Genomic DNA, 57671 nt, shown 5'->3' on the forward strand with positions numbered 1-57671 from the left:
TGGTCGCCGGCGGTGGACCGTACGAAGTGCGGCTCCGGGCACTCGCCGAGGCGGCCGGGGTGCTCGACTGCGTGCGGTTCATCGGACGGGTGCCGTCCGATGAACTGGCGGCCCACCACACCATCGCGGATGTCTTCGCCATGCCGTGCCGGACCCGCGGCGCCGGGCTGGACGTGGAAGGTCTCGGCATCGTCTACCTGGAAGCTTCGGCGACCGGCGTACCGGTGCTGGCGGGCCGGTCCGGCGGCGCTCCGGAAACCGTCCGCGAGGGCGAGACGGGCCGGGTCGTCGACGGCCGGTCGGTCACCGAGATCGCCTCGGCGCTGGTACAGCTGCTGGCCGATCCGGACGCCGCGGCCACGATGGGTGCGGCGGGCCGGCAGTGGGTCCAGCAGGAGTGGGACTGGCGGCAGCGCGGCGCCCGCCTGCAGCAGCTGTGCCGGATCGCCCCGCCGGCGGCGTCTTGAGCGCCCCGCCGGTGTGTGCGCATGGCCGCCGTTGTGGCGCGATCCACTACGCTTGGCGGCCGTGAGCAGTATCCAGGTCGCAGACCAGACCTTCGTCGCCGCGCCGGGTGAGGCGATCGCACCGCTGCTGAGCGCCCCGGCCAACTGGCGGCGCTGGTGGCCCGATCTCACTCTCGGGGTGCGGGAGGATCGCGGCCCCGCCGGGGTGCGCTGGACCGTCTCCGGGCCGCTCACCGGCACCATGGAGGTCTGGCTGGAGGCGGTGGCCGACGGCGTGATCCTGCATTACTTCCTGCACGCCGAACCCCGCGACACCGGGCTGTCGCCCCGGCAGCTCGCCGCCGTCGATCGCGCCCGCCGGGTGGCCGGTAAGACCATGTCGTTCGAGCTCAAGGCGCGGCTCGAGGCCGGCCGACCGGCCGGAGTCGCACCGGCCGGGGGAAAGTAGCCCACCATGGCCGACCGAACCCAGCGATCCATCGTCATCGAGGCGCCGGCAGCTCAGGTGATGCGGGTCATCGCCGACCTGGAGGCGTATCCGCAGTGGGTGGCGGCAGCGAAATCGGTCGAGATCCTCGACCGCGATGCCGCCGGGCGGGCCCGGACCGCACGGTTCGTCCTGGACGCCGGGGTCGTCAAGGACACCTACGTGCTCGCCTACACCTGGGGTGATGACGACCGCTCGGTATCGTGGCGGCTGCTCAGCGGCGACCTGCAGAAGGCCCAGGACGGGTCCTATCGGCTGACCGAGCTGCCGGGCGGCCGGACCGAGGTGGTGTACGAGCTCACCGTGGACCTGACCATTCCGATGATCGGCATGTTCAAACGCAAGGCCGAGAAGGTCATCACCGACACCGCGCTCGAGGAACTGAAGAAGCGGGTGGAGCCCTGAGCCGGGCGCGGCGCCGGCCGTCGAACGGCGACCCGGCGCCGGGAACCCGGATCGAATTGTTCGTCGGCAAGGGCGGTGTCGGGAAGACCACCCTGGCCTGCGCCTCGGGCATGTCCTATGCGCGGGCCGGACAGCGAGTCCTGGTCGCCTCGCTGGATCAGGCGCATTCGCTCGGCGACGCGCTGGGGTTCCGTTTTCCGCACGACCCCGGCACGGTGACCGGCACCGCCCGGGTGCTGCCCGGTCTCGAGGTGATCGAGATCGACTCGCTGGCCCTGCTGGAGGACCGGTTCGCCGAGGTGGTGCGCCTGCTCGGGCAGGGCGGCCACGAGCACGGTGTCGAACTGGGCGCACTGGATCCGGCGGAGCTGACCGGACTGCCCGGGGTACAGGAACTGTTGATGCTGGTCGAGATCGCCGACTACGCCGGCGCCGACGACTGGGATGTGATCGTGCTGGACTGCCCGCCGTCGGCGGACATGCTGCGCATCGTGACGGCGCCGGACACCCTGCTCGGCTATCTCGAACGGGTGTGGCCGCGGCATGCGCGCACCATGAGCGCGATCGGGACCGATCTGCGTAAAGCGGTCCTCGCCGCCACCGTGGACAAGATCGTCACCGCGGTCACCCGGGTCCGGGACCTGCTGCAGGACCCGGCGCGCACCCGCGCCCGCCTGGTGACCGGCCCGGAGCAGGTGGCCGTCGCCGAAGCCCGCCGGGTGCGTTCGGCCGCGGCACTGCTGGGGCTGCGCCTGGATGCGGTGGTGGTGAACAAGGTGCTGCCCGCCGTCCCCCCGGCGGGCGAATCACCGCATCCGGCGGTGCACTGGTACTGCAATCGGCGGGCCGAACAGCTCGATGTGGTCGCCCGGCTGCGTGCCGAGCTCGACGGCGTTCCGGTGCTGGTCGCCACCCATACCGGGACCGAACCGGTCGGGGTGAATCCCCTCGCGGCTTTCTCGTACGCGGTGGACGAGCTGGTCGTGCCGGCGCCGGACGCGCCGCTTCGCGATGCGGATTCCGGTGCCCCGGTGGTTGTATGGGAGTCGGGCACCGGGGTCGACTCGGTGTACGCATTGCGCATGCCGCTGCCGGTGGTCGATCCGGCGACGCTGCGCCTGGGGCGAGTGGAGGACGATCTGATGGTGGGAGCCGATGGGGTGCGGCGGCGCGTTCCCCTCGCACCGGTGCTGCGCCGGTGTGCCGTCGCCGGCGCCGAGCTCGACCGCGGCCGGCTGACCGTGCGGTTCCAGCCGGATCCGCAGCTGTGGCCGGAAGAAGGAGAACTGTCGCGATGAGCCGGGACCACGACACCCCGCCGCCCGGCTGCGATCGGCGAGACCACCACGACGATCTCGCCGAGCTCGCCGAGGGTGCGCGGCTGCTGGCCGAGATCCTGCTCGAACGAGTGGAACCGGTGCTGCGCCGGACGGCGGTCGACGGCGTCCCGACGGCCGAAGGCTGCAGCTGGTGCCCGGTCTGTGCCGCCGTCGCGCTGCTCCGCGGCGAACACCACGACGTCGTCGCCACCTTCGCCGAACACGGCACCGCGATGGTGACCGTGCTCCGGGAAGCGCTCGCCGGTGTGCCCGTGGAGCCGGTGTACCCACCGGAATGGTCCGCGGCGGCACCCACCCCGGCCGATCCGCCCACGCCTGCCGATCCACCCGCCCCCGAGGACACCTTCCGCACCCGCGGGTTCCGCCCCCCGGTCCCGCCCCGCGCCCCGCAGCAACCGGCCGCGAGCCGTGCGGCCGGCCCCGCTACCGCACCGTCCGGGTCGCCGTGGACCCCACCGAGCCCGCCTGCTGGTTCCGCTGCAGCGGAGCCGGGCTTCCGGGCCGCCGCCGCAACCTCCGCATCCGATCGGCCGCCCCGGATGGATCACGCGGCCCCGGCGGCCCACGAGTTCTCCGGCCCCGATCGGGCGCCTACCGGCGCCTCGGCGATGCCGGGCCCGGCGACACGACACCGGACAACGGCAGAACCGAACGGCACCCCGTATTCCGACCCGACCGCTACGGCCCGGTCGACCGGCACCGCAGCGCCGTACGGGGGCGCGCACCCCGATGGGACCCAGCGCACTGTCCCCTCGAACACGGCCCCGGACGGCACGACGTACCCGCGCCCCGCGACGCCCGACACTCCCCCGTCCGGCCACCGGGGGAACGCGACCGGGCCGATGCGAGCCCACGATCCCGATCGTCGCGCCGCGCCGACCGGCGACCCCGGCGCCGGGGCGCAGCCCGCCGCCGGGGAACGACCGGGTCCGCGGCACCGTGCGGCTGCCCGACCGGAACCGGACACCGCACCGGGTCGTTCACACGCGGCACGCGCGCCGCGCTCGCGTTATGTCGATATTCCGGTCACCATCCGAGGATGACCGGATCACGACCGGGATCGACAGCACCGCGCCATCGAGCCGACCCGACCTTCGCGGGCGCTGCTCCCCTGACCGTCGGCATCGATGTCGGCGGCACCAATATCCGCGCCTCGGTGGTCGACGGCGCCGGTGAGGTGCTCGACACCCTCGCCGCGCCGACCCCGCATGCGGAGCGGGCCCTGGAGGACGGCATCGCCCGGGCCGTGCGCGAACTCGCCGAACGGCATCCGGTCGCGGCGGTCGGCCTCGCGGTGGCCGGCTTCGTCGACCGGGATCGCTCCACCGTCCGGTTCGCCCCACACCTGCCCTGGCAGAACGCACCGGTCGCCGAGCGCCTCACCGACCGGCTCGGCCTGCCCGTGCTGCTGGAACACGACGCCAATGCCGCCGGGATGGCCGAGTACCGGTTCGGTGCTGCCGCCGGCGGGCACATCGTGGTGATGGTGGCGATCGGCACCGGAATCGGTGCGGCGCTGCTGATCGACGGACAGCTGTATCGCGGCAGCCACGGCATCGCACCGGAGCTCGGGCATGTGCAGGTGGTCCCGGACGGCCGGGCCTGCCCGTGCGGTAAACACGGCTGCTGGGAGCGCTACTGCTCGGGCACCGCGCTCGCCGACACCGCCATCGAGATGCTGGCCACCGATCCGGTGCAGTCGGCGCTGGCCCGGGACGTGCTGCGCGATCCGGGGTCGCTCACCGGCCGCCGGGTGGCCGGGGCGGCGCACGATGGTGATCCGCTCGCCCTGCGGGTGATGGCCGATTTCGCGCGCTGGCTCGGGCTCGGCCTGTCCTTCGTCGCCGATCTGTACGACCCGGACCTGATCGTGATCGCCGGCGGGGTCTCCAGCTCGGCGCCGTTGTTCCTGGACGAAGCCCGCGAGCACTACGCCGCCGCGGTCACCGGCGCCGGCCACCGCCCGCTCGCCCGCCTGCGCACCACACAGCTCGGCGAGGCCGCCGGCATGATCGGGGCCGCCGAACTCGCCCGCGCGGCGCTCGTCGCCTCGGCCGCCCCGCGGCACAACGGCCGCTCCGCGGGATGACACGTCGCCGAGTGTGGCGTACCACTCCGGCTCGGCTTTGTTGTGATCTACGACCAGCGGTAAAGTTGCTGATCGACGAGGTAGTTGCCGACGATCCCGAGGCTCGGGGGTAAGGACGCCATGTTCTACTGGCTGCTCAAGTACGTACTGGTGGGACCCTTCATCCACTTGTACAACCGCCCCGACGTCGAGGGCGTCGAGCACATTCCCGGAAACGGCCCGGCGATTCTGGCCGGGAACCACCTCTCCTTCTCCGACTGGCTGTTCGCGCCGCTGCTGAGCCCGCGCCGGATCAACTACCTCGCGAAGGCCGAATACTTCACCACGCCGGGCATCAAGGGCCGGTTGCAGAAGTTCTTCTTCAGCGGCACCGGTCAGTACCCGATCGACCGCAGCGGCGCCTCGGCCGCGGAGGACGCCCTCAACGCCGCCCGCACACTGCTCGACGACGGCCGCCTGGTCGGCCTGTACCCGGAAGGCACCCGCTCCCCCGACGGGCGTCTGTACAAGGGCAAGACCGGGCTGGCCCGGCTGGCCCTGGAGACCGGTGTTCCGGTGATTCCGGTCGCCGTGATCGGCACCGATCGGGTGAGCCCGCCCGGGCCGTTCCGCTGGCGGCGGCACAAGGTCACGGTGAAATTCGGGGCCCCACTCGACTTCTCCCGGTACGAGGGCATGGCGGGCAACCGCTTCGTCGAGCGCGCCGTCACCGATGAGGTGATGTACGAGCTGATGCAGCTCAGCGGCCAGGAATACGTCGATGTCTATGCGCACAGCCTGAAGAAGGGCGTCCCCTCCGGTTCGGAGCCGCAGCCGGTCGCGGCCGACGCCGCCCGGATCCCGGACACGGCGGCCGGCTGAGCCGCCGCACCGCCCGTCCGCCGAACCGATACGCCCCGCCGGATGAGCGAGGTGATATGACAGACCGCGAAATCGGCGCTCGGGTCCTGCCGTTCACACCGCGCCGGGATCCGGCGGCCACCGGAATCCCACCCGCCGGGCCGGTCGCCCGCACTGCCCGGCTCGCGGGCGTTCCGATGGCCTATGCGGGCCGCCGGATCGGTGGCCGCGTCCGCCGGGCCGCCGGTCGTCCGCGCGCCGAGGTGGATCACGAGATCCAGGCGCGCACCGCCCAGCATCTGTTCGAGGTGCTCGGTGAGCTCAAAGGTTGTGTCGCCAAACTGGGTCAGCTGCTGGCCCTGCTGGAATCGGGTCTGGCGCCGGAACTGGCGGCTCCGTACCGCGCGGCGCTGGCCCGCTTGCACGACTCCGCCCCCGCCATGCTGCCGACGGCGGTGCACGCGATCCTGGCCGACGAGCTGGGCCCGGATTGGCGCCGTTCGTTCCGTGCGTTCGACGAGCACGATCCGGCGGCCGCCTCGGTCGGCCAGGTGCACCGGGCCGTCTGGCACGACGGCCGCCCGGTCGCGGTGAAACTGATGTACCCCGGTGCCCGCCGCGCGTTGCGGTCCGATCTCTGGGCGCTGCGCCGGGCGGCCCCGCTGTTCGCCGCGCTGCTGCCCGGAGCGGACAGCCGGGCGGTGATCGACGCCCTGTGCACCGAACTGGCCGCCGAACTCGACTACGCCCTGGAGGCGGCCAATCAGCACGCTTTCGTCGCCGCCTATGCCGACGATCCGGATATCACCCTGCCCGCGGTAGTGGCCCGGCACGGCGATGTGCTGATCACCGAATGGCTCGACGGCGTACCGCTGAGCAGGCTGCCCCGGCCCGCCCGCGCCGAGCGGGATCGGCTCGGCCTGCTGATCACCCGGTTCCTGCTGTCGGCCCCCGCCCGGACCGGGCTGGTCTACGGCGACCCGCACCCCGGGAACTTCCTGCTGATGCCGGACGGGCGTCTCGGTGTCGTCGATTTCGGTGCCTGCACGCCGTGGCCGCCCGGCTATCTGGAGATGGTCGAGGAGGTCGGCGCCGCCATGCTCGCCGAGGCGACCGACCGGCTCGAGGTCGCCATCCGCCGGCACGGATTCGTCGCCCCCGGCCGGGACTGCGATATCGATTCGGTCGCCGACCGGCTGCAACCGCTGCGGGATGCGCTGCGCACCCCGCGCTACCCGCTCACTGCCGACTGGCTGCACGAACAGGTCCGGCTCGTCACCGATCTGCGGCTGTCGAATGTGCTGCGCCAGCTCACTCTGCCCGCCGAGCACACCACCGTCGTCCGCTCGTTCCTGGGCGCGGTCGGCGTCCTCTGCCAGCTGCACACCGAGGTGCCGATCCGCGCCGAGTGCGCACGCTGGTATCCGGAGACCGCCGCGGCGGTGGGCTTGGAGTTCTGAGCCGCGGCCGGGTGAGACGGACCGGGTGTGCGGAAGGCCGCGTTGTGGTTAGCTTCTAGTCCATGGGCACGCCGCATTCTGTCTCCACCGAAGAGTATCTCCCCCGGGACACCGCCGATGTCGTTCGCACCGTCCGGGATTCGCGTGACCGTGCCGAACACCTGACCGTCCGGGGCGGACCGCTGCCGGAGGACGGATTCGATCTCACCGACCAGCGGACGGTGCTCTCGCTGCGCCGGATGAACTCGGTGCTCGATATCAATCTGGGTCGGCGCACCGTCCGGGTGCAGGCCGGCGCCAAACTGTCCGAGATCGATCGCCGGCTCGGCGCGCACGGGCTCGGTCTGCCCGTGGTCGGCGACCATCGCGACATCACCGCAGGCGGGTTCGCCTCGGTCGGTGGGGTCAGCACCGCATCGCACCGCTACGGCATGTTCATCGACCAGGTCGTCGACCTCGAATACGTCGACCCGGACGGCCGCATCGGCACCTGCGGAAGGTCTCATCACACCGAACGGTTCCATCGCATTCTCGGCGCCGGCGGCCGGGCCGGGATCATCACCGCGCTCACCCTCGACGTGGTCGATGTGGACAAGGAACGCACCTGGCTGACCTCCACCTCGGGCCGCTTCCTCGACTTCGACTCGTTCGTCGAGCACGCCACCGCCGAGGTCACCGGACCCGATACGGCGGTGCTGCAGGTGGGTCGCTGGGTCGATACCGCCCCGCTGAAGGTCTCCCGGCCGGTCGGTACCGGGCAGGTCCAGCTCGGTGCGGTCCGCTTCGGCCAATGGTCCAGCCTGTACCCGGCCACCCCCACCCGGGGCCTGCGCGCCCGGCGCGAGGTCGGCGCCCGGACCCGGAAGTCGCTCGGCGCCATCGCCTCCGCCGCCGGCGGCCGCGCCGGTATGCCGGTCCGCAACGCCGCCGCCGGCGCGCTGATGTTCGCGCCGAAGGTGCTGACCCTCCGGGATGCCGAATATCTCGCCGATACGGTCATGAGCTCCTCGGAGCGGGGGCCCGCCTACCGGGTCGGTGTCTTCGCGCCGCTGGCGAACTACTCGACCGTCTTCTACCGGCTGCACGACCTGTTCTCCGGGCATCGGGAACGCACCGGCTGCTTCACCGTGATCTCCGCGATGACCTATGGGGTGCGCTCGCCTTATCTGCGCGCCGAGGCCGCCGCCCGCGGGCTCGCTGCCGCCGACTACGGGCTGATCACCTTCACCTGCCGGCTGCGGCCCACTGCGCTGCCCTCGGCGCAGCTGCGGGATATCGTCTCCGGTATCGACGACATCTGCCGCTCCGAGCACGCTCTTCGCTACAGCGTGCTGGACTGACGGACCGGCTCGGCCCCCCGGACATCTCGCCCCCGGAAACGCGGAAGGCCCCGACTCGATCGAGTCGGGGCCTTCCGCGTAGGAATCCGGGATCAGTGCTTTTCCGGTCCCAGGTAGTACTCGAACACCAGGCCGGCGGCGGCACCCAGCACCAGCAGCACACCCAGGGCGATCAGCCAGAACTGGAAGAAGGCCAGGCCCAGGGCGGTCACCGAACCGGCGGCGGCCAGGGTGATCGGCCAGAAGCTGCCGGGCGAGAAGAAGCCCAGATCTCCGGCGCCGTCGACGATCTCCGCGTCCTCGTAGTCCTCCGGACGCAGATCCAGGCGACGGGCGACGAACCGGAAGTAGGTCCCGATGATCAGCGACAGGCCCGCCGTCAGCACGATGGCGGTGGTGCCGGCCCACTCCACGCCGGTGCGCGACTTCGCGGTGAAGAAGCCGTACACGACAGCTGTCAGGACAAAGAACAGCGTGAGAAGCTCGAAAATCCTTGCTTCGATCTTCATGTCAGATCAGTCCCCTCACTTGCTCTCGGCCACCGAAGCGCTCTTGATGTCGCGCTTCGAGTCGAACGGGTGGGTCGAGGTGGCCACCGGCGATTCGCCGATCGCCTCGAGCGCCTGACCGTTGGTCATGCCCGCCTCGCGCGCTTCGATGTACTCCACGAACCGGTCCGGCGACACCACGCGGATCTCGAAGTTCATCATCGAATGGTAGGTGCCGCACATCTCGGCGCAGCGGCCGACGAAGGCGCCTTCCTTGTCGATCCCGGAGATCTGGAAGACGTTGTCGGAGTTGTTCTCCTTCGGGTTCGGCATGACGTCGCGCTTGAACAGGAACTCCGGCACCCAGAAGGCATGGATCACATCGGCGGCGGCCAGCTGGAACTCGATGGTCTTACCGGTCGGCAGGACCAGGACCGGGACCTCGGTCGTGCTGCCGACGGTCTCGATCTTGTCGTAGTGCAGGTAGGAGAGGATGTCGTTCTCCGGCTTGCCGTGCACCGGGCCCGGCTGCGGGTGTCCCTCTTCGTTGGTGCGCTCGCGGTAGTCCTCGAGCTGCTCCTGGTTCATCGCCTCGACCTCGCGGTCGATGCCGTCGTACTGGAAGCCTTCCTTGAAGTCCACCTCGCGGTAACCGAACTTCCAGTTCCACTGGAAGGCGGTCACGTCGACCGTCACGTCCGGGTCCGGGACCTTCTCGTGCACATAGTTCTGCACGACCACGGTGAAGTAGAACAGGACCGCGATGATCACGAACGGGATCGCGGTGTAGGTCAGCTCCAGCGGGACGTTGTAGCCGGTCTGCCGCGGGAACTCGGGCGAGTTCTTCTTCTTGCGGTGGAACACGACGGTCCAGAAAGTCAGGCCCCAGACCAGCACACCCATCACCAGCGCGGCCAGGACCGACCAGGTCCACAGCTCGCGCATCCGGGTGGCCTGTTCGGTGATACCGGACGGCCAACCGAACCGCAGCCAAACATTGTCGATCGAGCAGCCCGAGACGAGCAGTGCGGTGACCCCCAGGGACACCGCCAGCCCGGCCCGCCGAAGGACCCGGCCCTGCCGACCCCGGGCGGGTCGTGCCCCGATCTCTTCGCTCGCCTTGTGCGCCACGCTCACGCCTTCCTGGTCGCCACACATTCCGACACATTGCGTCGCCGCCGGCCGCGACCGACCGCGGCGACACCCTTCCAAGCTTGTTTCAGATCCCCTCCCGCTCACCCGCTTCTGCGCAGGTGACACCTGAGAGAGACCTGAGTACTACGCAGCGTAGACCAAACCCGCCTCCCGCACGCCGCCGGGTCGGGTTCGACACTCCGCGAATACCGTCCGCACCCCGCCTACCTGCGATTGCGTGACCCGGGTGCGCAGTGCATTCGATCGAACGAACTGAACTGCACTATGTTGGGGCGAGTCAACAGCACTGCGCGAGTCGCACCCCGATAGCCGCGTGCGGCGCGGCGAGCTGCACCGCTGCAGCGTTCGGGGCGCACCACCCGGCCGGTGCCCGACCTTTCCTCCGGGACGACAGAGACGAGGTAGCCGACGCCGTGTGCGGACTGCTCGGATTCCTGACAGCCGATGCCGCGACCACCGAAGTGGTCGACCAGGTCTACGAGGCGCTGCACTGCCAGCGGCACCGCGGGCCCGACGAAAAGGGCACCTGGCACGACGGTGCCTTAGGGGGCTCCGCGGGCTCCGCCCCTGTCCACATGGTGCTCGGCTTCAACCGCCTCTCCATCATCGACATCGAACATTCCCATCAGCCGCTGCGCTGGGGTCCGGCCGACGACCCGCAGCGCTATGCGATGACGTTCAACGGTGAGATCTACAACTACGTCGAACTGCGGGAGCAGCTGGCGGCCGAGCACGCCGCCGAGTTCCCGGACGGCCGGATCTTCGCCACCGAGGGCGACGGCGAGGCGATCGTCGCGGCCTTCCACTTCTGGGGCCCGGAGGCCGTGCGCCGGCTGCGCGGCATGTTCGCCTTCGCGATCTGGGACACCCGGGAACAGGAACTGTTCCTGGCCCGCGACCCGTTCGGGATCAAACCGCTGTTCCTCGCGACCGGCCCCGGCGGTACCGCCTTCGCCAGCGAGAAGAAGAGCGTGCTGGAGCTGCTCGGCCCGCTCGGGCTGTCCGACGATCTGGACCCGCGGGCGCTGGAGCATTACACGGTGCTGCAGTACGTCCCGGAACCGGAAACCCTGCACCGGGGTATCCGGCGGCTGGAATCGGGCACCTACGCCACGGTGCGGCCCGGTGCCGAGCCCGAGACCACCCGCTACTTCCGGCCCGATTTCCGGGTGCGGCCCTTCGCCGATGGTGCTGCGCAGGCTCGCTACGACGAGATCGCCGCCGCGCTCGAGGATTCGGTCGCCAAGCATATGCGTGCCGATGTGACGGTCGGCTCGTTCCTGTCCGGCGGGATCGACTCGACCGCCATCGCCGCCCTGGCCATGCGGCACAACCCGAACCTGATCACTTTCACCACCGGATTCGAGCGGGAGGGCTACTCGGAGGTCGACGTGGCCGCCGAGAGTGCCGAGGCGATCGGCGCCCGGCACGTGGTCAAGGTGGTGAGCCCCGCCGAGTTCGCGGCGGCGGTCCCGGAGATCGTCTGGTACCTCGACGACCCGGTCGCCGACCCGGCCCTGGTGCCGCTGTACTTCGTGGCCAAGGAGGCCCGCAAGCACGTCAAGGTGGTGCTGTCCGGTGAGGGCGCCGACGAGCTGTTCGGCGGCTACACCATCTACCGGGAGCCGCTGTCACTCAAACCGTTCGACTACCTGCCGCCCGGCCTGCGCAAACTCGCCGGCCGGCTCGGCGACCGGATCCCCGACGGCAAACGCGGCAAGTCGCTGCTGCAACGCGGCTCGCTCACCCTCGAGGACCGCTACTACGGCAACGCCCGCAGCTTCAACGACGCCCAGCTCCGGGCCGTGCTGCGGGAGTTCCGCCCCGAGTGGACACATCAGGACGTCACCGCCCCGATCTACGCGCAGTCCCGCGGCTGGGATCCGGTCGCCCGGATGCAGCATCTGGACCTGTTCACCTGGCTGCGCGGCGACATCCTGGTCAAGGCGGACAAGATGACCATGGCCAACTCCCTGGAACTGCGGGTGCCGTTCCTGGACAAGGAGGTCTTCGACGTCGCCTCCCGGATCCCGGTGGATCAGAAGATCACCTCCGATACCACCAAGTACGCGCTGCGCCAGGCACTCGAGGGCATCGTGCCCGCGCATGTGCTGCACCGCGCCAAGCTGGGCTTCCCGGTCCCGCTGCGGCACTGGCTGCGCGGCACCGAACTCTACGACTGGGCGGCCGGGCAGATCGCCGACTCGCAGACCGGCCACCTGCTGAACAAGCCCGCGATCGAGCAGATGCTGCGCGACCACCGCGCCGGCGTCGCCGACCACAGCCGCCGGTTGTGGACGCTGCTGGTGTTCATGGTGTGGCACGGCATCTTCGTCGAGGACCGGATCAAACCGGAGATCGCGGAACCGACCTACCCGGTCAACCTCTAGACTGTCCCGAAACGATCTCGGGCGCCCCGCCGGTTGCGGGGCGCCCGAGATCGCGGATCAGGACGGCAGCAGGGCCGCCAGCTCGTCGGCGGCCTCGGTTCCGTAGGCCTTGGTGAGGCGGACCAGCGCGTCCTCACGATGGAGAGTCCATTCCTGGGTGCCGGTGGTCTCCAGCACCAGCACGGCGGCCAGCGAGCCGAGCTGGGCGGCGCGTTCCAGGCTCAGACCGGCCCGGTGCGCGGTGAGGAAACCGGCGCGGAAGGCGTCACCGACACCGGTCGGATCCACCTGGTTCGCATCCGGGATCACGCCGACCCGGACCTCGCTGCCATCACGATCCACCACCAGGGCACCCTCGCCGCCGAGCGTGGTCACCCGGATGCCGATCCGCTCGGCGACCTCGGCCTCCGACAGTCCGGTCTTCTGCAGCAGCAGCCCCCACTCGTACTTGTTGGTGAACAGGTACTCGGCGCCGTCGATCAGCTCGCGGGCCTGGTCACCGTCCAGCCGGGCCAGCTGCTGCGACGGGTCGGCCGCGAACGGGATGCCCAGTTCGCGGCACTCACGGGTGCGCCGGACCATCGCCTCCGGGTCGTCGGCGCCGATCAGCACCAGTTCGATCTCGCGGCCGGCGCTCAGCGCGGCCAGATCGATATCGCGGGCCTCGCTCATCGCCCCCGGGTAGAACGAGGCGATCTGCGCCATGTCCTCATCGGTGGTGCAGACGAACCGCGCGGTGTGCGCCTTGTCGGAGATGTGCACCGCCGTGCAGTCGACGCCGTGGGCCTCCAGCCACTGCCGGTAGTCGGCGAAATCGGCGCCCACCGCACCGATCAGCAGCGGGCGCTGCCCCAGCAGCCCCATCGCATAACTGATGTTGCCCGCGACGCCGCCGCGGCGGACCTGCAGATCGTCGACGAGGAAACTCAACGAGACATGATCGAGCTGATCGGCGAGCAGCGCATCGGCGAATCGGCCGGGAAAACGCATGAGATGGTCGGTCGCAATGGACGCGGACACGGCTACGGACACGAGGCGGAGCCCCCTCGGCACTAGGCGATACGAAAAAGCCGGGACCCGTTCGGGCCCCGGCTATCACCGTAGCTCAGTTGAACGAATCGCCGCAGGCGCAGCTGCCGGTGGCGTTCGGGTTGTCGATGGTGAAACCCTGCTTCTCGATGGTGTCGACGAAGTCGATCGAGGCACCTTCCACATAGGGGGCACTCATCCGGTCGACAGCCAGCTTCACACCGCCGAACTCCATCACCAGGTCGCCGTCGAGCACGCGATCGTCGAAGAAGAGCTGGTAGCGCAGGCCGGCACAACCACCCGGCTGCACCGCGATCCGCAGTGCCAGGTCGTCGCGCCCCTCCTGGTCCAGCAGCGCCTTCGCCTTGCTCGCGGCAGCATCGGTCAGCGACACACCGTGGGTGGTGGTCTCGTTCTGCACAGTCATGGACTCTCCTCGGGACATCGGTAACCACGCTGGACAACACCACTGCGCGGGCTGCTATTCCCCATCTTGCCATCTACCCCCGGCGCGAGCCCAGATGGCCGTGCCCCGGGACCGGCCAGGATGTGATCCGGATCGCACGAACGACCCGGTGAGACCTCGCGCACCGGGTCGTGCAGGGCCACATTTCCGGCCGGTCGCGGGCATCGAATAGCCTGGTGGACGTGAAATTGTTCCGTCGCGGCGAGTCCAGCACCATCGACGAGTCCGTCGACCCCAGCGCACAGGTGGCCGAATCCCCTGCCGACGAGCCTCGGCGGACCGGTGCCACCACCGAAGGCAAGGGCCGGCCGACGCCGAAAAGGCGTGACGCACAAGGCAAGCGGCGCGGCCCCGTAGCGCCCGCTCCGATGACCGCAAAGGAGGCCCGGGCCCGGCGCAAGGCCACCCGGGGCACCAAAGCGGAGCGCAAGGCGGCCGCGGCCGAGCGGCGCGCGGCAACCCAGGAGCGCCGGGAGCGGATGCTCGCAGGTGACGACAAGTACCTGCTGCCACGCGACAAGGGCGAGGTCCGCGCGTACGTTCGGGACCTGGTCGACGCCCGCCGCAATCTCGTCGGCCTGTTCATGCCGATGGCACTGGTCCTGATCATGTCGATGTTCGTCGCCCCGGCGTGGCAGAGCATCGTGACCTTGGTCATGTTGGTGATGATGGTGTTCATGATCGCGGAGGGTTTCCTGCTCGGCCGCCTGGTGAACAACCGCGTTCGGGAACGCTTCCCCAACACCACCGACACCGGATACCGCCTCGGGTGGTACGCCTTCGTCCGGGCCTCGCAGATCCGCAAGATGCGTGCGCCGAAGCCACGGGTTTCGCCCGGCGACGCCGTCTGATCAGCACTGCCGACCGATCGGCACCGCCGCCCGGATCGGGATCGCCCGGTCCGCACGCAACCGAGAGCGCCGCACCGCAGGGGCGGCGCTCTCGCCGTTTCGAGGAACGGCCACCCACCGGCCGGATCAGAGGTTGAGCCCGGCCCGGAGCAGAATCGGGTCGATGTCCGCGATCCCGACGGTAACCCCGGGATCGCGGACATCGGGATGGTGCCTCGGGGTCGCGGTCGCCTGGGCCAGCACCGCGGCGCCGATGATCAGGACAGCTATCAGCAGGACCGGTAGAGTTCGCATGGCAGAAATTTTGCTGCCATGCACTTTCCGCCGAAAGTGGCCGTTCTGTCATTGTGCGCAAATATTCGGCCAGTTACCCTCGGGGCATGCTCCATCGGGTGACGACCGTGCTCTGCGACCGGGTCGCGATGTTCGAACTGGGCGTCGTCTGCGAGGTGTTCGGCCTGGACCGCACCGCCGACGGACTGCCCGGTTTCGACTTCCGCGTCTGCGGCGCGGAGCCCGGCCGCCCGCTGTCCGCTTCCACCCCGGGCATCACCGTCACCCCCGAATACCCGCTCTTGGATCTGCTGGGCGCGGACCTGGTGGCGGTCCCTGCCGTGCCGGGTGCGGCCGAGCGGGACTTCGACCCGCGTGTGGTCGCGGCACTGCGCGCCGCCGCCGATTCCGGCGCCACCGTGCTGACGGTGTGCTCCGGGGTCTTCCTGGCCGGTGCCGCCGGACTCCTCGACGGCCGCACCTGCACCACGCACTGGCGGTTCACCGAACAGCTCGCCGCCCGGTTCCCGGCGGCCACGATCGACCCCGATGTGCTCTTCGTCGACGAGGGATCGCTGATCACCAGTGCGGGCACGGCCGCCGGTATCGATGCCTGCCTGCATCTGGTGCGCCGCGAACTCGGCTCGGCCGCGGCCAACGGCATCGCCCGGCGGATGGTGGTGCCACCGCAGCGCGACGGCGGCCAGCGGCAGTTCATCGAGCGTCCGGTCGCCGAGACCGGCGGTGGTGGTTTCGCCGAACTGCTCACCTGGCTGGGCGAGCACCTGAGCCGGCCGCACACCGTGGACGACCTCGCCGCCCGCGCCCGGATGTCCACCCGCACCTTCGCCCGCCGTTTCGCCGCCGAAACCGGCACCACCCCCGGGAAATGGCTCACCCAGCAGCGAGTCCTGCACGCCAAGCAGCTCCTGGAGGAAACCGACCACGGCCTCGAACGCATCGCCGGCGCCTGCGGATTCGGCTCCGGTTCGCTGCTGCGCCACCACTTCCAGCGCCAGGTCGGCGTCTCCCCCACCGAATACCGCCGTCGCTTCGGGCGCGAGCCAGGTGAGATGCGGTAGGTCGCTGCCCCTGAGCGCCCGCCCACCGCACTGCCGTGCTTCCGCCACCGGCTGCACCTCGGCCCACCCGGCCACCGCACAGCCCGCACCACCGGACAGCCGCAACCGCACTACGCGTCCCCGTATGCCCGCCCCCGGACCGCTGCGCTTCCCGCGCTACGAAGGCTACGAAGCCCGCCGCACTCGGGCGTGTACCGTGCACTCCGTGTCGCCGCCCGCCGCTCCGGATCCGTTGCGCACCCTCGTCCTGGGCGGGGCACGATCCGGGAAGTCGGCCTTCGCCGAAGAACTGGCCGCAGCACCCGGCGTCCCGGTCCGCTATCTCGCGACTGCCGTCCTCGATCCGGCCGATCACGATTTCGCGGCCCGGATCGCCGCGCACCGGGAGCGGCGCCCCGCGGACTGGACGACCGTCGACGAGGTCGATGCCGCCGAGGCCCTGGCAACACCGGCCCCGATGACCCTGCTCGACGACCTCGGCACCTGGGTGACCGCCCGGCTCGACGCCCGCAACGCCTGGGAATCGCCCCGCGGCACGATCACTCCCGACACCGACACCCTCGTCGCGGCGGTCACGGCCTACCGGCACCCCCTGGTGATCGTCTCCCCAGAGGTGGGCCTCGGCGTCATCCCCGCCACCCGTTCCGGCCGCCTGTTCCGCGACGAGCTGGGCACCCTCAACCAGCGCCTCGCCCACATCTGCGACGCCGCCTACCTGATCGTTGCGGGCCTGCCACAACGCCTGAAGTAGAAACCGGCCTCCCGCTCCCCCGCGAGCAGCCTGTCCCCCACCCGGGCCCTGCGCAGCGTCAGGCCCACAGCACCGAGCCGCACCGGGCCGTATCACCGCCACCGGTCTCGTCGATCGGTGCATCGTCGCGCCGCACGGGACGGCACCGCGCAGCACAGTGCCGGGCCACGCCGCCGCACAGCACAGTGCCGCACCGCCGCAGACACCACGCCGCACGCCGCAGCACACCACGCCGCCGCAGACACCACGCCGTACAGCACCGAGCCGCATCACCGCCACCGAGTCTCGTCGATCGGTGCATCGTCGCGCCGCATGGGGCGGCACCGCACAGCTCCACCGCACCGCACAGCGCCACACCACACCGCCGCACAGCACAGTGCCGCGCCGCACCGCCGCTCCGCACGATGCTGCGCCGCCGCCGCACCACGGCGCACGCACAGCACCGCGCCGCACCGCCGCGCCTCATCCCTGCAGCCGCACGCCGCAGCACACCACGCCGCACGATGCCGCGCCAACGCAGCACACCACGCCGCACAGCACTGCACCCACGCCGCACCGGCGCGCCGCATCCCTGCACTCGACGCCGACCACGCAGCCGGGACCCATTCGAATTCCGCCCACCTACGAGCGACAACCAGCACCACACAACCACCCCGCCCGTGAATTGTCGCTCGGACTCGGGCACAAACCACCGCCCACCGGGCCACGCACCGAGTCGTGCGAAGCACCGGATCTCGATGCCGTACCTCCAGCGGAGGCCCTGTTCGGATCTCGCCGGCCGATGAGCAACAGCCGCGGCCGCTCGGTCAGCACACCGAGGTCGGCCGAGCAGCCCGGAACTCGGATGCGGGGTCCTTCCGGATTCCGCCCGGGCAACCACCGCAAAGGCTGTCGCTCGGACGCGCGCATCACACAGACTGCCCGTCCGCCGAAGCTCGCGCCCGCACGGATCGCCGCACCGGGGTCCCGTCGGCACCCGGTGTGCCCGGCGGGCAAGATGACTACCGTTGGCCGTCGATCGGAGCTCCGCGGCGGCCGGGATCGCGGGACAAAGGAAGGGCGCAACTGTGGCAGCAGGATTCGGGCCGGTGACGGGGCCGGACGCGCAGGTCCGGGCGGCCGCGGAGCAGCGGCAGCAGCAGCTGACCAAGCCGGGCGGCGCGCTCGGCCGGCTGGAACGGCTCGGCAACTGGGTGGCGGCCTGTCAGGGTGTGTGCCCGCCGAAACAGTTCGAACGAGCCCGGGTCGTGGTGTTCGCAGGCGACCACGGCGTCGCCCGGCACGGCGTTTCCGCCTACCCGAGTGAAGTGACCGCGCAGATGGTGGCGAACTTCCTGGCCGGCGGCGCGGCAGTGAACGCCCTCGCCGACGTGGCCGGGGCGAGCGTGCGGGTGGCCGATATCGCCGTGGACGCGGATACCGATCCGCGGGTGTCGGCGCACAAGGTGTGCCGCGGCAGCGGGGCGATCGACCGGGAGGACGCCCTCACCGAGGACGAGGTGCAAGCGGCCCTCGCCGCGGGCCGCAGCATCGCCGACGACGAGGTCGATGCCGGTGCGGATCTGCTGATCGCCGGCGATATGGGCATCGGCAACACCACGCCCGCCACCGTGCTGATCGCCACGCTGACCGGCACCGAACCGGTGGCGGCCGTCGGCCGGGGCACCGGCATCGACGACGCCGGATGGATCCGCAAGGTCGCCGCGCTCCGGGACGGCATGCGCCGGGCCCGGCCGGTCGCGACCGACCCGGTCGACCTGCTCCGGGTCGCCGGTGGCGCGGATATCGCCGCCATGGCCGGCTTCCTGGCCCAGGCCGCGGTCCGCCGCACGCCGGTGCTCCTGGACGGGGTGGTGGTCACGGCCGCCGCCCTGATCGCCGAAGACCTCGCCGCAGGCGCCTCCGCCTGGTGGCTGGCCGGACACCGCTCCACCGAACCCGCACACGGCCTGGCACTGCGCCAGCTCCGCCTGGACCCCCTGATCGACCTGGAGATGCGCCTCGGCGAAGGTTCCGGCGCCCTCATCGCACTACCGGTGCTGCGCAGCGCCGTCGCCACCCTCGCCGAGATGTCCACCTTCGACGACGCCGGCGTCAGCACCGCCGCGGCCCGGACCGCACCCGACCTCACCGAATGACCGGCCGGTCCCACGCCCCGGCGACCGGCCGCCGCCGGCACGCATCCGCAGCCTCGCCGACCCGCTCGGACTGCCGGGTGCCGCCGGAGCCCCACCGGCACGCCACCACTACCATCGGCCGGCTGCCGCACCGGGGTGCCGCATGACCGGCATCCGGCTCGCCCTGTCCTGGATGACCGTGCTGCCGGTCCGCGGGCCCATGTCGGTCGACCGGGCCGACGCTGCACGGGCGATCCGCGCCCTCCCGGTGGTCGGTGTCCTGCTCGGCGTCGCCGCAACCGGGCTGCTGTGGATGCTGCAGACCCTCGGCGCGACGGCAGCCCTGTCCGGCCTGCTGGTGGTCGGCGCGCTGGCTCTGGTCACTCGCGGCATGCACCTGGACGGGCTCGCCGACACCGCTGACGGCCTGGGCAGTTACGGCCCTCCGGAGCGGGCCCGGGAGATCATGAAGAGCGGCACCGTGGGACCGTTCGGTGGTGCGGCCCTGATCTTCGCCATCGGCACGCAGGCGCTGGCCTTCGGGGCGCTGGCGGCGGACGGCCGCTGGTTCGCGGTGGCGGCCGCGGTGGCGCTCGGCCGGGTCGCCGCGGTGGCGGTGTGCCGCCGGGGCGGCACCGCGACACCCGGTTCCGGATTCGGGGCGCTGGTCGCGGGCACCCAAGCACCCGCGGTGGTGGCACTCTGGACGGTTCTCGCCGTCGGCGCCTGCGTCTTCGCGGTACCCGACCGCTGGTGGCAGGGTCCGGTGGCCGCGCTGATCGCGCCGGCAATCGCGCTGCTGGTGGCCCGGCACTGTGTCCGGCGCTTCGGTGGCGTCTCCGGTGATGTACTGGGCGCCACCCTGGAGATCTCCACCGCACTTGCGGCCGTGGGCTTTTCGCTGGGATGACAACCCAGCCCGCCTGAAACAGTGGCATTTCACAACCATTCGTCCGGTACCCCCGCGATCGCGCGTCCGCGAACTCCTGGCAATACAGTGGAGGCATGTCGACCGAACGTCTCTACTTCCGCCAGCTGCTCTCCGGCCGCGACTACGCCGTCGGCGATCCGATCGCCACGCAGATGCGGAACTTCGCGTATCTGATCGGGGACCGGGAAACCGGTGAATGCGTGCTGGTCGACCCCGCCTACGCGGCCGCGGACCTGGTCGACATCGCCGAGGCCGACGGCCTCCGCCTGACCGGCGTGCTCGCCACGCACCATCACCCAGACCACGTCGGCGGCACCATGCTCGGTTTCACCCTGGGCGGGGTGAAGGAGCTGCTGGAGAAGACCAGCGTCCCGGTGCACGTGAACAATCAGGAACTGGACTGGACCGCGAACGTCACCGGTATCGCACCGAGTGAACTGACCGGACACGAGCACGGCGACAAGGTCACGGTCGGCGCCATGGAGATCGAGCTGCTACACACCCCCGGACACACTCCGGGCAGCCAGTGTTTCCTGTTCGACAATCGCCTCATCGCCGGTGACACCCTGTTCGTCGACGGTTGCGGCCGCACCGACTTCCCCGGCGGCGACTCCGACGAAATGTTCCGCAGCCTGCGCTATCTGGCCGACCTGGACGGCAACCCCGTCGTCTACCCCGGCCACTGGTATTCCGAGGAACCCAGCGCCCCCCTCACCTCGATCCGCGACAGCAACTACGTCATGCGCCCGCAGTCCCTGGAACAGTGGCGCATGCTGATGCCCGGCTGAATCCTGGACCGGTCTCGGGAGCGGCGCTGCTCCCGAAGCCACCGATCTCAGAGGGTGCGCATCCAGCCGTGGATATCGGCGAAGGTGCCGCGCTGGATCCCGGTGAGGGTGTCGCGCAGGGCCATGGTGACCTCGCCCGGTTCGCCACCACCGATGCTGAACTCCCCGTCGGCCGAGCGCACCCAGCCGACCGGGGTGATCACGGCGGCGGTGCCGCAGGCGAACACCTCGCTGATCTCGCCGGATTCCGCGCCGGAGCGCCACTCCTCGACCGAGACCTTGCGCTCCTCCACGGTGTATCCGGAGTCGGCGGCCAGGGTGAGCAGGGAATCGCGGGTGATGCCGGGCAGCAGGGAGCCGGACAGTTCCGGGGTCACCAGCTTCGCATCCGAACCGGAACCGAACACGAAGAACAGGTTGTTGGTCCCCATCTCCTCGACGTAGCGGCGCTCGCAGGCATCCAGCCACACCACCTGATCGCAGCCCTTCTCGGTGGCCTGCGCCTGCGCCAGCAGCGAGGCGGCGTAGTTACCCGCCACCTTGGCCTCACCGGTGCCGCCGGGGGCGGCGCGCACGTATTCGGTGGACAGCCACACCCGCACCGGCTTCACCCCACGCGGGAAGTAGGCGCCGGCCGGCGAGCCGAGCAGCAGGTACTTGTAGGAGGCGGCGGGCTTGACGCCCAGACCGGATTCGGTGGCGAACATGAACGGCCGCAGGTAGAGGGATTCCTCACCACCGGCGGCCGGCACCCAGTCGGCATCGACCTCGAGCAGCTGCCGCACCGATTCCACGAACAGTTCCTGCGGTAGCTCGGCCATCGCCATCCGGCGCGCCGACCGCTGGAACCGGGCCGCGTTCGCGTCGATCCGGAAGGTGGCGACGCTGCCGTCGCCCTGCCGGTAGGCCTTCAACCCCTCGAAGATCGCCTGCCCGTAGTGGAACACCATGGTGGCCGGATCCATGGCCAGCGGACCGTACGGTTCGACCCGCGGATCCACCCACTCGCCGTCCCGGTAATCGATGCTGACCATGTGGTCGGTGAAGTACCGGCCGAAGCCGGGAGCCGCCAGTACCTCTTCCCGCTGTTGCGCCGAGGTGGGCGCGGGATGCGGAATACGGGTGAACTGTGCAGCAACTGTCATGGATCGATCCTATCCGGCGGCCGGTCGCCCGGCTGCGGCTACTTGGTCTTGATGTCGACGAACGGGGGCCGCACCACGGTGCTGCGCAGTTTGCGGCCCCGGACCTCGACCTCCACCTCGGCACCGGGTGCCAGCCCGGCGGCGGTGTCGAGCAGGGCCAGGGCGATCCCGGCTTGCAGTGTGGGCGAGAAGGTTCCCGAGGTGGTCTCGCCCACCGCGGCACCGTCGTGCAGCACCGTCTGTCCCGGCCGCAGCACCCCGCGGTCCAGCGCCCGCACCCCCATCAGCGTCCGCTTCGGGCCGTTCGCCTTCTCCGCTTCCAGGGCCTGCTTGCCGTGGAACTGCGGCTTCTTCCAGCCGACCGCCCATCCGGCGCGGGCCTGCACCGGGGAGATGTCCGGGGACAGTTCGTGGCCGTGCAACGGGTAACCCATCTCGGTGCGCAGCGTGTCCCGGGCGCCCAGCCCGGCGGGCTGCCCACCGGCTGCCCGTACCTGTTCGGTGAGGGCGCGAAAGAGCGCTTCGGCATCGGCCCAGCGGGGCAGCAGTTCGTAACCGTGCTCACCGGTGTACCCGGTCCGGCACACCCGCACCTGCCGCCCGTCCCAGTCGGCGTCGGTGTAGGCCATGTATTCCAGGTCGGTGGGCAGCCCGAGCTGCTCCAGCACCTCGGCCGAGCGAGGGCCCTGCACCGCGAACACCGCGAAGTCGCGATGCTGGTCGGTGACCGTGACGCCCGCGGGCGCGGCGTCCTGCAGCACCTGCACGACGGCGGCGGTGTTCGCCGCGTTCGGCACCAGGAAGAGCTCGTCGTCGGACACGTAGTAGACGATCAGATCGTCGATCACACCACCGTCCTCGGTGCAGCACAGCGTGTACTGCGCCTTGCCCGGCCGGATCCGGCTCAGGTCGTTGGTCAGCACCGAGTTCACGAATTCGGCCGCCCCGGGCCCGGCGACGGTGGCCTTGCCCAGGTGGCTCACATCGAACAGGCCGACGGCCGTGCGGGTGGCGTTGTGCTCGCCCACCGTCCCGCCGTACTGCACCGGCATCTCCCAGCCGCCGAACGGCGCGAAGGTGGCGCCCAGTTCGGCGTGGACGGCGTGGATCGGGCCCTGCAGCAGGTCGGAATCGGTCATCGCCCGAGCTTATCGCCACCGGATCGGGCGAAAGGCTCGCCCCGGTCAGAAGCCGATTTCGACCGGCGTGGAACCGAACCCCGCCGGATCGCGTCCAACCAGGCAACCGGATCAACCAACGTAAGGAGTGGCATGACAACAGGTTCCACGCCCGCGCGATTCGAGATCCACCCCGTCCCCGCTCGCGGGCATCATGCCCTCGGCCGCCGCGCCCTCTGCCATCCGTGCGCCGGCTGCCCCATCCTGACGGCCCTACGGCCCCTACCGGGCACCGACGTTCCCACCCCCGGTGCCGCAGCACGCAGCAGCACGGTCCCGCACAGCTCCGCCGCACGCGCGGCTACTCCACCCAGCACCACCGCGAGCTGCGTTCCCACCCCACGTGCCGCGACACGCACCACACCGCATGGCACCACCGCACGCGCGGCCACCCCGCCCAGCACCACCGCGAGCTGCGTTCCCACCCCACGTGCCGCGGCACGCACCACACCGCACGGCACCACACGCGTTACCACCCCGCACGGTCCGGCCGTGGCCGCACATCCCGCCCGACCTGTCGTGCGCCCGCCTGCCACCACAGGCCCGACGGCACACACCGCATCCCAGGCCGCGACCACATCAACTGCCACCACCGGTCCGAACACGCGACACCACCCCGGGGACATGTCATGAGGATCCGGCCGAACGTGTGCATCCACCCCAGTCGCCTCAGCGACCGCCGGGGCTCCCGGGACCCCGATCACGAGCGCTTCCCCGCCGGCTGCCGCCACCCGACCGGGTTGTCCCCACGTCGGGCCCGGCCGACGGACGAACCGGAGGACGACTGATCCGATACCCGACCGCCCCGGGGCGCGCGGCGAAATCATGTTCCCGGGGCGACCGGGTCGAGCACGCACTCGGGACCCGCACTGCAGCGTCGCAGCCCGCACCGCTGTGCGTCGCGCTCGCCCGGCGTCGTATACCCGTCCGAATACTGCACGCCGGCCATCCGCCTACCACGCACCGGTGGTAGGCCGGGCGCACCGTCCAGGCACTGTCCGACCGTCGCACCCCCGGGCATCGCCCCTTGACACGCACACCACCCGGCGCACTCGCAGGCAATCCATACGCTTCCCGAGGGCGCTGATCTGTTGCGGGGGCACACTCGCACATCCGCAGGCGATCCGGCACCGTGTCGCGGCCCGGACGGTGTACCCGCCGCTCACTCCCTGACGAGGTCCGCACATCCGCATACACTCGCCGGGTGAGCGAATTGTCCAGCCGCCGAAGCTATCCCATGGTCACCCGGGCCGACCGGGCAGTGGGACGGACCGTGGCCGGTCTCCCGGTGACCGGAATCGACCGCGGCATGCTGCATCTCACCCGGTCGGCGGACCGCAGCGTGCTGTGGCTGCTGGTGGCGGCCGCCCTCGCCGCACGGCGCGGCGCGCCCCGGCGGGGTGCGCTGCGCGGACTGGCCGCCGTGGGTGGCACCAGCCTGGTGGTCAATGCGGGACTCAAATCGCTCATCGCCCGGGAGCGGCCGGACCCGGACCGGTTTCCCGCCGCCCGGCGGCTGCACACCGCACCCACGTCGTCGTCGTTCCCGTCCGGGCACAGCGCGGCCGCGGCCGCCTTCACCACGGCGGTCGCGCTGGAGAGCCCACGGACGGCCGCGGCGATCGCCCCGGCCGCCGCGGCGGTCGCCTATTCGCGGGTGCACACCGGGGTGCACTGGGGATCGGATGTCCTGGCGGGCGCGGCCGTCGGCGCCGGAATCGCCCTGCTGACCCGGCGCTGGTGGCCGGTCCGCGATTCCGATGAGGCGGAGGCCTCGGCGGTCCCCGATGTGCCGGTGCTGGTGGACGGCAAGGGTCTGCTGCTGATCGTCAATCCCCGCTCCGGCGACCCCGCCTACGATCCGACGGCCGATCTCGAACGCGCCCTACCGGCGGCGGTGGTGCGCCGGACCCGGCCGGGGCACGATGTCGTGGCGCAGCTGACCGAGGAACTCACCGCGCATGCGGACCGGATCCGCGCGGTCGGTGCGGCCGGCGGTGACGGCACCATCGCCGCCGCGGCCACGGTGGCCGTCCGGCACGGCCTGCCGCTGGTGGTCGCACCGACCGGGACGCTGAACCATTTCGCCCGGGATCTCGGCGTCTACGACCTCCGCGAGGTGGTCGATGCGACCGGCGCCGGCGAAGCCGTCGCGGTCGATGTGGCGACGGTCGATATCGACGACGGCGCCGGCACCTACTGCCTGATCAATACCTCCAGCCTCGGCGCCTACCCGGATCTGGTGCGCCGCCGGGAGAAATGGCGGCACCGGTGGGGAAAGTGGCCGGCGTTCGCCGCCGCGCTCGTCGTCACGCTGCGCCGGGCCGATCCGATCCGGGTGCGGCTCGGCGACCGGTGGCACGACCTGTGGTTCCTGTTCGTCGGCAACGGCCCGTATCACCCGCACGGCGCGGTGCCGGCCTTTCGGACGCATCTGGATTCCGGCCTGCTCGACGTCCGCTGGCTGCGCGCCGATGTCCGGTTCTCCCGGACCCGTGCGGTGTTCGCCCTGCTGTTCGGCGCGATCGGGCACAGCCGCGTCTACCGGGAACGCCAGGTCCCCGAGCTGACCGTCGAGCTACCGGAGCCCGCCGAGCTGGCCACCGACGGCGAGGTCGTCGGCCGCGGCCGGACCTTCCGATTCACCGTGACCGGCAAAGTGCCCGCCTACCGGCGCGATGAGTCCAACCCCGCCTGGACCGACCGGCCACGCCCCCATCACCGCCGCCCGCTGTTCGGGTGACCCGCACAGGGCGCCCGATCCGGGGCTCCACGAGAGCCGCGCCTCTATCACCTGCCGCCCACTGATCGGCCGAGCCGCACAGGGCACCCGATCTGAGGCTCCACAAGAGCCACGCCCCATCACCCGGGGCCCACCGATCGGCCGAGCCGCACAAGGCACCTAACCTGGGGCTCACGAGAGCCGCACCCCCACCACCGCCGCCCGCCGTTCGGCCGGTCCCCACAAGGCGCCTAATCTGGGCTCCATGACAGCTGCTGCAGATCGTCCCCTGGGTCCGGAACTGGCACGCGTCGAGAGCATCGGCGCCGACACCGATGTGCTCGTGATCGGGCTGACGGCAACGGAGGACGGTCCCGCGATCGCGCCCGCCGATATGTTCACCGATGTCCTCGGTGACGACGTGCGGGCGACGCTGATCGAGCAGCTCCGCGCGGTCGGCGCCAAGGGCAAGGCGGAGGAGACGACCCGCATCCCGGCCCCGGCAGACCTGGCGGTGACCAGCGTGCTGGCGGTCGGTCTGGGGGCACCGGACAAGCTCGATGCGGAACAGGTGCGGCGCAGCGCAGGCGCAGCCGCCCGGGCACTGGCCGGTACCGAACTGGCCGTGACCACCCTGTCCGGTCTCGATCTGAGCGCCGCGGCGGAGGGTTTCTACCTCGGCGCGTATGCGTTCAGCGCCTACCGCTCCGCGAAGACGGCACCGAAACCCGATGAGCAGCCGGTGCTCCGGGTCGAGCTGCTGGTCCCCGAACCCGAGTTCGGCACCCTGGACCTGCTGCGCGCCCAGCTGGTCGCCGAGGCCGTGGCCACCGCCCGCGATTTCGTGAACACCCCGCCCAACGCCCTGTTCCCGGCCGAATTCGCCGAGCGGGCCCGGCTGCTCGGCGAGGGGGCGGGCCTCGAGGTGGACATCCTCGACGAACAGACCCTCGCCGAGCACGGCTACGGCGGCATCGTCGGCGTCGGCCAGGGCTCCTCGCGGCCGCCCCGGCTGGTCCGGCTCACCTACAACGGCGGCGGGAAGAAGATCGCGCTGGTCGGCAAGGGCGTCACATTCGACACCGGCGGCATCTCGATCAAGCCGGCCGCGAGCATGGAGAACATGACCTCCGATATGGGCGGCGCGGCGGCGGTCATAGCGACCACCCTGCTGGCGGCCCGGCTCGGCCTGCCGGTCACGGTGATCGCCACCGTGCCGATGGCGGAGAACATGCCCTCGGCCACCGCGCAGCGCCCCGGCGATGTGCTCACCCAGTACGGCGGCACCACCGTCGAGGTGATCAACACCGACGCCGAGGGCCGGCTGATCCTGGCCGATGCCATCGTGCGCGCCGGCGAGGACTCGCCCGAGTACCTGATCGACGTCGCCACCCTCACCGGAGCGCAGATGGTCGCGCTCGGCACCCGCACGCCGGGCGTGCTGGGCACCGACGAGTTCCGGGACCGGGTGGCGCAGGTGTCGCAGGCGGTCGGCGAGAACGGCTGGGCGATGCCGATGCCGGCGGAACTGCGCGCCGACCTGAATTCGCGGGTCGCCGATATCGCCAATGTCGCACCGCACCGCTGGGGCGGCATGCTGTCGGCGGCGCTGTTCCTGAAGGAGTTCGTGCCCGAGGGGGTGCAGTGGGCGCACCTGGACGTGGCCGGGCCGGCGTTCAACACCGGCGGCCCGTTCGGCTACACCGGCAAGGGCGGCACCGGTGTCCCGGTGCGCACGCTGATCTCGGTGATCGAACAGATCTCCGCCGAATAGTTCAACCGAGGTCGTCCTCGATCGCCCGGCGCCGCTCGATGCGGCGGCGGGCGTCGTAGTCGCGCATCCGCTGTGGATAGCCCGTCTTCATCACGTCGTAGACGGGGATGTGCAGCCGGTCGGACAGCCGGCGGGCGCCCGACTCCCCGACCGCCCGCCGGGTCCATTCCCCATCATTGGCGACCAAGACTACTGTGACATCGGTCACAGTAGTCTTGGGTTCGACGAACGCCTCGACACCCCGGTGCGCCCGGGCCCACTCGCCGAGTGCGTCCAGTGCTGCCGCGCGCTGACCGGCGCCACCGCCACTTCGGCCCGCCCTGCTGCGAAAACGATCGAGTAGACCCACCGGCTCCGACCTCCTGCACTCCGGCGGAATCCGCCTCACCGCCGCTCCTTCCATGCTGCCAGGTCCCGGTGAATGAATCCCCTGTGCTACACGGCGACCGGACGAGTGCAAGGATGGTTGCCGGAACAAGAACCAACCGCATCCCCGGTGCCGGCGCACACCGGCGATCCGGACTCCCCGCCGCGACCCGCGGCGGACGTCCGCCGGGGACGACGAACTGTTGTAGAACCCGTCGAGCAGTCAGAGGAGTCAACGGACATGGCCTTCTCCGTCCAGATGCCGGCACTTGGTGAGAGCGTCACCGAGGGAACGGTGACCAGGTGGCTGAAGCAGGAAGGAGACACGGTCGAGGTCGACGAGCCGTTGCTCGAAGTCTCCACCGACAAGGTCGACACCGAGATCCCGTCCCCCGCGGCGGGCGTGCTGTCGAAGATCATCGCGCAGGAAGACGATGTGGTCGAGATCGGTGGTGAGCTGGGCCTGATCGGCGAAGCCGGCGAAGCGCCCGCCCCGGCGGCCGAGCCCGCACCCGCCGCGGCCCCCGAGCCTGCACCGGCACCCGAACCCGCACCGGCGCCCGCAGCCCAGGCCGCACCGGCCCCGGCCGCGCCCGCCGCCGCACCGGCCGCCGCCTCCGGCACGCCGGTCAACATGCCGGAACTGGGCGAGTCGGTCACCGAGGGCACCGTCACCCGCTGGCTGAAGGCGATCGGCGACACCGTCGCGGTCGACGAGCCGCTGCTGGAGGTGTCCACCGACAAGGTCGACACCGAGATCCCGTCCCCCGTGGCCGGCACCCTGCTGGAGATCTCCGCGCAGGAGGACGACGTGGTGTCCGTCGGCGGACAGCTCGGCGTGATCGGCAGTGGTGCCCCGGCGGCCGCACCCGCACCCGCCCCGGAACCGGCTCCCGCGCCCGCTGCACCGGCCCCCGAGCCGGCCGCCGCAGCCCCGGCCCCGGCGCCCGCACCGGCCCCCGAGCCGGCACCGGCTCCTGCGCCCGCACCGGCACCCGCCCCCGCGGCGGCTCCGGCGGCTGCCCCCGCCGCTGCGCAGAACGGCAGCGGCGGCGCGATGCCGTACGTGACCCCGCTGGTGCGCAAGCTGGCCGACGAGAACGGCGTCGACCTGACCACCCTGAAGGGTTCCGGGGTCGGCGGCCGCATCCGCAAGCAGGATGTGCTGGCCGCGGCCGAGGCCAAGAAGGCGCCCGCCGCTGCGGCTGCCGCACCGGCCGCCGCGGCCCCGGCGAAGGCCCCGGCCGCACCGGCGCCGAACCCGCAGCTGGCCAACCTGATCGGCACCACCCAGAAGGCCAGCCGGATCCGGCAGATCACCGCGGCCAAGACCCGCGAGTCGCTGCAGACCACCGCGCAGCTGACCCAGGTGCACGAGGCGGACGTCACCAAGATCGCCGCCCTGCGCCAGCAGGCGAAGAAGCGCTTCGCCGAGCGGGAGGGCGTGAACCTGACGTTCCTGCCGTTCTTCGCGAAGGCGGTCGTGGAGGCGCTCGGGGTGCACCCGAACGTCAACGCCTCCTACAACGAGGCCACCAACGAGATCACCTACCACGCCTCGGTGCACCTCGGTATCGCCGTGGACACCGAGCAGGGGCTGCTCTCGCCGGTGATCCACAATGCGAGCGACCTGTCCCTGGCCGGCCTGGCCCGGGCCATCGCCGATATCGCCAACCGGGCCCGCACCGGCGGTCTCAAGCCCGATGAGTTGGCCGGTGGCACCTTCACCATCACCAACATCGGCAGCCAGGGCGCGCTCACCGACACCCCGATCCTGGTGCCGCCGCAGTCCGCCATGCTCGGCACCGGCGCGATCGTCAAGCGCCCGGTGGTGGTGACCGACGAGACCGGCAGCGAGTCCATCGGCGTCCGGTCCATGGTGTACCTGCCGCTGACCTACGATCACCGCTTGATCGACGGCGCCGACGCCGGCCGGTTCCTCACCACGATCCGGCACCGGCTCGAGGACGCCGCCTTCGAGGCCGATCTCGGTCTGTAGTCGGGTACGGGTACGTCGATGAAGGTGGTCATCGCCGGTTCGTCCGGGCTGATCGGGACGGCGCTGGTCGCGGCCTTGCGCCGAGACGGGCACCAGGTGTCCCGGCTGGTCCGCCGCACACCCGCGGCGCCGGACGAATTCGCCTGGAACCCCGCGCGCGCCGAGCTCGACGAGCAGGCGCTGCGCGGGGCCGACGCCGTGGTCGACCTGTGCGGTGTCAATCTGGGCAGCCGCCGCTGGACGGGCAGCTTCAAACAGGAGCTGCGCGACAGCCGGATCACCCCCACCGACGTACTCGCCACCGCGGTCGCCGCCGCCGGAGTACCCACCCTGGTCAATGCCAGCGGTGCGCACTACTACGGCGGCGACACCGGCGACCGGGTGGTCGACGAGACCGCCCCCGCCGGTACCGGTTTCCTGGCCTCGCTGTGCCTGGACTGGGAAGCCGCCACCGCACCCGCCGCGGATGCCGGGGTCCGGACCGTGCTGCTGCGCAGCGCGGTCGTCCTGGCGCCCAAGGGCGGCATGCTGGCCATGCTGCATCCGCTGTACTGGCTGGGCCTCGGCGGCCGGCTGGGCAGCGGCCGCCAGTACATGCCGTGGATCTCCCTGGACGACGAGGTGGGTGCGATCTGTTTCGCGCTCACCCATCCGGAGATCTCCGGCCCGGTCAACGTGGTCGGCCCGGCCCCGGTGACCAATGCCGAATTCAACCGCGCACTGGGCCGGGCACTGCACCGGCCGACCCCGTTCGTGGTGCCCGGTTTCGCGTTGCGCGCCCTGGTCGGCGAGTTCGCCGACGAGGCGATCCTGCACGGCCCCCGGGCCATCCCGAAGGTCCTGGAGGACGCCGGATACTCCTTCCGGCATCCGACGATCGGCGCGGCCCTGGCTGCCGCGCTCGGCCCGGCCGGGACCGGCCGATGACCGGGGTCCGGGCCGCGGTGCAGGTCCGGGCCGCCCGCGCCGCCGATCTCCCGGAAATCCTGGCCCTGCACAACGGATTCATCGCCGGCTCCACCGCGATCTGGGACACCGAACCGGTGGACCTCGCCGACCGCACCGCCTGGTTCGCGGAGCGCACCGCAGCCGGCCTGCCGGTGCTGGTCGCCGAATCCGGTGGCCGGGTCGCCGGCTATGCCACCTACGGCCCCTGGCGCACCCGCTCGGGATACCGGTTCACCGTGGAGAATTCGGTCTACGTGGACCCGGCCTGCCATCGCCGCGGAATCGCCACCGCGTTGCTGGCCGAGCTGATCGACCGGGCCCGCGACTCCGGCCGGGTGCACGCCATGGTGGCCGCGATCGAATCCGGCAACGCCGCCTCGATCGCCCTGCACGAGCGGTTCGGTTTCCGCATCGTGGGGCAGATGCCCGAGGTGGGACACAAATTCGGCGACTGGATGGACCTGACCCTCATGCAATTGACGATTCCGGTGAACGCATGAACATCGCCCCCGCATCCGTTCGGCAACCAACCGATGACGCCTCTTCAACCGGCCCCGGCCGGGGGCGTACCGTCGGCACGGTGAACGGCACGCATACCTCCGAGACCGAGCCGCACCGCCACCATTCCGCGACACCGGAACACAACGGCGCGGCGGCCGCACCGCGCGGCGGCGAGCCGACTCCGGCCGGGACCGACGACACTGCGGCAACCGCGGCCGGAATCGACACCAGCACAGTGCGGTTCGACAGCGATCCGCTGATCGTCGAAGACCTCGGCCTGATCGACTATCACAGCGCCTGGGAGATGCAGCGCAGCATCGCCGAGGAGCGTGCGGCCGGCGAGGGCGCGGATCATCTCCTGCTCCTGGAACATCCGTCGGTCTACACCGCAGGCCGCCGCACCGAGCCCGCGGATCTGCCGATCGACGGCAGCCCCGTGGTGCAGGTCGATCGCGGCGGCAAGATCACCTGGCACGGTCCGGGCCAGCTGGTCGGCTACCCGATCGTGCGGCTGGCCGAACCCCTGGATGTCGTGAAATACGTCCGCCGCCTGGAAGAGGCGCTGATCAGCGTGTGCACCGGCCTGGGCTTGACCTGCGGCCGGATCGAGGGCCGCTCCGGTGTCTGGCTGCCCGCCACCCCCGTCGCCCCGGAACGCAAGATCGCCGCCATCGGCATCCGCGTCCAGCGCGGCGTGGCGCTGCACGGCATCTCGCTGAACTGCAGTTCGGCGCTGGACGGTTTCGAAGCGATAGTGCCGTGCGGGATCCAGGACGCCGGTGTGACGACACTGACCGCCGAACTCGGCCGCGAGGTCACCGTCGCCGAGGTGAAGCCGCTGGTCGCTGCCGCGATCACCGCCGCCCTGGCCGGCGAACTGCCGGTGCAGCCGCACGATATCGAACGCACCGCGCCCACCACACCCGCAGTGCGTTCCGGTACGAGCGTAGAGTCGGACCAGTGAGCTCCGTTCCTGCTACCGCACCGGCCGGACGCAAATTGCTGCGTATCGAAGCGCGTAACGCGCAGACCCCCATCGAACGCAAACCGAAGTGGATCCGCACCCGCGCCACCATGGGCCCCGAGTACACCGAACTCAAGGGCCTGGTGAAGCGGGAGGGCCTGCACACCGTCTGCGAAGAGGCCGGCTGTCCGAACATCTTCGAATGCTGGGAGGACCGCGAGGCGACCTTCCTGATCGGTGGTGAACAGTGCACCCGCCGCTGCGACTTCTGCCAGATCGACACCGGTAAACCCGCCCCGCTGGACCGCGACGAGCCCCGCCGGGTCGCCGAGAGCGTGCAGGCGATGGGCCTGCGCTACTCCACCATCACCGGCGTCGCCCGCGACGACCTCGACGACGGCGGCGCCTGGCTCTACGCCGAAACCGTGCGCGCCATCAAACGCCTCAACCCCGCCACCGGCGTCGAACTGCTGATCCCCGACTTCAACGCCGACCCCGACCAGCTGGCCGAGGTGTTCTCCGCCCGCCCCGAAGTCCTCGCGCACAACCTCGAAACCGTGCCGCGCATCTTCAAGCGGATCCGCCCCGCCTTCCGCTACGAGCGTTCCCTCGCCGTCCTCACCGCCGCCCGCGAGGCCGGCCTGGTCACCAAGTCGAACCTGATCCTCGGCATGGGCGAAACCCCGGAAGAAGTCACCGCCGCCATGCGTGACCTGCACGAAGCCGGCTGCGACATCCTCACCATCACCCAATATCTGCGCCCCTCCCCCCGCCACCACCCGGTGGACCGCTGGGTCAAGCCGGAGGAGTTCGTCGAACACTCGAAGGCCGCCGAAGAAATCGGCTTCGCCGGCGTCATGGCCGGGCCACTGGTCCGCTCGTCGTATCGGGCCGGCCGGTTGTACGCCCAGGCGATGGCGCATCACGGGCGGGAGATCGCGGCGGATATGGCGCACCTGGCCGAGGAAGGTACTGCGTCCCAGGAAGCCGGAGCAGTGCTCGCCCGATTCGGCAGCTGACCGGATCGGAACGGGGCGACCCGACGCATCGGATGCTGCAGTCGCCGAAGCTGTCATCGCATGACCGCTTCGGCGGCCGGGTGCACCGTTGGGCGATGACCTATCCGGGAGAGCAGTGACGAACTTCCAACTCAGTGCCAGGGCCGTTCGCCAGAGCGAACCGATCCGCCGCCGGACCGGGGCCGAGGCAACGGCGTATACACGCGGCCAGCTGGTGTAGAACATGGTCGGGATCATCCGCGAGGTCCGGGTTCCGCTCGAGCCGAACCCGGACCGGCTGCAGGCCGGCCGGATCGGCCATTTGCGGCCTGCCGTTCCGATGCCGAATATATGTGCACTGCACGGGCTTCCGGCAGTCCGGCACCAGGTAGCGAATATCGCCTACTCCTCGTACAACCGGCCGCAACTCCCGCTGCAGGAAGCGCGTTTCGGAAATTGGCTCGACGCGTACCTCCGCGACGGGAAGTACGGCCGGCGAGCGCACCGCACCGGGGGCCACCGGTACGACACCGATCGACGTGCCACAATCTTCGTCCGCATGCCCCTCCCCTACTGCCGCGACTGCAGCGCCCGGGCCGATATCTTTCGCACCCTGACTCGGATCACCTGGCTCACCTACCTCGGCGTGATTTCCGCCGCCGTGGTGACGTGGCTGCTCGTCCGGTATGTCGAAGATTCCGAGTCCACGTGCGCGATACTCCACACCTTCCTCCTGCTCGCCGTCCCCGGCGGAGTCGGGTTCTTCGCCGTCGGCGAGTACACGAACAACCGGGCACGGCGCTGCCCGCGGACCTCGGTGACGCCGGACCGTCGTGCGTTGATCATGGACGTGCCGTCCGAGTTCGCCGATGCCATCTATGCGGCGATGCCGCCACGACCGCTGTTCGCCCGGCACGCTCGGCCGAACTCACATCGGCCACCGCCGAACGGATAGGCATCCAGCGCCGCCGACCGACACCGGCACCGTTCGTCGCGAATCCGTCTGCACCAGAGCACTTTTCACTTGATTCCAGGTGGAGATTCTCGGCATTCGGCTCCCGCCCACTCGACTTCGGCGTACCGTTGTCACCATCATGACCGAGGCGGGCGGAAATGAGGGGGCGGTTCCATGCGATCGGATTCGCAGGCCACGCGGCTGGTCCGGTTCTGGCGAACAATCGAGATGTTCAGCCCGCAGGACGTACCGAACCCGACCAGACTATCCGGCAGGTCACGGGAGGTCGTGGTCGATGTCGGTGACGGCGGCCCGGTGCCGTGGGACCCCGACCACGAGATCCACACGGCGCGACCGCTACGTCCGGGCCGAACCTGGCGCTTCACTGTGTACGGCGGACTGTACGACGTCACTTCGGTACGAAACGCGCTGGTCCGGCGGTTCGGCGACGACACCGCCGACCCCGACGGTCGCAGCAGCGGTACGACGGCCGCGTTCGCGTTCACGCTCGATAGCGACGGCGCCGTCGTGGAGAACTCGCCGACCCTGTCTGCCTGCGCCTGGGCGATGAGTCGGCTCGAGTCTCCCGGCCCGGACGATCCGACATGGCTCGACGGGTTCGACGACGACAATCGTGAGTTCGTCGACGGACTGAACCGTTTGAGTCCACCACAGCTTGCTGAGCGGCAGCGTACCGATCCCGGTTCCCGCGTACGCTCACGAGCCGCCGCCCTGGCGGGGCGCACCAGGTCCGCCGGGGTCGAAGCCGCGACAAAAGGTGTGGGTGCCGCGGCGTCGGCAGCGGCGACTGCCGCGATCACCGCTGTCGGCGGCCCCGTCCTCGGCGGCATCGCAGGCACCGTAGCGGCCACGTTTGCCGAGAAGCTGATAGCGCGAACTCCAGCGTCCGCCGCGGCACCGACCGCAACCGGTGCCGCGGCATCCCACGAATCCGTCGTTGCGCTGACCGCTCGGGACCTGCATACCTTCGCCAGCGAACTGGCTGCCGCGCTCGGCATCGATGGGGCGCTCGCGGTATCGGGTGTACGGGTCAAGTGCGAACAGGTCCCGCAAAGGGTCGCCGAGGAATCTCCCGACCAGGACTTCCTGAACAGCTACATCGCCGACGATCTGCGCCGGATCGAAGCAGCAGTCGAACGCGGCGACCTCGGCCCCGCCCTACGTGACTACCTCACCGGCCGAAGCGCCGGCTCGGACGTGCAGCGGGTGGACGTCCGAGCCGACACCGATGCCGTACTGGACGGGCTGGCCCCGCAGCGGATCCCGGGCGGACGCTGGCCCGGCGATATCCGGAAACCACTGGTCCTCAGCCAGCAGTTCGCAGTCAATCAGATGTTCGCTCAGCCGGCCGAGGGAGCTCCGGTGTTTCCGGTCAACGGGCCACCCGGCACCGGCAAAACGACGCTGCTGCGCGATGTGCTCGCCGGAATCGTTGTCGAACGTGCTCGAAGGTTGGCCGCTCTCACCAGTCCAGCGGCCGCATTCACCACGAAATCGGAAAAGGTCCGCTTGCAGGGATCCGGGTACAGCCCCGCCGTGCATCGGCTGCGAACCGACCTGATCGGCTTCGAAACAGTCCTCGCCACCGCCGGCAACGACGCCGCCAAGAACGTGACATCGGAGATCCCCGGCGTCGCCGCTGTCGGCGCCGGCCGTGACGAAGCGCTGGCCGTCGACTATTTCTCCGAGCTGGCATCCCACGTCATCGGTGCACCTGCGTGGGGGTTGATTGCCGCGCCGTTGGGAAACATGACCCACCGGAATCACTTCGCCAACAGGTTCTGGTTCGACTCCAAACCGGAAGGTGACGCCTCCGGCGACCGGCCCCCGCCGGAAGATCCCGTACCGGCGATGTTGAGCATGCTGCAGAACGCACGCAAGGACCCGACGACGGTGCCGAGTTGGTCGGACGCTGTCGCCGAGTTCCGACGCGCCGAGAACGATGTCGAGCGGTTGAGGTCGGAGCGGCAGGCCGTGGCCGAGGCGATCGGAACCGTCCCGCACCTCGTGGCGCAGGCCCACGAACTGATGGATGAGATCCAGAGCGTCAAGGAGGATCACGAGAATTGTTGCGCCACCACCGAACGCGCCGACAGCGAGTCTCGTGATGCCGGACTGGCTCGTGAGCGAGCGCTCGCGAACCTCGAGTTCCATGCCCGGCGGCAGCCGGGTTTCTGGGTCTCGTTGTCCACCTTTTTCCGAGCGGGCCGCCGGTGGAACGCCGAGAACGAACGCCTCGAGGCCGCCTACGACCGGGCCTGTGCGGAGTTCGACCGCTGCACTGCCCTCAGCCGAGCGGCGTGGGCGCGGCGGACCGCCGTCAGCAACCGGGGGCAAGCCCTGGTGGCCCGGCATCAGGCGATCACCGCACAGGAACAACAGCTACAGTCGCTCATCGACCGTGCGCTCGTGCGGTGGGAATCGACAGTGCCGTACGGGTCCACCGTTGCCGACGAGCACCGGTTCCAGCTGTGTAAGGCTTGGGCGGACGAAGAATTCACCACGGCGCGCAACCGAATGTTCCTGGCGGGACTGGCTCTGCACAAGGCCTTCATCCTCAACGCCGGCACCCGGCTGCAGGAGAACCTGTCGGCCGCGGTTGCCATGATCCAGAACAAGGTGCGCACCGTCCCGACCCCGGAGACCGTCGCTGCCGCCTGGCAGTCGCTGTTCCTGGTCGTGCCGATGGTGTCGACCACCTTCGCTTCGCTGCCCCGACTGTTCCGCGATCTGCCGCAGGAAGCCCTCGGCTGGTTGTTCATCGACGAAGCCGGTCAAGCCACCCCACAGCAGGCTGTCGGTGGGCTGTGGCGGACGCGCCGGGCAGTCATCGTCGGCGATCCACAGCAGCTCGAACCCATCGTGACCGTGCCGTCACCGGCACAGGATGCGCTCCTGCAACACTTTCGGCTCGGCGAGGAATGGTTGCCGGACCACACGTCTGTGCAGCGAGCCGCGGACCGCCTCGCCCGATACGGCACCGAACTTCCGACCCCGGACGGGGCAGCGTCGATCTGGGTCGGTGCCCCTCTCCGGGTCCACCGGCGCTGCGATCACCCGATGTTCGAAATCAGTAATCGGATCGCCTACGGCGGTGACCTGATGATCTTCGGTACCGCCGAACGTCCACCGTTTCCCGGTGCGAGCAGCTGGCTGGACGTGCCTTCCCACAGCGGCGCCGGCAAATGGGTACCCGGTGCGGAGCCGATACTTCGCGATCTGCTGCAGAAGCTGACCCGGGAGCACGGCATCGATTCCGCGGAGATAAGGGTGATCAGCCCGTTCCGCGACGTCGTCCGAAACTGTGAACGGATCACTGCTCGAACGCTCGGCCGCGAGTTCGCCAAGGACAATGTCGGCACCATCCACACAGTTCAGGGGCAGGAGGCCGACGTCGTGATCATGGTGTTGGGCACCTCGCAGGCCCAAGCAGGGGCCCGCCGCTGGGCCGCCTCGAAACCCAACCTGCTCAATGTCGCAGTGTCCCGCGCGAAGCGCCGCTTCTACGTCATCGGTGACCTCCGACTCTGGCGCCACCAGCAGTATTTCGGTGACCTCGCAGCTCAGTTCGGCCGGGCGCAACTCTGAGCAGTCCCGGAAGGTTGCCGACCGAACAGCGTCGGCGGTCGCCCCGGGGAGGCGGGCTCCCCGGTTCGGCCATCGTCCCGGGGGTTAGGGTAAGGCTCCCCTAACAGTTCGGAAGTGAGTATGTCGCAGTTCGAGAACGTCACCATCGATACCGCCGCCAACGTCTACTTCGACGGCAAAGCGGTCAGCCACGATTTCACCCTTGCGGACGGCACTCGCAAATCCGCCGGCGTGATCTTCCCCGCGAAGCTCACCTTCGGCACCGCCGCCCCCGAAACCATGGAACTGCTGACCGGTGAATGCACCGTCACCCTCCCCGGCGCCACCCCGCAATCCTTCCGCGGCGGCGAATCGTTCGAGGTCCCCGGCGACAGCTCCTTCGATATCGAAATCACCGAGACCGTCACCTACGTCTGCCACTACGGCTGACACCGGCTCGGTCGCCGTGCGACGGGCCGACCCGTGCACGGCGGCTCGATGCCGATTCCCACGTGGGGTCCCCATCGTTGTGCTGGGTGTCGAGGTATGGGCTCAGGACGTGCTCGATAACACCACCCTTCCCGGACGCGATACATCCGTCGAGCCCATTGCCGATCCGACGGGAGCACCCATGCGTGTCCGCAGCTTCACCGTCCCCTTCGCCGCCGCAGCAGCCTGCACACTCGCCGCAACCGGTACCGCCACCGCCGCACCGGTCACCTCCGGCGACCTGTGGGCTGTGGCCGAGAACCCCGCCGAATGCGGCGTAGCCCGCATCACGATGACCGCCGGCCTCGCCGAAGGTTTCCCCGGCGGCGAGTCCTACATCTTGCTCTCCCCCGAGTTCTACGTCCCCGCCGAACTCACCGGCACCCCACACGACCTCACCTCCTGCCGGATCGCAGTCACCGTCCACTGGGAGAACCTCGACGAGGGCACCTCCGGCAGCCGGACTGTCCACCCGATGGACAGCCGCCCGGACCGGTATCAGACCTCGGCCAATGCTGCCTACCTTCCGACGGGCACCGGCAGGGTCAGCTTCACCATGACGACCGATACATTGCACTGGCCCACGGGAGCGATCGAAGCCGACATCTCCTGAGTGGCCGGACTCCGTTCGTCGCGCTCGCCGGTACGCGCCGGCGACCACTTACCTACGCCGCACCGCAACCGCCGACCGGCAGTGTCGGTGTCCACTGAAAGTTGCCACATACTGCCGGTAGTGATTCCCCTCCGGCGGCCAATCGTGGACACCAGCACACCGACAGTGTCCCGCTCGCAAGCACGCTCATGCCGAATTGCGCGTAGAGGATCGAGGGTGCTGGAACGACCGAAGCGATCGCGCCGCCCGGTTGCGCCGTTGGGTGACGCGTTCGGCAAGCCTTCGGCACGTTTCGCGTGAACCCGCTCGAATCGGCTATGCGACGAACAACCTCCGATCTGGAGCCTCCGCCCTCCGTTGGGCGCAGGTCTGAGGGTTCGCGTCTGCTCGGTCCGGGGTATCAGGTACGGAGTGTCTTCAGCTCGAGTTCAACCGGGCCGACGGCACCCAGCCCCCGGCTGCCGGGCATAAGAAGGTCCGCAACGTCCGCACGGAACTCCGAGGCGTACTCCTCGCCGAAGAGATTGCAGACCTGCCCCGCAACCGTCAAGCCCGCGCCCGTGATTCGCACAGCGACGTTTCGGTCGTCCATGCTCGAGATCGTCACCTGCAACGGCGCCGTGGATGATATCGATACATGGCCGACAGGCACAGTGCCGGTGCTGCCGTCCTCGAAGCTGAGAACCAGGTCCGCATCCTTGCCGTCGCCGAAAACTCCCAGTTCACGAACGGTCCTGCCCTGCACAGGAAGCGGTTCCCACTGCCCCTCTGTCATAGTCATAGCAGCACAGTATCACTGCTGTTTTCTGTCCAGGGCAGGTGCGCCCCAGCGGAATTCACCAGCGGGCCGGTCGTTCCTCCCGGAGTTGCCGCTCGGCACGGTCGATCCAGTTACAGAACCGCCTGCTGAACTCGGCGCGCGCGGCGGGTCGCACCTCGATGTGACTGCCGCGGGCTCGCTGTAGCGGCCGTCGCCGGCAGGATCATCGGTCTTCCCTCGCCGAACTAGTCAGTCCGGCAGGTCGTCATCCATGATCGACCTCAACTCTTCCAGATCTGCCACGGCGAGCCGCTGGCCGGGATCGGCCCGACCGCTGCCGGAGAATCGAACACCTTCGGATTCCAGCAACTTCCGAGGGTCGTCGGTCGCATCCGACTCGGTCCAACGGAAGGCCGGGGAAACCTCCCCGTGAGAAGTGAGCACCCGATGGACGTTGGGTGCGGGCACCGTAGCCAGACGATTCCCCAGCGGTTGCGCCGCAGTGCCGAGCACTTCCGCCAGATCACCGTACGTAGTCCAGTGGCCTGCCGGAAGCACCGCCAGCAAACGGTGCAATGCCTGCCACAGCGGATTGTCATCGCTGCCGTTACCGACCCGGTCCAGGGGCCCCGGCCAGGCGGCAACGATCCGCTGTGCCAGGGCGCGGCCCCGTTGCTCGATCTCCTTCGGTCCCCAAATCGGGTATTCAGCGATCTGCTGGTTCAGCCGAATACTGCTGGCCTGCAACAACTCCCGTTTTCGATCGAACTCGTGGTTACTGAGGTTTTCGTTGTATCCGGTGAGGGTGAGGTTCCCCAGCGTGTGAACCAGCCGGTCGTGCAGTTCGTCGACATTCTCCGGGCCGTACTCGGCTCCCAGCCCAGACCGCCACTGCGTAGACAAGGTCTGCGGCATGACATGCTCGATGGTCAGCGAGTCGATCGCGACCGGCTCCTTGGTCGCGAACAGTCGATCTATCCATGCCATCATGGTCTTGCGGTGCGCTGCCCGGCCGGTGGTGTACAGCGGGGAGGTGAGGATGGCTTCGGTGAGTCGCTCATCGTCCGCGTAGTGCTTGCGCCCTTCGGACAAGTATCGGTGCAGCGCCTGGTCGACCGGCAACTGAGCATCGAGTTCCTGAACCGCCGCGGCGAACATCCTGTTGAGCCCCTGCGTTGCCCTGCCTACGAGGAACCGTCGCACCAGGATCGACTCGATATACAGAAGCGCCTTGGCAACCTGCTCGGACGTGGCCGCGCCGGTGTCTCGCAGAACCAGGAGGTGCAATACCAGCGGCGCCGGGGTGGTCGAGTCCCATTCGGCCAGCCGGGTCAGCCGTTCCCGCACTGCGGAGTCGGGTTCCTCTTCCGGATGCAGCATCAAACGGTACAGGCCACCGAGCCGGGCGATCCGCACGATTTCGGCGACAACCTCGTCCTCGCCGGTGAGCCGGTCGAGCCGAGCCTGCTGACCGGTGAAGGTCTGCGATTGTTTCATCACCGGCCTGGTGTGCAGCAAATCGAGCCAGAACAGCGTTTCGAGCCGTTCGTTGTCTTCCAGGGCCTGCTGCAGCGGCTGCCAATGCGTCCGGTAGACCTCGTCGCTGCGATTCGGCAGACGCATGAACAGGTAGTTGCGCAGCAGGTCGCCCTGCGTCAGTTTCAGCCCCGTGTTGTTGAGCGATTGGAAGATCCGGTGCACGTTGTCGCCAGGGTGGGTGCTGATCGACACCACCGACAGGCCCGCTGTCACAGCCTGTGCGATCTGAACCGGATCGACTGTGGAATCCGAATCAGCGGGCTGGGCCAAGCAGGCCCGAAAGTAACGGTACGCGCCGCCGATGGCGTCGTCACCGCCGGCTTGTGGTAGCCCATCCAGAACCGCGGCGTAGGCCTCCCGATCGGCTTGAGTGGGAAGAAGTTTCAACCGGAACGGGTCGTCCTCGAACTGATTCGTCAGCAGTTGGCTGTGGATCCGGTCGACATCGCGGGCCGCACTGCCGATCTCGTGCAGGTGATCCCGGATCGCAGCCAGCAACAACGTCAGCGTCGTCAGCCGCTGCTGACCGTCCACGACGAGATACCTGGTCACAGATCCGGCCACCCCTGCCGGGACCGGCGCCAGCACCACGGAACCGATGAAGTGGGTCGCCCCGGCCTCCGCTGCCCGATCCTCCGCGAGCTGTGTGATGTCGCGCCAGAGCACCTTGAAGTTGTCCGCACCCCACTGGTACGGCCGTTGGTACAACGGGACCACGTATTGCGAGGTGCCCTCCAGAATCTTCTGCAGGTTCGTCTCCTGCGCAGCGACCACAATCTCCTCCTCGACGAATCCCGGCCCGTGCAGGACGCGAACGGCGCCTCCCGAACCACCCGTACGGTAGCCGACACTGCCGACATCGGCGGGGCCTTCGCCGACACCGGCAGATCACGTTCGCCGCCATACGATGGCGGTACTCATTGTGGCTGAGGCCCTGTAGATGGGTCCAACGGTTGTGAGAGTTCTGATGCACCAGAATGGATGCAGGAGAAGACGATCACACCATGTCACGACGTCGGCACATGCCCGAGCGTGTGAGGTTCCCCCGAATGGTGGACAGGGGTCAAGCGGCTGCAGCAGCCGTGGAGAGTGATTGTTCGAAGGCGATCGGGCCTTTCGTACGTCCCGAGGACCGAGACATTTGTAACTTCGGCGAAGTCGACGCACCTCACCGATCGGGCCAGTACTGCTTGGATTGAAAGTACTGCGTTGCGGTTGGTTTGTCGTTGTAGTCGAGGAGGTTGCCCACTTTGTTGGCCAGTACACGGCGTACTTCGTCGGGCGTCGCGAAGAAGAATTCGCGACGTTGATTCGCATGGTTGAGCCGACGCGACGTGAACTCTTGGTGCAGTTCATTTTCGAGTGTGACGGCATCGTCCGAAAAGTAGACGGCGTGGACGTCGAACGGGAAGGGCACGGACGCACCGCCCAGTTCACGTACTCGGTCCAGTGGTTCGAGGCGGCGGGTCAATCCGATTTTGACCACGTCGGGTCCGAACGCACCGATGTTGGAGATGACGTAGACATAGCCGGCGCGGATGTTCGCTGCCCGGTAGTCGTTCTGCGCGATCGCCTCGGCAATGCGGGTGAGCTGTTCTTCGATTTCCTGCGTATCTTGCCGATCAGCGGTGAGCCGTTCCAGCACGGATCGGTAATGTGCTTGTTCCTTTTCGAGCCGTTCACGCTCGGCAGCAATTTCCTGTTCGACCTTGCGTTCCTCCCGCAGGCGCTCACGCTCGGCACGGGCGGCTTCGCGTTCTTCCTGCACCTTCATCATGTAGTCGGCAGTGAGTTCGAGCTCCTTGATCCGCAGCTCATGATATTCCGGCGATACGTGCATCTGCATTGCCGTGCCGAGCTTCTCGATATCCTTGGCGGCTTTGTTCAGACGTCGCTTGGCGGTATCCAGATTGCCGGCACGGATCGTTCGGACACAGTTTTCCGCTTCGGCGTTGTATGCCCGCAACATGAGCTTCGACAGGTCTGCTGTCAATCGCCGGCCCTCGGCGAGGGAGTTGTTGAAGCTGAACTTCTTGGCCACCACGACGGCCTCGCTGATCTTCACAGCTTCGCGGATGTCGGCACGCAACTCGGCGAGGGTTTGTTTGTAGCTGTCGGCGTTCTCCAGCGGATGGTGATACTCGTAGATCCCCACCTCCTGAAGCACCATCGCATCATCCACCGTGATGAGCTGGGGGTCATTCGCCGGAGCCGGGGCGGCCGAGGACGGACGGGAGTTCAGTTGTTCCGTGAGTTCGTGGATCCGATCGTGCAGATCGGCCGATTCGCGCTCCTTGACGATCAGCATCTTGCGGAGTCCGACTATCGTGGCCTGGGCATCATCGTTCATCCGCGCACTCCCTGGTTCGCCAATGGCACCAGTCCGTAGGGGTTCTTCGATACTGCCGCCGAGAGATGAGTCAAGGTAGCCGCCGGCTCCACTCGGGCGAGGTCGATCGGAAGGAAGTCTTCCCTGTCGGTAGCCAGCCGAACGACGTCGATCCGGGTGTCGTGGCCGGTCGCAGCATCGACGGTGTCCACGGCAACAGTGAGCGCAATACTGTCGATGACGCCCTCCCGGTCGGCTTCGAACACCTCATGCACGGTCCGCAGCGCGGTTTTCGCGATTGCAGCTGCATAGCGGCGCTTCACCTCGGCGGCCGGCAGGCTCGTGGACGTGATTTCGTCGGTGCTCTTCGTGTAACGGAATGCTTTCGTCGTCGGGAATGCTTCGGGATGCGGAGCCAGGACGGTGATGTGCAGTTCGCGGTCAGCGGCATCGAAGGAGTGCTCGTAGACCACTTCGAAGGTCGACGGATAGACCGAGTTGGCCAGCACGATGCCCACATATTCGTCCATGGCGCCGGGCCGACGCTCACGCAGCCCGGCGATCAGCCGGTCCAGGCGGGCATTGGATTCCTCGATCCGAGTTCGATGTTCGGCGGCGGTGTGCTCGAATCGGCGGCGCGCCGCATCGAGTTCCTCGGCACGCACGGCTTCCTGCCGCCGCCACCCATCGCGAAGCTCGGCATTCACGCTGCACGCCCGGGCGAACATGTGCTCCCACTGCCGCACGGCGTCGCCGTACGCCCGCTGCGCCGCTTCCAGTTGGGCGGCATGCCTGCGATTACCTCCCAGCGCACCACTGAGACCGGACGGCGGCGGCGGGGGTGGCACGAAGACCGGGCGATCGGGCAAGGGGTGGTAGTGCGGTGCCGGTGCCGACGTCAACAGCTCGGGCCGATCGAACGGAGGATCGGTGGGTGTCGCGCGTAGCGCATCGAGGTCGACCCAGTCGTCGATCTCCAGCGTGGCGTCGAGGAGGTTGTCGATCTCGTCGTAGGTCACGGCGAGCTGTGCGTTCATTTCCTCCGCTTCGGCTTCCCGGGCGGCGATGTGGGCGAGCTTCGCAGCCCGTTCAGCGGCTGCGCGGTCGGCAGCCGAGGCCCGCGCGGCTGCCGCAGCGACTCGTTGCTGTTCCCGGACAGACCGCTGCGCCTCCCGCACCGCCCTATCGTGTGCACGCCTTGCTGCCCGCCGTTGCTGCTCCTCCCGCTGTTGCACCAGCCGCTGCTGATACTGCAATTCGGCGAAGAACCCCCTGCGCCGCGCCACCCAGATCCACCTCTCATCCCTCGACATGGTCCCGCGTCTCTGCGTCACAGAGACTGTCGCGGGAAGGGAACGTTCGTTACATGTGTCACCGCGAGCCGACTGGGCAGGGCAGTCACACACCCGCCCGCCGCTCCTCGGCCATCCGCGGGGCCATGGCCTCCATCTGTTCGATGACCACCTTGATGGCGTCGGCGCGCTTGTCCGGCGGGTACTTGTACTTGATGAGCAGCCGTTTGATCGAGGACCGCAGTTTCGCGCGGACGTCGTCGCGGACTGTCCAATCGGTCTTGATGTCGCGCCGCATCACCTTCACCAGTTCGCGGGCGATCTGGCCGAGGACGTCGTCGCCCATTTGTTCTACGGCGGACTCGTTTTCGTGGACTGCGTCGTAGAAGGCGAGTTCGTCGTCGTCCAGGGGTGGGGTGAAGTTCTGGCCGCGGTCGCGTTCGGCGCGCGCTTCGCGGGCGAGTTCGATGAGTTCGGCGATGACTTCTGCGGAGGTGATCTGCTGGTTGGTGTACTTGTTCATCAGCTCACGGATGCGTTCGGAGAAGGCGCGCTGCCGGGTCAGGTTGTTCCGGGTGACGTGGCGTACTTCTTCGGTGAGCAATGCCCGCAGCGCTTCGATCGCAAGGTGCGGGTTCTCGGCATTGCGGGTCTGCTCCTCGAACTCCGGTGTCAGTTCGGTGAGCGAGGGTTTGGGCATTCCGGCGGCGGCATAGATGTCGACGATCTCGCCGGAGGCGGTGGACTGCTCGACGAGGACCTCGAGCAGCCGCTGCGTGTCGGCCGGAAGGGGCTTGCCTTCGGCTTGCCGCTGTGCGGCGTCACACTTCGCCATCCAGACCCGGGTCTCTTGGTAGAACTTCGCCACCGGACGGAGGTCTGCGAGGTTCTCCGAGCCGGAGGATACTGCCCACGCCCGCGCCAACTCGTTGGCGAGTTTGCGGAACCGGTCGGCCAGGGTCGGTTCCCCCTCGGGTACTTGGTTGCCGGGGGTGCTCGGTGAACGCAGGTATTCCATCAGGCCCTGCACTACCTTCAACCATTGCCGGGGCCCGCCGGGGCCGAGCTTCTGCCGCCACGGGTATCCCTCGCACAACTGGTCCAGCGAATCGATCAGCTGACGGGTCAACGCGATGACTTCGTCGAGGTTCTGTCCGACCGGCCGCTTCTCCTGGTCGCTGGCGGTGTATTCCTTCAGCGCCTGTTCGAGGTTGTCGGCGATCGGCGCATACGCGACGACCAGGCCGTCCTGTTTGCCGGCGAAGGTCCGGTTCACCCGGGCGAGGGTCTGCATGAGCAGGGCGCCTTTGATCGGCCGGTCCAGGTACAGCGTGTGCAGCGGCGGCGCATCGAAGCCGGTGAGCAGCATGTTCTGCACGATCACCAGTTGCAGCGGATCGCCGGGGTCTTTCAGGCGGGCCTGGATCTTCTTGTTGTCACTGCCGCGGCGTCGATGTTTGGCGACCACGCCGGAGTCCTTGGCCGAGGACGAGTACACGACCTTGATGACGCCGTCGGCCAGATCATCGGAGTGCCAGCCGGGTTCGAGCGCGATGATCTCCTCGTACAGATTCGCGCAGATCTCCCGGGTGGCGCCGACGATGAGCGCTTTGCCCGGGCCGCCGATGAAGCTCTTCATCTGTTCCGAACGGTTGCGCCAGTGCTCAACGATGTCGCGGGCGACCGCACGAAGCCGTTCCGGTGCACCGTAGACGACGTTGAGGACGGCCACCGATTGCTCGATCCGGGCGCGCTCATCGTCGTCGAGACCGGCTGCGGCTTCATCTGCGGCACGGTCGATATCCTGGTCGGCCACTCCTTCGGCAACCCGCATCTGTGGTAGCCGCGGCTCGAACACCACCTTCACGGTGGCGCCGTCCTCCACCGCACGAGTGAGGTCGTAAACATGGATGTCCGTGCCGAATACCTTGCGGGTGTCCCTATCCTCGAACGAGATCGGGGTCCCCGTAAAGGCGATGAAGGTGGCACCAGGTAGTGCATCGCGGAGATGCCTCGCGTAGCCGTCGAGGTCGTCGTAGTGGCTTCGGTGTGCCTCGTCGACCACCACGATCACATTGCGCCGTTCGGTGAGCAGCGGATGGTCGAGGCCGGCCTGCTTCTCCTCCGGCGACAGCCCGAACTTCTGCAGGGTGGTGAAGTAGATGCCGCCGGTGGTGCGATCGGCCAGCGCGCTGCGCAGATCGGCGCGGCTGGTGATCTGGATCGGTTTCTCCGGCAGCAGCATCGACTGGTCGAAGGTCTGGAACAGTTGACCGTCGAGTTCGGTGCGGTCGGTCACCACCACCACGGTCGGGTTCTTCAGCCGGGGCTGTTTCGCGACGAGGTGGGTGTAGAGCTCCATCTCCATCGACTTGCCCGAGCCCTGGGTGTGCCAGACCACGCCGGCCTTGCCGTCGCTTTCCACCGCGTCCACGGTGCAGCCGACCGCTTTGGTGACGGCGAAGTACTGGTGCGGTTTGGCGATCCGCTTCACCAGGCCGTCACCGGTGCTGTCGAAGGCGACGAAGTTCCGCTGCAGCTGAAGGAATCGTTCCACCTGCAGCGCCCCGTCGAGGAGGTACTCGAGCTCGGTGCCGGTGTGTACGTCGTCGAGCACCTCGCCCGGCTTCACCGGCTTCCCGTCGTCGTCGACGTTCCACGGCGAGTAGTGGTTCAGCGGAGTGAACGGGGTGCCGTAACGCGCGGTGACACCGTCGCTGATCACCGACAGCACACAGAACCGGAAGGCGAGGGGGAACTCCTGCAGGTAGGTCCCCAGCTGCGCATGCGCCGCGGCCAGGTCGGCCGCCGGTGCACCAGCCTTCTTGAGTTCCATCAGCACCACCGGCATCCCGTTGAGGTAGAGCACCACATCGAAGCGCCGCTCCACATCCCGCGACCGGATGGTCACCTGGTTCACGGCGACGAACTCGTTGTCCTCCACCCGATTCCCCACCAGCCGGATCGTCGGGTTCTGCTCCACCCCCTCGTGGTCGATGTAGCTGATCCCGCGGAACCCGTGCACCAGGATGTCGTGGATCCGCTGGTTCTCGCCAATCGCATCCTGCGACTTCGGCGCCAGGATCTCCGCCCGCGCCTGATCCAGATACTGCGCCGGCACCTGCGGGTTCAGCTCCCGCATCTTCTCCAGCAACCGCCCCGGCAGCACCAGCTCATCCCACGAGCCCCGCCCCCGGTCGCTACCCGGCGCAATGTCCGCGCCACGCAACCCTTCCCACTCGTTCGTCGCCAGAACCTCGAGGGCGAAACCCTCCAGATCCGATTCGCTGGCACCACCGGAGTCGATCATCAGACTATCTCTTCCACTTTCTTTTCAGCATCTTTTACGCGGAGTTTGCCGGACATCAGAAGGGGGAGAAGTTCATCGCGGGTTCGGGCCAAGATCTCCGACTCGTGCACCAAACGGTGTCCAAAGTCAGACTGCATAGTCACCTCGGCGCTGAATTTAAGAGCATCCGCTTCACTCGACCATCTCACGGGAACGTCAGCGAGATCCTTCCATTTGGTGCGTGGCATCCGAGTTCCGTCTGAAGCTGAAGTGCATGCTTTAACCGCCTCATCGGAAGCCACAGCAGCCAACACCAACCCGGCGTACGACTCATCCTTTGACCGAACCACGATGATGTCGGTCGAGCATATTCCCGAGAAACCCGCAGAAACAACCTTATGAAAGTAGGGTCGCAGTTTGCCGAACAGGACATCACCGGCCATGAACTCCGACTTTGCACTGGCGACATCCCTTGCCGTGCCAGAGTCACTTGCCCACAATCGCCTCCGCGGAATGTGCTCCAACCCGAAGTACCTCGTATCCGGCCCAACCAGTTCGGGTGCAACCTGGTTCCGAATATTCCGAGCGATGTCTCCAATCACCAGATTCGACTCCGGCATCTCCAGATACATCGACCTTATCAGGTCATCCATTAGGGATAAAACGTGATCATTGGCAGCAATCTTGTCATCGAGCGCCCCCAACACCTCCGCAATCGCCCGCTGCGTTCCGATATCAGGAACATGGAGCGGAACTGCCGAGAGTATGGCAGTGTTCAGATTCAACATCGTTGCACCGACCGCATGCCTTCGAATCCACGAACGCGTCGAATCTGTTCCAAGGGCATACGAGATGAACTCGGCGCTTATCAGACGTTCGTCACCGACCCGCACGCGTAGGCACCCCGTGCCACACAACCACCCTACGTTCTCGCCCCTAACCAGCGCTCGCCGCTCAACATCACCTCGGCGGGAGTAGACAATGTCCCCCTTCGCCAGCCGATACTTGACCAGCCTGGCGACATCCTCATCGGAGACCCGAGCTATCCCTTCTTCGTCTATTCGGTTGTCGCCAATGTTCTTTGGCATAACAGTTGGCGTTCCATCTACTACATAGTCGGCCGCATGAAGCTGGGAACCGAACGGTCCGGTCTGAATTCCACCGCCGGCTTCCTCGCAGATATCTCCTAGCGTCCTCCTCCGCCAATCAGCTATCAAGGGCTTCCAACCTTTCTCGCACAGCCTTATCCAGCCGAATCGACTCGTCCATCGCGAGTATGAGATCTTTTGTCAGCCTCTGAAGTTTTAGATCCACGGCCTCCTCGTCAACCTCATCCGCAACCGCACCAACAAAACGTCCCGGAGTCAAGGCGTAATCAGCAGATTTCACCTCGTCGAGTGTGACCGACCGGCAAAATCCCGGAACATCCTCGTAAGCCGAATTCCGCGCAGCGGAATCTGTGCCCCGCCACGTATGGAAGGTATCCGAAATACTCGCGATATCATCGTCCGTCAGCGCCCGCTCAGCCCGGTCGACCATGTACCCAAGCTCTCGGGCATCGATGAACAGAATTTCTCTCCGGCGGTCGACCGAGCCGCCCTTCCCAGCCGATTTGTCCTTGGCAAAGAACCACACGCACACCGGGATACCAGTCGACCGGAACAGCTGGGTCGGCATGGCAACCATACAGGAAACCAGATCCGCCTCCACGATCCGGGCGCGAATATCCCCTTCTCCGTTGGAGTTCGACGACATCGATCCATTGGCCATCACGACGCCGGCATTACCACCGGGCGCCAACTTCGACAGCACATGCTGAATCCACGCATAGTTGGCGTTGTTGGCCGGCGGCACACCGAACTCCCACCGAGGATCATCGGTGTTCCGCGTCCAATCCTTGATATTGAACGGCGGATTCGTCATGACGTAATCCATCTTTACCTCGGCGTGCTGATCGCGCGCGAAGGTGTCACCCCATCGGGCACCGAGCCCCTTGTTATCGATCCCATGAATCGCGAGGTTCATCTTCGCCAGCCGCCAGGTTTCCTCGATGGCTTCCTGGCCGTAGATGACAATGTTCTGGGCGTCACCGTCGTGTGCCTCGATGAACTTCTCCGACTGCACGAACATACCACCGGACCCACAGCAGGGGTCGTAAATTCGCCCTCGATGCGGTTCCAGCACCTCGACGATGGTCTTGACGATGCTGGGCGGGGTGAAGAACTCGCCGCCCCGTTTGCCTTCGGCGCGGGCGAACTTCTCAAGGAAGTACTCGTAGACCTCCCCCATAAGGTCCCGTGCCCGATGCTCCCCCTGTCGGCTGAACCGCGCACTGTTGAACAGGTCGATCAGTTCACCGAGGCGGCGCTGGTCGATATTGTCCTTGTTGTAGATGCGGGGCAGGGTGCCGGCCAGGGACGGGTTGGCCGCCATCACCGCGTCCATGGCCTCGTCGATGAGCTGGCCGATGGTCTTTCCGGGGGCGTCGCCGTGCGCTGCCAAGCCCTTCGCGTTCTCGGCGAGGAAGGTCCAGCGGGCCGACGAGGGCACCAGGAATACTCCGTAGCCCTGGTATTCCTCGGGATCGTCGATGAGTTCGGCGATCTGCTCGTCGTCCATCCCGTCGGCCGCGAGTTCGGCGCGGATCGCTTCGCGGCGCTCGTCGTAGGCGTCCGAGACGTACTTCAGGAACACCAGGCCGAGGATGACTTCCTTGTACTGATGCGCCGACAGTGAGCCGCGGAGCTTGTCGGCCGCCTTCCACAGCGTGTCCTTGAGCTCCTTCATCGTCGACGGCGCCGACGGTTCCTTGCGCTTCCTCGGGGGCACCCGGGGGCTCCTCTCCTCGTTCATCACAACACCAGGTCCGCGGAGGTATCCAGGCTCACCGTGCCGGCGCTGATCCCGTCGATCAGGGCGCTGCGCAGCTCGTACACGGCCTGCAGGCCGGTACGCAGCCGGTGCTCGTAGGCGACGGCTTCGGCGAGGGCGGATTCCAACCGCATCGACTCATCATTGTCCAACCGGGGGACATTCCACGATTTCCAGTCCCGGACGTGCTCGGGGAGCCGGTTGATCACGGCGGCCAGGGCGTGCGGGCCGATGCCCGCTCCGCTGCGCAGTCGCAGTACCCGGGAGGGGGCGGCGACGAGGCCGCCGCCGGTGGTGTCGACCCGGGCCAGGGGGCGCGGGCGTTCCAGGAAGATGACGTCGCCTGGTTCGGTGCGTACGGCCCGGCCGTAGCGGTGTTGTGCGTCGAACGGGTCCAGGAAGTGGCCGTCGGTGCTGCCGTCGGCGGCGAGGACGGCGACGGTGCCGGCGGGGTCGGCGTCGTCGAGGGCGATGCGGCAGCCCCGATGCATCCGCACCTGTTTGGTGTCGGCGAGCTCGCCGAGGGAACGTTGCGTGACGAACAGTTCACCGGGGCCGGGTTTCACTCGGACATCGAAGGTGGCGATCGGGTCGGCGGTGATCAACGTGGCCGAATGTACTCGCCCGGCGTCGTCGGCCGGGCTGGATATCCACAGTCGGGTAGCCGTGGCACCGCGTGGGACCACGGCCCGGCCGGCGCGGATATCGGCTGCTCTGGTCCGGCGGGCATAGCGGAAGGTCCGCGCCGCCTGGGCCTGCTGGTCGCCGAGGGCGGCGGCGATGTCGGTGGCGAGTCCCTCATGGTCGAGATCGGCCGGAACGACGGAGCCGAGGTCGGCGACTATCGGGAACTCGAACTCGGCGCCACCGACACAGATCCACACGCCGAGGGCCTGGCGGTGGGCTTCCCGCCACATTCCGCGCGGCAGCCGCAGCGCAACGGCCAGCCCGCAGATGCGCAACGTCTTCGAGCGGAAGTTCTCCGGCTCACCACGCAGGTCGTCGCACAGGGCTGCGGCGGGGCCGACCACCATGGCCAGCTCACCATGTTCGAGCTCCAGCAAGGCGGTGTCGAGGACGTCCAGCGCATCGGACACCTCCCGGCCGATCACCGACAGCACCCGCACCCGAGGGCCGGGTTCGGCCGGCTGCAGGTCGATGTCGCGAATCGTTGCCCGGCGGGCGAGTGCCCGGGCCGGTGCACCGTCTCCGATCACCTGGACACTGGTGTCCTCATCGGCCAGCGCCAGGATCAACGACGGTGACTCGCCGGCCGTGACCAGTGGGGCGCCCTCCGGATCCAACTCGCGGCGGCAGGTCTCGGTGACGGTGCGCAGCACGGAAAAGGCGTGCTCGGTGAGGTCTCGGTCCGCCACCTCCCGACCGGCCCGAGATGTCTCCAGACGAGTCAGGGCGTCGGCCGGGCCGTAAGCGCATTCGGACAGCTCATCGATGAATCGGCACAGGTCCTCGCGGATGGTCATGCCGGCGACCTCCCGGGCGAGCAGTTCGTCTTCCGGGTCGAACCCCTGTGCGTGCTCGAGAACCTCCTCGGGACTCAGCTCACCGAGCTCACCGCCGATCAGGCCGTGCAAACACAGGAGCGTGACCAGGCTCTCCAGCTCCGCTGCCTCGGGCACCGTGACCCCGGGGGCGTCGAGCCGATACTCGCGGTTGTTTCCGCGGCCGGTCCGTTCCAGCCAGTCGACGACTTCGTCCCGACGAAACCGCTCGATGCCGTCCACGTGGCCGACCGGGTCAGGAAACGGCATCTGCACTCCACGCACCTGGGTGCGACGCCGCCACATCGAGACCACGGCACGCTGCACCCGTGCCAGATCGGCAATGTCCTGCAAGGTCAGCGTCGGGTCGTGCATCGGGTGTTCCATCGGTCCGCCTCGTCTCCCTCCGTGCTACGTGGCAGATCCGACATTACGACTCGGCGGTGCGGGTTCATATGGAAATCACTGATAAGGCGCCTTATCAGTGATTCTGCTCGACGCCGTTCCGTTCCTGGGTGGATTCTCGATCCCGTACCGAACACTGAGCGAGGGAGGACACGATGCGTAGTCGACAACGGCGCGGCCGGCAGTGCCGAAACCGCCGGCCTGCAGCCCACCGCGAACTGACGATTCGCTCCGGCACCGACCTCGCAGCGTTTCCACCGCTGGTCCCGTTGTCGCTGTGCCGCAGCGGAAAGTTGCGGTACCGCTGCTTCCGCGACGCGGACACCGCGCTCGCCGGCATCGACCACACCGACCCGAAGCGCCGGGAGCGGCGGGTGTACCGGTGCCCGATCTGCGCAGGCTGGCACCTCACAAGCCAGGAGTTTCGCCCACGGAACTCCGAAAGCCCCAGCGTAAGCAGCAGATAGCGAACTTCCACCTCGCTGTCGATACAGCCCTTATCAGAACGACATCTCGACGCCGTGATCACGCGGGTGATCGAGTGGTTCGCCGTCGCTCTGCGACGGTGCACCGCGCGTGCGGCGAGAGCCATCTACGAAACCCACCGGCCCACAGCGGGTCGAACCCTAGGAGTACACATGCGTAAGTTCACCGTCGGCATCATGCTGGCCGCCGCCACCGTCCTCGGCGTCACCGCGTGCGAGACCGGCGATCTCGCGACCGACAACGTCGCCACTCAGGAGCACGAGGACGTACAGATGACGGCTCATCCGGCCGCATTCGTGCCGAGCATCATCCACGACGGCTCCCCTGCCACGGCGGTTCAGGTGGCGGTCACCAACATCAGCCCCGACAAGGCGCTGTCGGTGAATCCCCTGGACTTCTCGATCACCGACACCGAAGGCGTGAAGCACAGCATCGACATCGGTGCCGCCGAGGATCAGATCGAGCTCACCGAGCTGCAGCCCGGGGAAACCGTTCAGGGAACTGTCGCCGCGGAAGGCGCCTTCACACCGGCCAAGGTGACCTTCTCGAAGATGTTCGGCGGCGCACTGATCGTCGACGTCACCCCTGCGCAGTAGCTGACCAGCGTCCCGGACGGGCGGGACCTGACCGACCCTCCGTCACCTGGATCAGCCCGCTCTGTCGACGGATCCCATTCCAGCCCATTCATCTCCGGCAGCACGCCGGGCGACTTCACGGAGTACCCATGTTCACTCGCACTCGTTTCACCCGTTCTGCCCTCGCCCTCGGCGCTGCCGCAGCCCTCGCCGGCCTCGGCGCCGGCACCGCGCAGGCCGAGCAGCACCTGCGCCACTACTCCGGCTACGACGCGCAGTGGGCGTGCAATGCCGACAAGGCGACCGTCGGGCATGTGGACGGCGCAGTCGTGCTGTGCGACCGGCTCAACAACGGCCGGTACCGCCTGTCGGTGGTGCCCTACCCGGAAATCCCACTGCATCTTGCCACTCTCATGGTGACCGGCAGCTTCGACGGGCTCTCATGACGGAGCACACGCTGGTCGCCGTACTCGACCGCGCCGATGACGAGTGGGTGGTCTGGCACGTCGACACCGGAGCGGATCGTGGCACTTCCCGCCTCACCGGTGCCTGGGTGCTCGATACCGGACAGGCCCGCGAACTCGGACTGCTGGTGCACGGTTTGCTCGGCATCTACTGCCACAAGCGATTCGAGCTTCCCGACGGAATCCGGCTCGCCGCCGAGCTGGACCCGGTACGGACCCGTGACCGGGTCCGATCCGAGATCGCGGCGCTCGACCGGCGATTCGCTGAACGCCAGCGGACGGTGCGCCACCAGTTGGTGCCACCCCGGTGGCCGGAACCACCGCTACCCAGCCCGGAGCCGCTCGTGACGTGGGCGGCGAGCCCCGAGATCGGACCGGCGTTGACGGTCGCGACCGGGCTCGCCGACCTGGCCCGCGTGTGGTCCGACGTCGAAGACATCCGGCTCACCCGCCCCTACCTGCGCTCACTCGGCGGCCCCACCGCCAGGCCTCTACCTGTGGAGACTCACCCATGACCCAGCACCTGTCCTTCGCCGCATTCGACGTCGAAACCGCAAATCCGAAGCGCGGCAGCATCTGCTCGGTCGGCGTCGCCGTGGTCCGCGACGGCCGGCCCGCCGGAGCGTTCTCATGGCTCTGCCGGCCACCGGCCGGAATCGACCACTTCTCGCCCTGGAATATGCGGGTGCACGGGATCACGCCGGACCTGGTTGCCGGACAGCCGACGTTCGCGCGGCAACTGCCCGAGATCCTCGCCGCTATCGGCGACCTGCCGGTGGTCGCACACAATGCGGACTTCGACATGTCCGCGATGCGGCAGGCCTGCGACCACAGCGGGGTTGCAGTGCCGTACTGGCAGTACGGATGCACGATGCAGTGGGCACAGCAGCTGCTGTCGCTGCCGAAGTACAAGCTGCCGGATGTCGCGGACGCGCTGGGAGTTCGGGTGCGCGATCATCACCGCGCCGACCACGACGCGATCATGGCCGCGGAGATCACCATCGGGCTGGCTCACCGTGCCGGTGTCGCCACGCTCGCCGAGCTCACACAGGTGGCCGGGCCACTGCGAACTCTGGCACCGGTGTACCGATGAAGCCACCCGATACCACCGGCCGGCGAAATCTGCAGCAACTGAGACAGACTCTCGCCGACCTGGCCGATGGAGACATCGTGACCGCCACCCTCCGGTCGGTGTTGTTCGGGCCCTACTGCATCGCGGGGCAGGTGGTCGAATCCGCATCGACCGGTACTCATCTGCTGGGCGGGCAACCGCTCGACACCGGCGGGCGAGCGCGACGACCGGCACCGGAACTGTTCGAACTACACACAGATGCTCACCGACCAGCACCTACCGATGTCGTCGGGGTCGCCGACCTGACCCACGGGGATCTCGTGACAGCAGTCTTCGAACAACAGCCCTACCAGCAATTCACCATAACCGGATTCGCGGTGCGAGCGATCCCAGGTGGCGGGCGGTTCGTAGTAGGCGGCTGGTTCCTCACCCGCCCGGGATCGGCGATGCCTGCGCCGCGTCTCACCGCACTGCGCGTGACCCCATCGGGTGCGGCCGCAGCGCTCACGATTCCGCCGCCTATCGAGCGGTGGCCCGAGCCAGACGATCGAACCATATCCACCACCGAGGAGGACCTCCGATGACGAACCCCCAAGACGAGCCGAACCAGCCCCCTGTGCCCCCGCTGAGCGGGCAGTTCCCGGTGCCGTTTCCGCCTCCCGGCTCGGTACCGGGACCGGTGCCCGGACCGTTGACCGAGGCATCTCCTGAACAACGTCGGCAGGCACTTGCCATGGCGGTCGGCTCAGAGGTCGCCCGCGGCGGACGGGTGGAATCGCAGACCGATGTCAATGCGGTCATCGTCTTCGGCTCGAAACCGAACCACATGCTGCACCTGCTGTTGAGTGTGTTCACCTGTGGGCTCTGGCTGTGCGTATGGCCGATCGTGGCCGTGCTGCAGAAGGAATCGCGGGTGATGATCACCGTCGACCCGTTCGGCCAGGTGTTGCGCCAGCAGACGAGCTGAAACAACCGCACGGCAATCGCCCGTAGCGGCCATGAATCGCCTGATCGAGCTCGTCATGCGGGCGATTTCCGCCGACGAAGCGTCCCGTCCACGACCGACTATGGTAAGGGTTTCGCCATGACCAGCACCTCGGTGGGCGGCGCCACCAGCGCCGTCGCCGCCTCCGCCCACGCTGCCTGCGCACGCTTCCGCGGCACCGATCCGCTGATCGTCGGCCGTACCCGACGCAAGCTGGCGGCCGAGGTGGGCTTCGCCGACGATTCCGGGCGTATCCCCCAGGCCAGGTGGATGAAGGCGATGACCTTCGAACGTCTGGTGCGCGATGAGAAGTTCGTGAGCGAGATCGCCACGACGACAGTGGGACGGTTGGGGTTGGCCCGGCCGACCGAGGTGGTGACGGCGAATGCGCAGGTGCAGCTGGACCGGACGGTGGAGCTGCTCGGTACGGCGCACGACCGGGCGCTGCAGCGGGGCGCGGCGACGCTGATCCACGGTTTGGCGATTCCGTTCCCCGGTTTCGAGAACGATCAGGCCACCGAGGTGAAGCCGGATTTCGCGGTGGTGGCTCCGGCTGTCGGTGGGGACGAGAGCTGGCTGATCATGGGGGATGTCAAGGACTACGAGCGGGTGCGGTCCCGGATCCAGGACGGCCGGCTGCTGAAGGGTTTTCTGCAGGTGGCACTTGGGGCGGAGGCGGCGCAGGCGTGGTCGCGGCTGCCGGCGGGGATGGCGGTGCACGAGTGCGGCGTGCTGGCGGTGCCACGCAACGCGTTTCTGCAGCCGGCTGCGCTGGTGGAACAGCTGGATGATCATCGGGCCGAGGTGCGGATGCGGGTGGCGGAACGGCGTGCGGAGGCCGAGAGGCATCCCTACGACGAGTCGGCGGGTTTGGTGCGGTACGTGTCGCATCTGCGGTCGGAGTTCGACCCGGGCAGCTGTACCACGTGCACGCTGTTCTCCTACTGCCGCAACGAACTGCGGTCGTCGAACGAGCCCGGCGATCTGCTGGTGACGCTCGGCATCAGCCCCGATATCCGCCCGCACCTCGTCGGGATCGTCGATGGCAGCGGTACCGGTGCCGGGACGGTTGCGCCGGCGTCAGTGGTGGCGAATGTGACGGCTACTCGGGAC

General features: G+C 68.5%; 49 protein-coding genes (2 of these 49 only partly in view). 33 read left to right on the plus strand and 16 right to left on the minus strand.

Annotated features, from left to right (window positions below; translation table 11 throughout):
* The 9 genes from AC1HFH_RS18820 to AC1HFH_RS18860 all read left to right on the plus strand — a co-directional run.
* Positions 1-467, plus strand: partial view of a glycosyltransferase family 4 protein gene (locus AC1HFH_RS18820; protein ID WP_480244102.1) — the 3' end only. Its footprint begins 682 nt before the window's first position; 467 of the gene's 1149 nt are visible here — the last part of the coding sequence; its start codon lies beyond the left edge, outside the window; it ends in the stop codon at positions 465-467.
* Between the two features lie 61 nt (positions 468-528).
* Positions 529-915 (plus strand): polyketide cyclase / dehydrase and lipid transport, encoded by a 387-nt coding sequence (locus AC1HFH_RS18825; protein WP_480244103.1) that lies wholly within the window; start codon positions 529-531, stop codon positions 913-915.
* A gap of 6 nt (positions 916-921) precedes the next feature.
* Positions 922-1359 (plus strand): SRPBCC family protein, encoded by a 438-nt coding sequence (locus AC1HFH_RS18830; RefSeq protein WP_480244104.1) that lies wholly within the window; start codon positions 922-924, stop codon positions 1357-1359.
* A gap of 56 nt (positions 1360-1415) precedes the next feature.
* Positions 1416-2657 (plus strand): ArsA family ATPase, encoded by a 1242-nt coding sequence (locus AC1HFH_RS18835; RefSeq protein WP_480244105.1) that lies wholly within the window; start codon positions 1416-1418, stop codon positions 2655-2657.
* Positions 2654-3742: a hypothetical protein gene (locus AC1HFH_RS18840; protein ID WP_480244106.1), complete on the plus strand. Its 1089-nt coding sequence runs from the start codon at positions 2654-2656 to the stop codon at positions 3740-3742. Before AC1HFH_RS18835 ends, AC1HFH_RS18840 begins: the two co-directional genes overlap by 4 nt.
* Positions 3739-4788 (plus strand): ROK family protein, encoded by a 1050-nt coding sequence (locus AC1HFH_RS18845; protein ID WP_480244107.1) that lies wholly within the window; start codon positions 3739-3741, stop codon positions 4786-4788. The genes AC1HFH_RS18840 and AC1HFH_RS18845 overlap by 4 nt, the downstream gene beginning before the upstream one ends.
* Positions 4789-4908: 120 nt before the next feature.
* Positions 4909-5649 (plus strand): lysophospholipid acyltransferase family protein, encoded by a 741-nt coding sequence (locus AC1HFH_RS18850; RefSeq protein ID WP_480247898.1) that lies wholly within the window; start codon positions 4909-4911, stop codon positions 5647-5649.
* Between the two features lie 56 nt (positions 5650-5705).
* Entirely contained in the window at positions 5706-7088 is a 1383-nt protein-coding gene (locus tag AC1HFH_RS18855) for an ABC1 kinase family protein (RefSeq protein ID WP_480244108.1), read from the plus strand.
* A 62-nt stretch (positions 7089-7150) separates the two neighbouring features.
* Complete coding sequence (locus AC1HFH_RS18860; protein WP_480244109.1) at positions 7151-8428, plus strand: FAD-binding oxidoreductase; 1278 nt, start codon at positions 7151-7153, stop codon at positions 8426-8428.
* A gap of 92 nt (positions 8429-8520) precedes the next feature.
* On the opposite strand, the gene AC1HFH_RS18865 is transcribed toward AC1HFH_RS18860, so the two are convergent.
* Positions 8521-8937, minus strand: coding sequence for a cytochrome c oxidase subunit 4 (locus tag AC1HFH_RS18865; RefSeq protein WP_480244110.1), 417 nt, complete (start codon positions 8935-8937; stop codon positions 8521-8523).
* A gap of 15 nt (positions 8938-8952) precedes the next feature.
* The gene (gene ctaC / locus AC1HFH_RS18870; protein WP_480244111.1) at positions 8953-10074 is read right to left on the minus strand and encodes an aa3-type cytochrome oxidase subunit II; all 1122 of its coding nucleotides are present in this window, start codon (positions 10072-10074) and stop codon (positions 8953-8955) included.
* Between the two features lie 410 nt (positions 10075-10484).
* Here ctaC and asnB point away from each other — a divergent pair, with 410 nt between their 5' ends.
* On the plus strand, positions 10485-12461 hold the full coding sequence (gene asnB / locus AC1HFH_RS18875; RefSeq protein ID WP_480244112.1) for an asparagine synthase (glutamine-hydrolyzing): 1977 nt from the start codon (positions 10485-10487) through the stop codon (positions 12459-12461).
* Between the two features lie 57 nt (positions 12462-12518).
* Here asnB and AC1HFH_RS18880 read toward each other — a convergent pair whose 3' ends face one another.
* Both AC1HFH_RS18880 and AC1HFH_RS18885 read right to left on the minus strand, forming a co-directional pair.
* On the minus strand, positions 12519-13451 hold the full coding sequence (locus AC1HFH_RS18880; RefSeq protein WP_480247899.1) for a carbohydrate kinase family protein: 933 nt from the start codon (positions 13449-13451) through the stop codon (positions 12519-12521).
* Positions 13452-13566: 115 nt separating this feature from the next.
* A complete protein-coding gene (locus AC1HFH_RS18885) occupies positions 13567-13917 on the minus strand; it encodes a HesB/IscA family protein (protein ID WP_480244113.1) in 351 nt (116 codons plus the stop codon).
* A gap of 221 nt (positions 13918-14138) precedes the next feature.
* On the opposite strand from AC1HFH_RS18885, the gene AC1HFH_RS18890 reads away from it, so the two are divergent.
* Positions 14139-14807: a DUF3043 domain-containing protein gene (locus AC1HFH_RS18890; protein ID WP_480244114.1), complete on the plus strand. Its 669-nt coding sequence runs from the start codon at positions 14139-14141 to the stop codon at positions 14805-14807.
* 126 nt (positions 14808-14933) lie between these two features.
* On the opposite strand, the gene AC1HFH_RS18895 is transcribed toward AC1HFH_RS18890, so the two are convergent.
* On the minus strand, positions 14934-15101 hold the full coding sequence (locus tag AC1HFH_RS18895) for a hypothetical protein (protein WP_480244115.1): 168 nt from the start codon (positions 15099-15101) through the stop codon (positions 14934-14936).
* An 86-nt stretch (positions 15102-15187) separates the two neighbouring features.
* On the opposite strand from AC1HFH_RS18895, the gene AC1HFH_RS18900 reads away from it, so the two are divergent.
* From AC1HFH_RS18900 to AC1HFH_RS18920, 5 genes are all read left to right on the plus strand, one after another.
* Positions 15188-16162, plus strand: a complete 975-nt coding sequence (locus AC1HFH_RS18900; RefSeq protein WP_480244116.1) for a helix-turn-helix domain-containing protein — start codon at positions 15188-15190, stop codon at positions 16160-16162.
* Positions 16163-16367: 205 nt separating this feature from the next.
* Positions 16368-16913, plus strand: coding sequence for a bifunctional adenosylcobinamide kinase/adenosylcobinamide-phosphate guanylyltransferase (locus AC1HFH_RS18905; protein WP_480244117.1), 546 nt, complete (start codon positions 16368-16370; stop codon positions 16911-16913).
* Positions 16914-17980: 1067 nt separating this feature from the next.
* Positions 17981-19051, plus strand: coding sequence for a nicotinate-nucleotide--dimethylbenzimidazole phosphoribosyltransferase (gene cobT, locus AC1HFH_RS18910; protein ID WP_480244118.1), 1071 nt, complete (start codon positions 17981-17983; stop codon positions 19049-19051).
* A 142-nt stretch (positions 19052-19193) separates the two neighbouring features.
* Positions 19194-19940 (plus strand): adenosylcobinamide-GDP ribazoletransferase, encoded by a 747-nt coding sequence (locus AC1HFH_RS18915; RefSeq protein ID WP_480244119.1) that lies wholly within the window; start codon positions 19194-19196, stop codon positions 19938-19940.
* A gap of 95 nt (positions 19941-20035) precedes the next feature.
* Positions 20036-20749 (plus strand): MBL fold metallo-hydrolase, encoded by a 714-nt coding sequence (locus AC1HFH_RS18920; RefSeq protein WP_480244120.1) that lies wholly within the window; start codon positions 20036-20038, stop codon positions 20747-20749.
* A 47-nt stretch (positions 20750-20796) separates the two neighbouring features.
* Here the strand turns inward: AC1HFH_RS18920 and AC1HFH_RS18925 are convergent, their stop codons facing one another.
* Together AC1HFH_RS18925 and gcvT are read right to left on the minus strand one after the other, a co-directional pair.
* A complete protein-coding gene (locus AC1HFH_RS18925; protein ID WP_480244121.1) occupies positions 20797-21894 on the minus strand; it encodes a branched-chain amino acid aminotransferase in 1098 nt (365 codons plus the stop codon).
* Between the two features lie 38 nt (positions 21895-21932).
* On the minus strand, positions 21933-23033 hold the full coding sequence (gene gcvT / locus AC1HFH_RS18930; protein WP_480244122.1) for a glycine cleavage system aminomethyltransferase GcvT: 1101 nt from the start codon (positions 23031-23033) through the stop codon (positions 21933-21935).
* 1243 nt (positions 23034-24276) lie between these two features.
* On the opposite strand from gcvT, the gene AC1HFH_RS18935 reads away from it, so the two are divergent.
* Both AC1HFH_RS18935 and AC1HFH_RS18940 read left to right on the plus strand, forming a co-directional pair.
* Positions 24277-25815, plus strand: coding sequence for a bifunctional phosphatase PAP2/diacylglycerol kinase family protein (locus tag AC1HFH_RS18935; protein ID WP_480244123.1), 1539 nt, complete (start codon positions 24277-24279; stop codon positions 25813-25815).
* A 244-nt stretch (positions 25816-26059) separates the two neighbouring features.
* A complete protein-coding gene (locus tag AC1HFH_RS18940; RefSeq protein WP_480244124.1) occupies positions 26060-27568 on the plus strand; it encodes a leucyl aminopeptidase in 1509 nt (502 codons plus the stop codon).
* A gap of 1 nt (position 27569) precedes the next feature.
* Here AC1HFH_RS18940 and AC1HFH_RS18945 read toward each other — a convergent pair whose 3' ends face one another.
* Positions 27570-27917: an oxidoreductase gene (locus AC1HFH_RS18945; protein WP_480244125.1), complete on the minus strand. Its 348-nt coding sequence runs from the start codon at positions 27915-27917 to the stop codon at positions 27570-27572.
* Positions 27918-28175: 258 nt separating this feature from the next.
* On the opposite strand from AC1HFH_RS18945, the gene sucB reads away from it, so the two are divergent.
* The 9 genes from sucB (at position 28176) to AC1HFH_RS18990 (ending at position 38989) form a co-directional block, all read left to right on the plus strand.
* The gene (sucB, locus tag AC1HFH_RS18950) at positions 28176-29933 is read left to right on the plus strand and encodes a 2-oxoglutarate dehydrogenase, E2 component, dihydrolipoamide succinyltransferase (protein WP_480244126.1); all 1758 of its coding nucleotides are present in this window, start codon (positions 28176-28178) and stop codon (positions 29931-29933) included.
* 18 nt (positions 29934-29951) lie between these two features.
* A complete protein-coding gene (locus AC1HFH_RS18955) occupies positions 29952-30860 on the plus strand; it encodes a TIGR01777 family oxidoreductase (RefSeq protein WP_480244127.1) in 909 nt (302 codons plus the stop codon).
* Positions 30857-31381 (plus strand): N-acetyltransferase family protein, encoded by a 525-nt coding sequence (locus AC1HFH_RS18960; RefSeq protein WP_480244128.1) that lies wholly within the window; start codon positions 30857-30859, stop codon positions 31379-31381. The genes AC1HFH_RS18955 and AC1HFH_RS18960 overlap by 4 nt, the downstream gene beginning before the upstream one ends.
* A 221-nt stretch (positions 31382-31602) precedes the next feature.
* Positions 31603-32346, plus strand: coding sequence for a lipoyl(octanoyl) transferase LipB (gene lipB / locus AC1HFH_RS18965; protein ID WP_480247900.1), 744 nt, complete (start codon positions 31603-31605; stop codon positions 32344-32346).
* Positions 32343-33365, plus strand: a complete 1023-nt coding sequence (gene lipA / locus AC1HFH_RS18970; protein ID WP_480244129.1) for a lipoyl synthase — start codon at positions 32343-32345, stop codon at positions 33363-33365. Before lipB ends, lipA begins: the two co-directional genes overlap by 4 nt.
* A 223-nt stretch (positions 33366-33588) precedes the next feature.
* Positions 33589-34299, plus strand: coding sequence for a hypothetical protein (locus AC1HFH_RS18975; protein ID WP_480244130.1), 711 nt, complete (start codon positions 33589-33591; stop codon positions 34297-34299).
* 174 nt (positions 34300-34473) lie between these two features.
* Positions 34474-37908: a DEAD/DEAH box helicase gene (locus AC1HFH_RS18980; protein ID WP_480244131.1), complete on the plus strand. Its 3435-nt coding sequence runs from the start codon at positions 34474-34476 to the stop codon at positions 37906-37908.
* 120 nt (positions 37909-38028) lie between these two features.
* Positions 38029-38337, plus strand: coding sequence for a pyrimidine/purine nucleoside phosphorylase (gene ppnP, locus AC1HFH_RS18985; protein ID WP_480247901.1), 309 nt, complete (start codon positions 38029-38031; stop codon positions 38335-38337).
* 181 nt (positions 38338-38518) lie between these two features.
* Complete coding sequence (locus AC1HFH_RS18990; RefSeq protein WP_480244132.1) at positions 38519-38989, plus strand: hypothetical protein; 471 nt, start codon at positions 38519-38521, stop codon at positions 38987-38989.
* 400 nt (positions 38990-39389) lie between these two features.
* Here AC1HFH_RS18990 and AC1HFH_RS18995 read toward each other — a convergent pair whose 3' ends face one another.
* From AC1HFH_RS18995 to AC1HFH_RS19030, 8 genes are all read right to left on the minus strand, one after another.
* The gene (locus tag AC1HFH_RS18995; protein ID WP_480244133.1) at positions 39390-39770 is read right to left on the minus strand and encodes a hypothetical protein; all 381 of its coding nucleotides are present in this window, start codon (positions 39768-39770) and stop codon (positions 39390-39392) included.
* Between the two features lie 228 nt (positions 39771-39998).
* Positions 39999-42062 (minus strand): GmrSD restriction endonuclease domain-containing protein, encoded by a 2064-nt coding sequence (locus AC1HFH_RS19000; protein ID WP_480244134.1) that lies wholly within the window; start codon positions 42060-42062, stop codon positions 39999-40001.
* Between the two features lie 394 nt (positions 42063-42456).
* Positions 42457-43638, minus strand: a complete 1182-nt coding sequence (locus tag AC1HFH_RS19005) for an SNIPE associated domain-containing protein (protein ID WP_480244135.1) — start codon at positions 43636-43638, stop codon at positions 42457-42459.
* Entirely contained in the window at positions 43635-44903 is a 1269-nt protein-coding gene (locus tag AC1HFH_RS19010) for a hypothetical protein (protein WP_480244136.1), read from the minus strand. The genes AC1HFH_RS19005 and AC1HFH_RS19010 overlap by 4 nt, the downstream gene beginning before the upstream one ends.
* Positions 44904-45015: 112 nt before the next feature.
* The gene (locus tag AC1HFH_RS19015; protein ID WP_480244137.1) at positions 45016-48219 is read right to left on the minus strand and encodes a type I restriction endonuclease subunit R; all 3204 of its coding nucleotides are present in this window, start codon (positions 48217-48219) and stop codon (positions 45016-45018) included.
* Positions 48219-49415 (minus strand): restriction endonuclease subunit S, encoded by a 1197-nt coding sequence (locus AC1HFH_RS19020; protein ID WP_480244138.1) that lies wholly within the window; start codon positions 49413-49415, stop codon positions 48219-48221. The genes AC1HFH_RS19015 and AC1HFH_RS19020 overlap by 1 nt, the downstream gene beginning before the upstream one ends.
* A complete protein-coding gene (locus AC1HFH_RS19025; protein WP_480244139.1) occupies positions 49405-51027 on the minus strand; it encodes a class I SAM-dependent DNA methyltransferase in 1623 nt (540 codons plus the stop codon). The genes AC1HFH_RS19020 and AC1HFH_RS19025 overlap by 11 nt, the downstream gene beginning before the upstream one ends.
* A 23-nt stretch (positions 51028-51050) precedes the next feature.
* Positions 51051-52946 (minus strand): hypothetical protein, encoded by a 1896-nt coding sequence (locus AC1HFH_RS19030; RefSeq protein ID WP_480244140.1) that lies wholly within the window; start codon positions 52944-52946, stop codon positions 51051-51053.
* A gap of 668 nt (positions 52947-53614) precedes the next feature.
* Here AC1HFH_RS19030 and AC1HFH_RS19035 point away from each other — a divergent pair.
* The 6 genes from AC1HFH_RS19035 to AC1HFH_RS19060 all read left to right on the plus strand — a co-directional run.
* Entirely contained in the window at positions 53615-54058 is a 444-nt protein-coding gene (locus tag AC1HFH_RS19035) for a DUF4352 domain-containing protein (protein WP_480244141.1), read from the plus strand.
* A 128-nt stretch (positions 54059-54186) separates the two neighbouring features.
* The gene (locus tag AC1HFH_RS19040) at positions 54187-54483 is read left to right on the plus strand and encodes a hypothetical protein (RefSeq protein WP_480244142.1); all 297 of its coding nucleotides are present in this window, start codon (positions 54187-54189) and stop codon (positions 54481-54483) included.
* Positions 54480-55016 carry a hypothetical protein gene (locus AC1HFH_RS19045; protein WP_480244143.1) on the plus strand — a complete coding sequence of 179 codons (537 nt, stop codon included), beginning with the start codon at positions 54480-54482 and terminating at the stop codon, positions 55014-55016. Before AC1HFH_RS19040 ends, AC1HFH_RS19045 begins: the two co-directional genes overlap by 4 nt.
* Positions 55013-55594 carry a 3'-5' exonuclease gene (locus AC1HFH_RS19050; RefSeq protein WP_480244144.1) on the plus strand — a complete coding sequence of 194 codons (582 nt, stop codon included), beginning with the start codon at positions 55013-55015 and terminating at the stop codon, positions 55592-55594. The genes AC1HFH_RS19045 and AC1HFH_RS19050 overlap by 4 nt, the downstream gene beginning before the upstream one ends.
* Before the next feature lie 559 nt (positions 55595-56153).
* Complete coding sequence (locus AC1HFH_RS19055; protein ID WP_480244145.1) at positions 56154-56540, plus strand: hypothetical protein; 387 nt, start codon at positions 56154-56156, stop codon at positions 56538-56540.
* Between the two features lie 117 nt (positions 56541-56657).
* Positions 56658-57671, plus strand: partial view of a hypothetical protein gene (locus AC1HFH_RS19060; RefSeq protein ID WP_480244146.1) — the 5' end (the start) only. The gene runs 1701 nt beyond the window's last position; only the first 1014 of its 2715 coding nucleotides appear in the window; the start codon lies at positions 56658-56660; the stop codon falls past the right edge of the window.

This window comes from Nocardia sp. KT25-26 (assembly GCF_056627695.1).

What these genes read in the sequence shown, in the direction of transcription:
- AC1HFH_RS19015 (WP_480244137.1), bottom strand. Translation starts at nt 48,219, where the DNA reads ATGATCGACTCCGGTGGTGCCAGCGAATCGGATCTGGAGGGTTTCGCC.
- AC1HFH_RS18855 (WP_480244108.1), top strand. Translation starts at nt 5,706, where the DNA reads ATGACAGACCGCGAAATCGGCGCTCGGGTCCTGCCGTTCACACCGCGC.
- AC1HFH_RS18940 (WP_480244124.1), top strand. Translation starts at nt 26,060, where the DNA reads ATGACAGCTGCTGCAGATCGTCCCCTGGGTCCGGAACTGGCACGCGTC.
- AC1HFH_RS18860 (WP_480244109.1), top strand. Translation starts at nt 7,151, where the DNA reads ATGGGCACGCCGCATTCTGTCTCCACCGAAGAGTATCTCCCCCGGGAC.
- AC1HFH_RS19040 (WP_480244142.1), top strand. Translation starts at nt 54,187, where the DNA reads ATGTTCACTCGCACTCGTTTCACCCGTTCTGCCCTCGCCCTCGGCGCT.
- AC1HFH_RS18915 (WP_480244119.1), top strand. Translation starts at nt 19,194, where the DNA reads ATGACCGGCATCCGGCTCGCCCTGTCCTGGATGACCGTGCTGCCGGTC.
- AC1HFH_RS18840 (WP_480244106.1), top strand. Translation starts at nt 2,654, where the DNA reads ATGAGCCGGGACCACGACACCCCGCCGCCCGGCTGCGATCGGCGAGAC.
- AC1HFH_RS18900 (WP_480244116.1), top strand. Translation starts at nt 15,188, where the DNA reads ATGCTCCATCGGGTGACGACCGTGCTCTGCGACCGGGTCGCGATGTTC.
- AC1HFH_RS18975 (WP_480244130.1), top strand. Translation starts at nt 33,589, where the DNA reads ATGGTCGGGATCATCCGCGAGGTCCGGGTTCCGCTCGAGCCGAACCCG.
- gcvT (WP_480244122.1), bottom strand. Translation starts at nt 23,033, where the DNA reads ATGACCGATTCCGACCTGCTGCAGGGCCCGATCCACGCCGTCCACGCC.
- AC1HFH_RS18830 (WP_480244104.1), top strand. Translation starts at nt 922, where the DNA reads ATGGCCGACCGAACCCAGCGATCCATCGTCATCGAGGCGCCGGCAGCT.
- AC1HFH_RS18960 (WP_480244128.1), top strand. Translation starts at nt 30,857, where the DNA reads ATGACCGGGGTCCGGGCCGCGGTGCAGGTCCGGGCCGCCCGCGCCGCC.
- AC1HFH_RS18865 (WP_480244110.1), bottom strand. Translation starts at nt 8,937, where the DNA reads ATGAAGATCGAAGCAAGGATTTTCGAGCTTCTCACGCTGTTCTTTGTC.
- ppnP (WP_480247901.1), top strand. Translation starts at nt 38,029, where the DNA reads ATGTCGCAGTTCGAGAACGTCACCATCGATACCGCCGCCAACGTCTAC.
- ctaC (WP_480244111.1), bottom strand. Translation starts at nt 10,074, where the DNA reads ATGTGTGGCGACCAGGAAGGCGTGAGCGTGGCGCACAAGGCGAGCGAA.
- AC1HFH_RS18990 (WP_480244132.1), top strand. Translation starts at nt 38,519, where the DNA reads ATGCGTGTCCGCAGCTTCACCGTCCCCTTCGCCGCCGCAGCAGCCTGC.
- AC1HFH_RS19030 (WP_480244140.1), bottom strand. Translation starts at nt 52,946, where the DNA reads ATGCACGACCCGACGCTGACCTTGCAGGACATTGCCGATCTGGCACGG.
- AC1HFH_RS19035 (WP_480244141.1), top strand. Translation starts at nt 53,615, where the DNA reads ATGCGTAAGTTCACCGTCGGCATCATGCTGGCCGCCGCCACCGTCCTC.
- AC1HFH_RS18845 (WP_480244107.1), top strand. Translation starts at nt 3,739, where the DNA reads ATGACCGGATCACGACCGGGATCGACAGCACCGCGCCATCGAGCCGAC.
- AC1HFH_RS19050 (WP_480244144.1), top strand. Translation starts at nt 55,013, where the DNA reads ATGACCCAGCACCTGTCCTTCGCCGCATTCGACGTCGAAACCGCAAAT.
- AC1HFH_RS18880 (WP_480247899.1), bottom strand. Translation starts at nt 13,451, where the DNA reads ATGCGTTTTCCCGGCCGATTCGCCGATGCGCTGCTCGCCGATCAGCTC.
- AC1HFH_RS18885 (WP_480244113.1), bottom strand. Translation starts at nt 13,917, where the DNA reads ATGACTGTGCAGAACGAGACCACCACCCACGGTGTGTCGCTGACCGAT.
- AC1HFH_RS18920 (WP_480244120.1), top strand. Translation starts at nt 20,036, where the DNA reads ATGTCGACCGAACGTCTCTACTTCCGCCAGCTGCTCTCCGGCCGCGAC.
- AC1HFH_RS18895 (WP_480244115.1), bottom strand. Translation starts at nt 15,101, where the DNA reads ATGCGAACTCTACCGGTCCTGCTGATAGCTGTCCTGATCATCGGCGCC.
- AC1HFH_RS18980 (WP_480244131.1), top strand. Translation starts at nt 34,474, where the DNA reads ATGCGATCGGATTCGCAGGCCACGCGGCTGGTCCGGTTCTGGCGAACA.
- sucB (WP_480244126.1), top strand. Translation starts at nt 28,176, where the DNA reads ATGGCCTTCTCCGTCCAGATGCCGGCACTTGGTGAGAGCGTCACCGAG.
- AC1HFH_RS19055 (WP_480244145.1), top strand. Translation starts at nt 56,154, where the DNA reads ATGACGAACCCCCAAGACGAGCCGAACCAGCCCCCTGTGCCCCCGCTG.
- AC1HFH_RS18955 (WP_480244127.1), top strand. Translation starts at nt 29,952, where the DNA reads ATGAAGGTGGTCATCGCCGGTTCGTCCGGGCTGATCGGGACGGCGCTG.
- AC1HFH_RS19045 (WP_480244143.1), top strand. Translation starts at nt 54,480, where the DNA reads ATGACGGAGCACACGCTGGTCGCCGTACTCGACCGCGCCGATGACGAG.
- AC1HFH_RS19005 (WP_480244135.1), bottom strand. Translation starts at nt 43,638, where the DNA reads ATGAACGATGATGCCCAGGCCACGATAGTCGGACTCCGCAAGATGCTG.
- AC1HFH_RS18925 (WP_480244121.1), bottom strand. Translation starts at nt 21,894, where the DNA reads ATGACAGTTGCTGCACAGTTCACCCGTATTCCGCATCCCGCGCCCACC.
- AC1HFH_RS18850 (WP_480247898.1), top strand. Translation starts at nt 4,909, where the DNA reads ATGTTCTACTGGCTGCTCAAGTACGTACTGGTGGGACCCTTCATCCAC.
- AC1HFH_RS18995 (WP_480244133.1), bottom strand. Translation starts at nt 39,770, where the DNA reads ATGACTATGACAGAGGGGCAGTGGGAACCGCTTCCTGTGCAGGGCAGG.